Annotated in this window: 50 protein-coding genes and 1 pseudogene (1 of these 51 only partly in view); 37 read left to right on the top strand and 14 right to left on the bottom strand. The window is 70.1% G+C overall.

Translation table 11 applies throughout. From position 1 onward, the window contains the following. The 6 genes from G3I54_RS05860 to G3I54_RS05835 form a co-directional block, all read left to right on the top strand. Positions 1-286 (top strand): hypothetical protein (locus G3I54_RS05860; protein ID WP_164611814.1); only part of this gene is annotated, 286 nt, incomplete at its 5' end. Between the two features lie 3 nt (positions 287-289). Then, entirely contained in the window at positions 290-1234 is a 945-nt protein-coding gene (locus tag G3I54_RS05855) for a S8 family serine peptidase (RefSeq protein ID WP_239144251.1), read from the top strand. Beyond that, entirely contained in the window at positions 1218-1832 is a 615-nt protein-coding gene (locus G3I54_RS05850; protein WP_164611812.1) for a GAF domain-containing protein, read from the top strand. The genes G3I54_RS05855 and G3I54_RS05850 overlap by 17 nt, the downstream gene beginning before the upstream one ends. Before the next feature lie 77 nt (positions 1833-1909). After that, positions 1910-2698, top strand: a complete 789-nt coding sequence (locus tag G3I54_RS05845; RefSeq protein WP_164611810.1) for a sugar phosphate isomerase/epimerase family protein — start codon at positions 1910-1912, stop codon at positions 2696-2698. A gap of 138 nt (positions 2699-2836) precedes the next feature. After that, positions 2837-4669: a glycoside hydrolase family 3 protein gene (locus G3I54_RS05840; protein ID WP_164611808.1), complete on the top strand. Its 1833-nt coding sequence runs from the start codon at positions 2837-2839 to the stop codon at positions 4667-4669. A gap of 126 nt (positions 4670-4795) precedes the next feature. Beyond that, a complete protein-coding gene (locus G3I54_RS05835; RefSeq protein ID WP_164611806.1) occupies positions 4796-5455 on the top strand; it encodes a hypothetical protein in 660 nt (219 codons plus the stop codon). A 143-nt stretch (positions 5456-5598) separates the two neighbouring features. Here the strand turns inward: G3I54_RS05835 and G3I54_RS05830 are convergent, their stop codons facing one another. From G3I54_RS05830 to G3I54_RS05820, 3 genes are all read right to left on the bottom strand, one after another. Then, positions 5599-7080 (bottom strand): S28 family serine protease, encoded by a 1482-nt coding sequence (locus G3I54_RS05830; protein ID WP_164611804.1) that lies wholly within the window; start codon positions 7078-7080, stop codon positions 5599-5601. Between the two features lie 170 nt (positions 7081-7250). After that, positions 7251-7613 (bottom strand): hypothetical protein, encoded by a 363-nt coding sequence (locus G3I54_RS05825; protein WP_164611828.1) that lies wholly within the window; start codon positions 7611-7613, stop codon positions 7251-7253. Between the two features lie 194 nt (positions 7614-7807). Continuing rightward, a complete protein-coding gene (locus tag G3I54_RS05820; RefSeq protein ID WP_164611802.1) occupies positions 7808-11539 on the bottom strand; it encodes an ABC transporter ATP-binding protein in 3732 nt (1243 codons plus the stop codon). A 225-nt stretch (positions 11540-11764) separates the two neighbouring features. Between G3I54_RS05820 and G3I54_RS05815 the strand changes: the two genes are divergently transcribed. After that, positions 11765-12145: a type II toxin-antitoxin system RelE/ParE family toxin gene (locus G3I54_RS05815; protein WP_164611800.1), complete on the top strand. Its 381-nt coding sequence runs from the start codon at positions 11765-11767 to the stop codon at positions 12143-12145. Further along, on the top strand, positions 12145-12564 hold the full coding sequence (locus G3I54_RS05810; RefSeq protein WP_239144250.1) for a helix-turn-helix transcriptional regulator: 420 nt from the start codon (positions 12145-12147) through the stop codon (positions 12562-12564). The genes G3I54_RS05815 and G3I54_RS05810 overlap by 1 nt, the downstream gene beginning before the upstream one ends. Before the next feature lie 42 nt (positions 12565-12606). Here G3I54_RS05810 and G3I54_RS05805 read toward each other — a convergent pair whose 3' ends face one another. The 3 genes from G3I54_RS05805 to G3I54_RS05795 form a co-directional block, all read right to left on the bottom strand. Next, positions 12607-14292, bottom strand: coding sequence for a thiamine pyrophosphate-binding protein (locus G3I54_RS05805; RefSeq protein ID WP_164611798.1), 1686 nt, complete (start codon positions 14290-14292; stop codon positions 12607-12609). After that, a complete protein-coding gene (speB, locus tag G3I54_RS05800) occupies positions 14289-15278 on the bottom strand; it encodes an agmatinase (RefSeq protein WP_164611796.1) in 990 nt (329 codons plus the stop codon). The genes G3I54_RS05805 and speB overlap by 4 nt, the downstream gene beginning before the upstream one ends. Positions 15279-15725: 447 nt before the next feature. Further along, a complete protein-coding gene (locus G3I54_RS05795; protein ID WP_164611794.1) occupies positions 15726-17240 on the bottom strand; it encodes a sodium:solute symporter in 1515 nt (504 codons plus the stop codon). Positions 17241-17359: 119 nt separating this feature from the next. Between G3I54_RS05795 and G3I54_RS05790 the strand changes: the two genes are divergently transcribed. The 22 genes and pseudogenes from G3I54_RS05790 (at position 17360) to G3I54_RS39295 (ending at position 38312) form a co-directional block, all read left to right on the top strand. Beyond that, a complete protein-coding gene (locus G3I54_RS05790) occupies positions 17360-19204 on the top strand; it encodes a PucR family transcriptional regulator (RefSeq protein WP_164611792.1) in 1845 nt (614 codons plus the stop codon). A 117-nt stretch (positions 19205-19321) separates the two neighbouring features. Further along, positions 19322-19588: a DUF1905 domain-containing protein gene (locus tag G3I54_RS05785; RefSeq protein ID WP_164611790.1), complete on the top strand. Its 267-nt coding sequence runs from the start codon at positions 19322-19324 to the stop codon at positions 19586-19588. A gap of 53 nt (positions 19589-19641) precedes the next feature. Beyond that, positions 19642-19764, top strand: a pseudogene (locus G3I54_RS05780) (GNAT family N-acetyltransferase); the annotation flags it as partial. 85 nt (positions 19765-19849) lie between these two features. Next, on the top strand, positions 19850-20152 hold the full coding sequence (locus G3I54_RS05775) for a hypothetical protein (protein ID WP_164611788.1): 303 nt from the start codon (positions 19850-19852) through the stop codon (positions 20150-20152). A gap of 180 nt (positions 20153-20332) precedes the next feature. Next, positions 20333-21676: a type VII secretion integral membrane protein EccD gene (gene eccD / locus G3I54_RS05770; RefSeq protein ID WP_164611826.1), complete on the top strand. Its 1344-nt coding sequence runs from the start codon at positions 20333-20335 to the stop codon at positions 21674-21676. A 54-nt stretch (positions 21677-21730) separates the two neighbouring features. Beyond that, entirely contained in the window at positions 21731-22933 is a 1203-nt protein-coding gene (locus G3I54_RS05765; RefSeq protein ID WP_203685555.1) for a MinD/ParA family protein, read from the top strand. 5 nt (positions 22934-22938) lie between these two features. Continuing rightward, the gene (gene eccCa, locus G3I54_RS05760) at positions 22939-26931 is read left to right on the top strand and encodes a type VII secretion protein EccCa (protein ID WP_164611784.1); all 3993 of its coding nucleotides are present in this window, start codon (positions 22939-22941) and stop codon (positions 26929-26931) included. A 67-nt stretch (positions 26932-26998) separates the two neighbouring features. Then, complete coding sequence (locus tag G3I54_RS05755) at positions 26999-28417, top strand: DUF6177 family protein (RefSeq protein ID WP_164611782.1); 1419 nt, start codon at positions 26999-27001, stop codon at positions 28415-28417. 111 nt (positions 28418-28528) lie between these two features. Then, entirely contained in the window at positions 28529-28861 is a 333-nt protein-coding gene (locus G3I54_RS05750) for a hypothetical protein (protein ID WP_164611824.1), read from the top strand. Between the two features lie 54 nt (positions 28862-28915). After that, the gene (locus G3I54_RS05745; RefSeq protein WP_030085437.1) at positions 28916-29227 is read left to right on the top strand and encodes a pore-forming ESAT-6 family protein; all 312 of its coding nucleotides are present in this window, start codon (positions 28916-28918) and stop codon (positions 29225-29227) included. A gap of 79 nt (positions 29228-29306) precedes the next feature. Next, entirely contained in the window at positions 29307-29753 is a 447-nt protein-coding gene (locus G3I54_RS05740) for a DUF6507 family protein (RefSeq protein WP_164611780.1), read from the top strand. After that, complete coding sequence (locus G3I54_RS05735) at positions 29750-32383, top strand: hypothetical protein (RefSeq protein WP_164611778.1); 2634 nt, start codon at positions 29750-29752, stop codon at positions 32381-32383. The genes G3I54_RS05740 and G3I54_RS05735 overlap by 4 nt, the downstream gene beginning before the upstream one ends. Positions 32384-32395: 12 nt before the next feature. Beyond that, entirely contained in the window at positions 32396-32686 is a 291-nt protein-coding gene (locus tag G3I54_RS05730) for a hypothetical protein (RefSeq protein WP_164611776.1), read from the top strand. Between the two features lie 463 nt (positions 32687-33149). After that, positions 33150-33542 (top strand): hypothetical protein, encoded by a 393-nt coding sequence (locus tag G3I54_RS05725; RefSeq protein ID WP_164611774.1) that lies wholly within the window; start codon positions 33150-33152, stop codon positions 33540-33542. A 957-nt stretch (positions 33543-34499) separates the two neighbouring features. Beyond that, a complete protein-coding gene (locus G3I54_RS05720; RefSeq protein WP_239144249.1) occupies positions 34500-34898 on the top strand; it encodes a hypothetical protein in 399 nt (132 codons plus the stop codon). A gap of 121 nt (positions 34899-35019) precedes the next feature. Next, positions 35020-35784, top strand: coding sequence for a transposase family protein (locus G3I54_RS05715; protein WP_164611772.1), 765 nt, complete (start codon positions 35020-35022; stop codon positions 35782-35784). Between the two features lie 71 nt (positions 35785-35855). Continuing rightward, positions 35856-36101, top strand: a complete 246-nt coding sequence (locus G3I54_RS40120) for a DUF2283 domain-containing protein (protein WP_164611770.1) — start codon at positions 35856-35858, stop codon at positions 36099-36101. Between the two features lie 441 nt (positions 36102-36542). Next, positions 36543-36797, top strand: a complete 255-nt coding sequence (locus G3I54_RS39310) for an immunity 49 family protein (RefSeq protein WP_239144247.1) — start codon at positions 36543-36545, stop codon at positions 36795-36797. Positions 36798-36922: 125 nt separating this feature from the next. Further along, a complete protein-coding gene (locus G3I54_RS39305; protein ID WP_343240276.1) occupies positions 36923-37189 on the top strand; it encodes an immunity 49 family protein in 267 nt (88 codons plus the stop codon). A gap of 48 nt (positions 37190-37237) precedes the next feature. Beyond that, entirely contained in the window at positions 37238-37879 is a 642-nt protein-coding gene (locus G3I54_RS05700) for a hypothetical protein (protein WP_164611768.1), read from the top strand. Positions 37880-37926: 47 nt separating this feature from the next. Continuing rightward, positions 37927-38172 (top strand): hypothetical protein, encoded by a 246-nt coding sequence (locus G3I54_RS39300; RefSeq protein WP_239144245.1) that lies wholly within the window; start codon positions 37927-37929, stop codon positions 38170-38172. Beyond that, complete coding sequence (locus G3I54_RS39295; protein ID WP_239144244.1) at positions 38166-38312, top strand: hypothetical protein; 147 nt, start codon at positions 38166-38168, stop codon at positions 38310-38312. Before G3I54_RS39300 ends, G3I54_RS39295 begins: the two co-directional genes overlap by 7 nt. 18 nt (positions 38313-38330) lie before the next feature. Here the strand turns inward: G3I54_RS39295 and G3I54_RS05690 are convergent, their stop codons facing one another. Together G3I54_RS05690 and G3I54_RS05685 are read right to left on the bottom strand one after the other, a co-directional pair. Then, complete coding sequence (locus tag G3I54_RS05690; protein ID WP_239144243.1) at positions 38331-39755, bottom strand: FG-GAP and VCBS repeat-containing protein; 1425 nt, start codon at positions 39753-39755, stop codon at positions 38331-38333. A 167-nt stretch (positions 39756-39922) separates the two neighbouring features. Beyond that, complete coding sequence (locus tag G3I54_RS05685) at positions 39923-40321, bottom strand: Dabb family protein (RefSeq protein ID WP_164611764.1); 399 nt, start codon at positions 40319-40321, stop codon at positions 39923-39925. Positions 40322-40398: 77 nt separating this feature from the next. On the opposite strand from G3I54_RS05685, the gene G3I54_RS05680 reads away from it, so the two are divergent. Further along, positions 40399-41064: a TetR/AcrR family transcriptional regulator gene (locus tag G3I54_RS05680; RefSeq protein WP_164611762.1), complete on the top strand. Its 666-nt coding sequence runs from the start codon at positions 40399-40401 to the stop codon at positions 41062-41064. Between the two features lie 127 nt (positions 41065-41191). Then, positions 41192-42106, top strand: coding sequence for a class I SAM-dependent methyltransferase (locus G3I54_RS05675; RefSeq protein WP_164611760.1), 915 nt, complete (start codon positions 41192-41194; stop codon positions 42104-42106). A gap of 23 nt (positions 42107-42129) precedes the next feature. On the opposite strand, the gene G3I54_RS05670 is transcribed toward G3I54_RS05675, so the two are convergent. Continuing rightward, positions 42130-42825: a GPP34 family phosphoprotein gene (locus G3I54_RS05670; RefSeq protein WP_164611758.1), complete on the bottom strand. Its 696-nt coding sequence runs from the start codon at positions 42823-42825 to the stop codon at positions 42130-42132. A gap of 233 nt (positions 42826-43058) precedes the next feature. On the opposite strand from G3I54_RS05670, the gene G3I54_RS05665 reads away from it, so the two are divergent. After that, positions 43059-43985, top strand: a complete 927-nt coding sequence (locus G3I54_RS05665) for an alpha/beta hydrolase fold domain-containing protein (RefSeq protein WP_164611756.1) — start codon at positions 43059-43061, stop codon at positions 43983-43985. Here the strand turns inward: G3I54_RS05665 and G3I54_RS05660 are convergent. Continuing rightward, on the bottom strand, positions 43969-44556 hold the full coding sequence (locus tag G3I54_RS05660; protein WP_164611754.1) for a GNAT family N-acetyltransferase: 588 nt from the start codon (positions 44554-44556) through the stop codon (positions 43969-43971). The two genes, G3I54_RS05665 and G3I54_RS05660, sit on opposite strands and share 17 nt — an antisense overlap. Positions 44557-44633: 77 nt before the next feature. On the opposite strand from G3I54_RS05660, the gene G3I54_RS05655 reads away from it, so the two are divergent. Then, positions 44634-45128, top strand: coding sequence for a hypothetical protein (locus tag G3I54_RS05655; RefSeq protein WP_164611752.1), 495 nt, complete (start codon positions 44634-44636; stop codon positions 45126-45128). Between the two features lie 151 nt (positions 45129-45279). On the opposite strand, the gene G3I54_RS05650 is transcribed toward G3I54_RS05655, so the two are convergent. From G3I54_RS05650 to G3I54_RS05635, 4 genes are all read right to left on the bottom strand, one after another. Next, positions 45280-47676 carry an excinuclease ABC subunit UvrA gene (locus tag G3I54_RS05650; RefSeq protein WP_164611750.1) on the bottom strand — a complete coding sequence of 799 codons (2397 nt, stop codon included), beginning with the start codon at positions 47674-47676 and terminating at the stop codon, positions 45280-45282. 104 nt (positions 47677-47780) lie between these two features. After that, positions 47781-48194: a VOC family protein gene (locus G3I54_RS05645; RefSeq protein ID WP_030085396.1), complete on the bottom strand. Its 414-nt coding sequence runs from the start codon at positions 48192-48194 to the stop codon at positions 47781-47783. Between the two features lie 10 nt (positions 48195-48204). Beyond that, complete coding sequence (locus tag G3I54_RS05640) at positions 48205-48624, bottom strand: helix-turn-helix transcriptional regulator (RefSeq protein WP_164611747.1); 420 nt, start codon at positions 48622-48624, stop codon at positions 48205-48207. A gap of 102 nt (positions 48625-48726) precedes the next feature. Continuing rightward, positions 48727-48864 (bottom strand): hypothetical protein, encoded by a 138-nt coding sequence (locus tag G3I54_RS05635; protein WP_164611745.1) that lies wholly within the window; start codon positions 48862-48864, stop codon positions 48727-48729. A 147-nt stretch (positions 48865-49011) separates the two neighbouring features. Here G3I54_RS05635 and G3I54_RS05630 point away from each other — a divergent pair, with 147 nt between their 5' ends. The 3 genes in view from G3I54_RS05630 to G3I54_RS05620 are tightly spaced (at most 55 nt apart) and all read left to right on the top strand, a layout consistent with a single transcriptional unit that may run on beyond the window. Further along, positions 49012-50169, top strand: coding sequence for an acyl-CoA dehydrogenase family protein (locus G3I54_RS05630; protein WP_164611742.1), 1158 nt, complete (start codon positions 49012-49014; stop codon positions 50167-50169). Positions 50170-50186: 17 nt separating this feature from the next. Continuing rightward, positions 50187-51071, top strand: a complete 885-nt coding sequence (locus G3I54_RS05625; RefSeq protein WP_164611740.1) for an acyl-CoA thioesterase II — start codon at positions 50187-50189, stop codon at positions 51069-51071. Positions 51072-51126: 55 nt separating this feature from the next. Beyond that, a protein-coding gene (locus G3I54_RS05620; RefSeq protein ID WP_164611738.1) for a cation diffusion facilitator family transporter crosses the window boundary here: on the top strand, positions 51127-51569 show its 5' end (the start). It continues 526 nt past the right edge of the window; the window shows 443 of its 969 coding nt (coding positions 1-443); its start codon is at positions 51127-51129; the stop codon falls past the right edge of the window.

Genomic DNA, 51569 nt, shown 5'->3' with positions numbered 1-51569 from the left:
CCGGGCCCGGCTGGCGGCCCGCGCCGCCCCCGAGGAGGCGGCCGGGCACGCGGACCGGGCGGTGCGGGCCTCGCTGCTCACCGATTCGCCGCTGGTCCAGGCGACGGCGGAGCTGGACCGGGCGCACACGCTCGCCGCCCTGGGCCGGTGGCCGGAGGCCGGCGCCTCGGCCCGGTCGGCCGGGGCGCACTTCACGGGCAAGGGGCATCTGCCGGGGGTGCGCCGGGTCTCCGGGTTCCTCGCGCACCCGCCCCGGGCCATGGCCACGACGAGGGAGAGGAGCTGACCGATGACGACCACGGAACCGGGACGGACACGGACGGGTACGGGGGCGGGGGCGACCCGGTCGGCCCCGGGAGGAACGCGTACCGGTCCTGGGCAGGGGCTGACCTGGAGTCTGCGCGGGCGCGGCCCCGACGACGTACCGGTGCTCGCGGACGCCGGACCACCGCTCGGCCGCCCCGCCGGGCCCGCCACCGGACGCGGCGTACGCGTGTGCGTGGTGGATTCGGGTGTGGAGCGGGACCATCCGCTGATCGGCCCGCTGGCCGGTTCCTGGGTGGTCGTCAAGGACGGGGAGAGCGGGGAGATCGCGGTCGAGCCGACGACCACCGGGGACACCTGCGGGCACGGCACCGCGTGCGCGGGCATCGTCCGCCGGACCGCCCCGGAGTGCGAGATCCACAGTGTGCGGGTGCTCGGGGAGCGGTTCTCCGGCACCGGCGACGTCCTGATGGCCGGGCTGCGCTGGGCGGTGGAGCAGCGTTTCGACGTGGTCAACCTCAGCCTGTCGACGACCCGTACCCGGTTCGCGCAGGAGCTGCACAGTCTGGCCGACAGCGCCTACTTCGCCCGTACGGTCATCGTCGCCTCGGCCCACAACACCCCGGTGGAGAGCTTCCCCTGGCGGTTCGCGTCGGTGATCTCGGTGGGCAGCCACCAGGAGGACGACCCCGAACTGCACCTGTACAACCCGGATCCGCCGGTGGAGTTCTTCGGCCCGGGCCAGAACGTGACCGTGCCGTGGCTGGGCGGCCGGACGATCCGCACCACGGGGAACAGCTTCGCCACGCCGTACGTCGCCGGGCTCTGCGCCCGCGTCCTGTCCGCGCATCCGCGGATGACGGCCTTCCAGCTCAAGAACGCCCTCTATCTGTCCGCGGCCAATGTGCGCCACGCACCGCGTCCTTCTTCCACTCCGGCAGGAGATACCCGTGATGACTCCGAGAACTGATTCCGCCGCTTCCTTCTCCTCCGCCGCGGTCGCCGACGCGCCGCGCAGCGAACTGCTCCAGTCGGTCGTCGACGTGGCCCGCGCCATCTTCGGGGCCGAGGCCAGTTCGGTCTTCCTGCTGGACGAGGAGGCGGACGAGCTGGTCTTCCAGGCCGTGTCCGGGCAGGGCGAGGAGTTCCTCGTGGGCCGCCGGTTCCCGGCCGGGCGCGGGATCGCCGGGTGGGTGGCGACCTCCGGTGAGCCGATGGTGGTGGACGATCTGAGCGCCGATCCGTCCTTCGACCGTTCGCTGGCGGAGTCCACCGCGTATGTGCCGAACGCCCTGATGGCGGCCCCGCTCATCAGCGATGCCCGGATCCTCGGCGTACTGGAGGTGCTGGATCCCTCTCCGCAGGCCCGGTCGGGCGTCCGGGAGCTGGATCTGCTCGCGATGTTCGCCCGACAGGCCGCCGCCGCCCTGCGGGTGCTCACCCCGGAGCGGGTGCGGGAGGCCGAGGAGCGCGCGGTGTCCGCCGGCGGCGCGCTGGAGGGTGCGCGGCGCGAGGACGCGCTGAAACTGCTCGGTAGCCTGGAGCGACTGCTGCGGGGCGTCGGCTGAGGCGGCCGGCGTCCGGGAGTAGCCACCGGCCCGGCGGGCAGGAGCGGGGCGTCGGCAACAAGGGAAGGACACGCACGATGAAGCTCGCTTTCTCCACCCTCGGAGTGCCCGGTACGCCGGTCGCCGAGGTCGTCCGGCTGGCCGCCGACAACGGATACCGGGGGGTGGAGCTGCGCGTCCACCCCGAGGAGCCGGTGCACCTGGGGCTCTCGTCGCTGGAACGGGCCGATGTGGTCGAGGCGTTCAAGGCCGGCGGGGTGGAGATCCTGGCCCTCGCCGGGTATGTGCAGGCGGCCTCCGAGGAGGACGACGAGGCGGTCCTGGCGGAGCTGGCCGAGCTGGTGAAGCTCGCCCGTGACCTGGGCGCGTCCTATGTCCGGGTGTTCCCCGGCGGTGGCGACCAGGAGCAGGCGGAGGCCGACGCGGCGGCCGCCCGGCGGCTCGGGGCCGCCGCTCCGGCCGCCGCCGATATGGGGGTGAGCATCCTGCTGGAGACCCATGACTCGCACCGCGCGGGCCTCGACGCCGCCCGGGTCGTCGCCACGGTCGGGCACCCCCGGGTCGGCGCGATCTGGGATGTGCTGCACACCTGGCTCGCCGGTGAGGACCCGGCCGCGAGCCACGCGGTGCTCGCCCCGCACCTGGGCTACGTACAGGTGAAGGACGTCGCGTCGGCGCAGGACCTCACTCCGCTGGCGTTGGGGGCGGGGGTGCTTCCGCTGGCGGAGTGCCTGGACGGGCTGGACCCGGACACATGGGTGTGCTGGGAGTACGAGAAGCGCTGGCACCCGGGGGCGGCGGAGCTGCCGGGTCTGCTGGGCGCGGGGCGCGAGTACCTGCTGCGGCTCGGAGCGCCCAAGCAGTAGCCGAAGGCGGCGGAGCCGTAGGCCGGGGGCCGTTCGCGTGTGGGTGGCGCCGTGGGCGGCCCGGACCCTTGACCGGAAGTTACTTTCCCTATAAGCGTACTTCCTTGGAAGTTTCTTTCACCCCGGGAAGGAGCTCACGTGCCCCACCGCACCTCAAGACGCACCCTCCTCACCGCCACCGCCGCCGTCACGGCAGCGGCCGCCACCGGCGTCCTCGCCGCCCCCTCCGCCGCCTCCGCGCACTCCGCGGACGCCTTCACCGACCACCGGCTGCGGCGGATCATCGCCGGGATGAGCCTGGAGGAGAAGGTCGGCCAGCTCTTCGTGATGCGGGTCTACGGGCATTCCGCCACCGAGCCCGACCAGGCCGACATCGACGCGAACCTCAAGGAGATCGGGGTTCGCACCGCCGCCGAGCTGATCTCCACGTACCACGTCGGCGGCATCATCTACTTCACCTGGGCGCACAACACCCGCGACCCGCACCAGATCGCCGACCTCTCCAACGGCCTCCAGCGCGCCGCGCTCGCCGAGCGTTCCCGGCTGCCGCTGCTCGTCTCCACCGACCAGGAGCACGGCATCGTCTGCCGGGTCGGCGAACCCGCCACGCTGCTGCCGGGCGCGATGGCGCTCGGCGCGGGCGGCTCGCGCTCCGACACCCGGCGGGCCGCCTGGATCGCGGGCGCCGAACTGGCCGCGCTCGGCATCAACCAGAACTACGCGCCGGACGCGGACGTCAACGTCAACCCGGCCAACCCGGTCATCGGCGTACGGTCCTTCGGCTCCGACCCCGACGCGGTGGCCGGCCTGGTCGCGGCGCAGGTGAAGGGCTACCAGGGCGCGGGCATCGCCGCGACCGCCAAGCACTTCCCCGGTCACGGCGACACGAACACCGACAGCCACACCGGACTGCCCGTCATCAACCACACCCGCGCCCAGTGGGAGGAGCTGGACGCCCCGCCGTTCCGCGCCGCGATCCGGGCCCGGATCGACTCGATCATGACCGCGCACATCGTGGTCCCCGCGCTCGACCCGTCCGAGGACCCGGCCACGCTCTCCCGGCCGATCCTCACCGGCATCCTCCGCGAGGAGCTGGGCTACGACGGGGTGGTGGTCACCGACTCGCTCGGCATGGAGGGGGTGCGCACGAAGTACGGCGACGACCGCGTGCCGGTCCTCGCGCTGCTGGCGGGCGTGGACCAGCTGCTGAACCCGCCGAATCTCTCCGTCGCCTGGAACGCCGTGCTGGAGGCCGTCCGCGGCGGCGAGATCAGCGAGGCGCGGATCGACGAATCGATCCTGCGGATCCTGCGGCTGAAGAGCGGACTCGGCCTGTTCCGGGACCCGTTCGTCAGCCACCGGGGCGTCGAGCGCACGGTGGGCAGCCGCGCGCACCGGGCCGCCGCCGACCGGATCGCCGAGCGCACGACGACCCTGCTCGCCGACCCGGGCACGCTGCTGCCGCTCTCCCGCCGCACCCACCGCAAGCTGCTGGTGGTGGGCGCCGATCCGGCCTCGCCCTCCGGGACGACGGGCCCGCCGACCGGCACACTGGCGCACACCTTCGGCGAACTGGGCTTCACCGCGCGGGTGTTGTCCACCGGTACGGCCCCGGACCAGGCGAAGATCGCCGAGGCCGTCGCCGCCGCCGAGGGCAAGGACGCGGTCGTCGTGGCGACGTACAACGTCACCGCGAACAGCTCGCAGCGCACGCTCGTCACGGCCCTCGTGGCGACCGGCGTCCCGGTGGTCGCCGTCGCCGTCCGCAACCCGTACGACGTCGCCCACCTCACCGGCACCGGAGTCGCGGCGACCCTCGCCGCGTACTCCTGGACCGATGTCGAACTGCGCGCCGCCGCCCGGGTGATCGCGGGCCGCGCCGATCCGGAGGGCACCCTCCCGGTTCCGGTGCAGCGCGCGGACGACCCGACGCAGGTGCTGTACCCGGTGGGCCACGGCCTGTCGTACTAGCCCTACGACGACCGGACGGCACCGGCGTCCGGCCGCAGACGCAAAGCGCCCCGAGCACCTGGCGTGGCCCCGCTCCGGCGGGCCGCGCCGGGTGTACGTCTTTACGGACGTATCGGGGGTTTCTTCATGGATGAGCACGCTTCCCCGGGGGCCCGGCGCCGGCCGTCCGCCCCGCCGCCGGTCCTGGGCGCGGTCCTGACCGTGCTCGTGGCCGTGTCCGCGCTCCTGCTGACGGCCTGCCGGGGTCCGGACGGGACGGTCACCGACGACCGGGGGCCCGTACCCGCCTCGCCCGGCCCGTCACCGTACGGCGTGGTCTTCCTCGGGCCCGGCGACTGCAGTTCGCGGGGGCCGGAGATCCGGGAGGTGTCCTGCCGCAGCGAGAAGGCGGCGGCCACCGTCCTGGCCCGGCACCTCGGCACCCCGGACTCGGGCCCGCCCTGCCCGGACCCCACCGACTTCGTCCTGCATGTCTCCGAGACGGGCACCGGGGCCCGTTCCCGGCTCACCACCGGCTATGCCTGCATGCGGAATCTGGAGCCCCCGCATCCGGGCGACCCCGGGCAGGGCGGCGGCCCGCTGACCGTGGTCGGGGACTGTGTCACGGCGTCCCGCGCGGGCCAGGTCACGGAGACCGCCTGCGCGGACACGGGCGGCCGCGCCCCGCGCTACCGGGTGGAGTCGGCGGTGCAGCGGCGGGCGCAGTGCCCCGGCACCACGGACCTGTTCGTCGCGCTGGGCGGGGACAGGCCGGTGGGCTGCGCCCGCCGGTCACCGGGAAGGTGACCAGCGGACCCAGCCCACGTGGGTGACGCCGAGGCCGGGCGACGCCGAAACCGGACGGCCTCCGGAGCCGGGCGACGCCGGAACCGGACGGCCTCCGGAGCCGGATGACGCCGGGGCCGGCTGACGTCAGAACCGGCTGACCGCTACGGGCGCAGGGTGGCCTCGTCGCGCTCGATCTCACCGTTGCGCTGGTCCAGCTTCGTGTCGAACTTCGCCAGCGGCTTCGCCTTCGACGGGTCCGCCTCGACGGCCGCCGGGGCGACGCCCGCCCAGCGCAGGATGTCGGCGGTGGCCTTCGCCTTCTGCGCCTCGGGGAGACCGGAGACCTTCGAGCCGTGGTTGCCGCCGGGGACGGTGTAGACGGCACTGTCCTTAGCGCCGTGCCCGAGGCGGAACGGCTCCGCGCTCCACGGGTCGTTCTCGCCGTTGACGTACAGCATCCGCCGGGCGTTGTTCTTGACCCAGCTGTCGATGTCCCGCATCGCGCCCCGGTCGAACTTCATCGGGATGGAGCGGGGCACGAAGTTGCGCGGGGGCTGGTAGCCGTACCGGCTCAGGTTGCCGAGCCAGGGCTGCTTGATGTCCGGCGACCCGAGCTGGGTGCCCGCCTGGTAGTAGTACGGGGTGTACGTCTCCAGGCCCTGGTCGACGTAAGCGGAGAAGCCGGAGATGGCGTCGACGGAGTTCCAGATGTCGTCGTCGCCGGCCTTCTTGGCGTCGGCCGGAAGGTCCACGCAGTCGGCGACCAGGCTGTACTGCCAGAACGCCCACGTGTAGTCCATGACCGTGGCCTCGTAGGCGCGGTCGAGGGAACCGATGGTGTTGAACGTCCAGCCGTTGGCGGCGGCCTGCTCCTTGTACTTCTTCTGCAGCGGGGCCCGGCGGATCAGCGCCTCGCGCTGCACACCGGCCAGCTTGTCGCGGCACTCCTTGGTGCCGACGTTGCGGAAGAACCGGTCGTACGCCGAGTCCTCCTTGTCGACGACGTCGTTGGGCGCGACGTAGGCGACGACGCCGTCCATGTCCTTCGGGTAGAAGCGCTCGAAGTACGTGGCGGTCATGCCGCCCTTGGACCCGCCGGTGGCCAGCCACTTCTTGTCGTAGATCTTCTTCAGCGCCGTGAACACCCGGTGCTGGTCGCTGGCGGCCTGCCAGATGTCCAGCTTGGACCAGTCGGCCGGGGCCGGCCGGGACGGGGTGAAGTAGCGGTATTCCAGCGAGACCTGGTTGCCGTCGACGATCTGCGTCGGCTCGCTGCGGCTGGGGTTCGTGGAGACGTTGTAGCCGCTGGTGAAGAAGACCGTCGGGCGGGAGACGTCCTTGTGCAGCAGGGTGATGCGCTGCTGGAACGTGCCCTTGGACGGGCGCCGGTGGTCGACCGGCTGGGTGTAGTTGAGGACGAAGTAGCGGTAGCCCGCGTACGGCTTCTCCTCGATCAGACTCATTCCCGGGATGGCCAGGATGCGGTCCTTGATGTCCTCGGTGCTCGCTTCGCTGCCGACGGCGGCGCTGCTCCGCTTCGCGGCCGGCTCCGCGGCGGTGGCCGCACCGGCCGAGGCTCCCGTGGCTCCGACCGTACCTATGAGCACGGCGAGCGACAGAACCCCTGTGAGTGACTTGCGCATGCACTCTCCCCTTGATTCACAACAGTCGCCGTGAACTTATCGGGGCAACACACGCCACGCCAGACCCGGTTGTCCGTGTCAACGAAGAAGTCGACGGAGAGACCGGCGGGAGGCCGGCCGAGAAGTCGGCGGGAGGTCGACGGGAGGTCGACGGAGAGATCAGCGGGAGGTCAGCAGAGGATCCATCCGGTGGAGACGGACTTCTTGCCGATCCCGCCGGTGGCCCGGACGCAGCGGTTCAGCGCGTTGACCGTGACCGGCCCGGCCATCTTCGTGTATGAGCCCTTGTCGGAGACGGTACGTCCGCCGCGCGGCTGGAGCGTGACGCTCATCGTCCGCCGTTTGCCGGGCTTCTTCGCGACGGTCACCGCGCAGACATGGGCGCGGCTCTTGTAGACGCGCAGCTCTCCCGTGGAGAACCCGACCGTCTTCGCGGGGCGGCCGGTGCAGGCGGAGGCGGCCTGGGCGGCGCCGGGGGCGCCGAGCAGGGGGACGAGTCCGACCAGCAGGGGCAGGACGAGGAGGCGGACCAGCCACGGCCGCCTCTTCGCGACCGTCGGTTCCGCGGCCGTCGGTCTCGCCGGTCCCGCAGCTATGTCGAACACATTCGCCCCCACCTGACGTCTGTACGCACCTGTGCGTTCCTGACTACGACGCAGCAGACCGGCGGGAGGTTGCACGGCCGCCCCTGGTGCCCCTGCGGGACCCGGCGGAACCCGGCGGCCCCTCAGACGCCCGCCGGCTCGTCCTCCCCTATGCCCTCGCCGATGAAGGTGCGCCACAGCCGGGCGTACCGCCCGTCCCGGGCGAGCAGTTCGTCGTGCGTGCCGTCCTCGACGACTCGCCCGTGGTCCATGACCACGACGCGGTCGGCGCGGGCGGCGGTGGTCAGCCGGTGGGCCACCACCAGCGTGGTGCGGCGGCCGGTGAGCCGGTCGGTGGCCTGGTTGACCAGGGCCTCGGTGGCGAGGTCCAGGGCGGCGGTGGCCTCGTCCAGGAGCAGCACGTCCGGGTCGACGAGCTCGGCGCGGGCCAGCGCGATGAGCTGGCGCTGTCCGGCGGAGAGGTTGCGGCCTCGCTCGGCGACCTCGTGGAGATAGCCGTCTTCCAGCGTGGCGATCATCTCGTGCGCCCCGACCGCGCGGGCGGCGGCCTCCACCCGGGCGTCGGTGGCGTCGGGCAGCCCGTAGGCGATGGCGTCGCGGACCGTGCCGGCGAAGAGGTACGCCTCCTGCGGGACGACGCCGAGGCGGTGCCGGTAGGCGGTCATGTCGAGGCGGCGCAGATCGGTGCCGTCGGCGGTGACCCGGCCGCTCGTGGGGTCGTAGTACCGGGCGACGAGCTTGACCAGGGTCGACTTCCCGGCCCCCGTCTCCCCGACGAACGCCACCGTCTGGCCGGCCGGGATGCGCAGGTCGACGCCGGTGAGGGCCTCCTCGTCGGAGCCGTACGCGAAGGAGACGTCCTCGAACGCGATCTCACCGCGCAGCGAGAGCACGTCGAGCGGCTCGTCCGGGTCGGCGGTGGAGGTGGGCTCGCGCAGCAGCTCCTGGATGCGGCCGAGCGAGACGGTGGCCTGCTGGTAGCCGTCGAAGACCTGGGAGAGCTGCTGGACCGGGGCGAAGAACAGCTCGATGTAGAGGAGGTAGGCGACCAGGGCCCCGGTGGTCAGCGTGCCGTTGTCGATCCGGCCCGCGCCGACGATCATGACGGCGGCCGCGGCGACGGAGGCCAGCAGCTGGACGAACGGGAAATAGACGGAGATCAGCCACTGGCCGCGTACCCGGGCCTGGCGGTAGTGGTCGCTGCGCTCGGCGAAGCGGGCGGACCCGTCCCGCTCGCGGCCGAAGGCCTGGACGATCCGGAGGCCGGAGACGGACTCCTGGAGGTCGGCATTGACGACGCTGATGCGGTTCCGGGCCAGTTCGTACGCCTTGACGCTGCTGCGCCGGAAGAAGACGGTGCCGATGATCAGCACGGGCAGGGTGGCGAAGACGACCAGGGCGAGCTGGACGTCCAGGACGAGCAGCGCGACCATGATGCCGAAGAAGGTGACCACGGAGACGAACGCGGTGACCAGCCCGGTCTGGAGGAACGTGGAGAGCGCGTCCACGTCCGTCGTCATCCGGGTCATGATCCGGCCGGTCAGCTCGCGCTCGTAGTAGTCGAGGCCGAGGCGCTGGAGCTGGGCGAAGATCTTCAGCCGGAGCGAGTAGAGCACCCGCTCACCGGTCCGGCCGGTCATCCGGATCTCGCCGGTCTGGGCCACCCACTGGACGAGCACGACGACGAGCGCGATCGCGGAGGCCGCCCACACCGCGCCGGTCGAGAGCTGGGTGACGCCCTCGTCGATGCCGTGCCGGATCAGGACCGGCAGCAGCAGGCCCATGCCGGCGTCCACGGCGACGAGCCCGAGGCTGATCAGGAGGACCGCGCCGAAGCCGCGCAGCAGCCGGCGCAGCCCGTAGGACTCCTCCGGACGCACGGCGGCGGCCTCGTCGACCTGCGGGGTGTCGGTGGCCGGGGGCAGCGCCTCGACCTGGGCGAGGAGTTCGGGGGTCGCGGGCATGCCGGCGACGGTGGTGTCCCGCTCCTCCTCCTCGCGGATCCACAGGGCGGGGGTGATGCCGCGCTCCGCGTCGAACTCGGCGTCCAGCTCCTCCTGGAGGGCGCGGTCGTCCTCCGGGTCCGCCCCGGTGCGCAGCGGCCGGTGGCCGGGCGAGGTGCCGCCGAGCTCGTCGGGGTCGGTGAGCAGACGGCGGTAGAGCGCGGAGGTGCGCTCCAGCTCCTCGTGGGTGCCGATCGCGGCGAGCTTCCCGCCGTCCAGGACGGCGATGCGGTCGGCGAGCTGGAGGGTGGAACGCCGGTGGGCGATGAGCAGGGTGGTGCGCCCCGCCATCACCTGTTTCAGCGCCTCGTGGATCTCGTGCTCGACGCGGGCGTCGACGGCGGAGGTGGCGTCGTCGAGGAGGAGGAGCCGGGGGTCGGTGAGGATGGCGCGGGCGAGGGCGACGCGCTGGCGCTGGCCGCCGGAGAGGGTGAGCCCGTGCTCGCCGACGGTGGTGTCGTACCCCTTGGGCAGATCGGCGATGAACCGGTCGGCCTGGGCGGCGCGGGCGGCCTGCTCGATCTGCTCCTGGGTGGCGTCGGGGAAGCCGTAGGCGATGTTGGCGCGGACGGTGTCGGAGAACAGGAAGCTGTCCTCGGGGACGAGCCCGATGGCGGAGCGCAACGAGGCCTGGGTGAGCTCGCGGACGTCGTGGCCGCCGATGAGGACGGCCCCGTGGGAGACGTCGTAGAAGCGGGGCAGCAGGAGCGAGACGGTGGACTTGCCGCTGCCGGACGCGCCGACGACGGCGACGGTCTCGCCGGGCTCGACGGTGAGCGAGAAGCCGTCGAGGACGGGCCGTTCGTCGTCGTACCCGAACCGTACGTCGTCGAACTCGATCCCGGCCGGGGCGTCGGCCGGGAGTTCCTTCGTACCGTCCTGCATGGAGGGCTCGGTGTCGATCAGCTCCAGGACGCGTTCCACACCGGCGCGGGCCTGCTGGCCGACGGTGAGGACCATGGCGAGCATCCGGACCGGGCCGACGAGCTGGGCGAGGTAGGTGGAGAAGGCGACGAACGTGCCGAGCGTGATCTCGCCCCGGGTCGCCAGCCAGCCGCCGAGGGCGAGCATGGCGACCTGGCCGAGGGCGGGCACGGCCTGGAGGGCGGGGGTGTAGCGGGAGTTCAGCCGGATGGTGCGCAGCCGCCCGGCGAACAGCCGTCGCCCGACCTCGCGGAGCTTGCCGGTCTCCTGGTCCTCCTGCCCGAACCCCTTGACGACCCGGACCCCGGAGACGGCCCCGTCGACGACTCCGGCGACGGCGGCGGCCTGGCTCTGGGCGTACCAGGTGGCGGGGAAGAGACGGGTACGGGAGCGGCGGGCGATGAACCAGAGGGCGGGGGCGACGGCGAGGGCGACGAGGGTCAGGGGCAGCGAGAGCCACGCCATGATCACCAGGGAGATGAGGAAGAGCAGGACGTTCCCGATGGTCATCGGGAGCATGAACAGCAGGCCCTGGATCAGCTGGAGGTCGCTGGTGGCCCGGCCGACGACCTGCCCGGTGGACAGCTCGTCCTGACGTTTCCCGTCGAGCCGGGTGATGGTCGCGTACATGTCCGTACGCAGGTCGTGCTGGACGTCCAGGGCGAGCCGGCCGCCGTAGTAGCGGCGGATGTAGGTGGCGATGTAGACGAGGACGGCCGCGCCGATGAGCAGGCCGGTCCAGACCGCGAGGGAGCGGGTGTGGTCGGTGACCACGTCGTCGATGATCACCTTGGTGATGAGCGGCACGAGGGCCATGACGGCCATGCCGGCGAGCGACGAGCCGAGAGCGAGCACGACGTTCCGCCGGTACCGCCACGCGTACCCGGTCAGCCGCCGGCCCCACCCCTGTTGCTCTGCGCCCGTCACGCGTTGCCTCCCATTCGCCCCGTGTGTCCGCGTTCCGGTCGCCCGGTTCGCGGACCTGCTCTACCGGAAGGCACCAACATCAGGGGGAGCGGATTTCATCCCTCCGCAACAAATGGGGGTGGGGTGGGGGTGGGGCGCGACAACCGATCAGGGCAGATCACCCTTGCGGGTGACTGCACAGGGAAGACAGACGTCATACACTGGAGTATCTATACGTTCCGATATATGGATACGCCCTATGTGATCGAGATCGAACCCGAGGTTCGACTGTGGCTGATGAACCTGCCGTTCAACGACTTCCTCGTGGTCGAACACGTCGCCGAGCTGTTGCGGGAGCGCCCCATGACGCTCGGGGAGCCGTACTCCCGGCACCTCGGCGACGGCGTCCGCGAACTGCGGTTCAGCCTTGGCCGACAGGGAATCGCGACCCGGATTCCCTATTGGCTCGCGCCGGATCGGCGGATCGTCCTGCTTACCGTCTTCCGCAAGACCCGGCAGCGGGAGACGGCCGAGGTCGCCCGCGCCAAGGTGCTCTGCGCGGCCGAGCACCAACCGGCTCACGATGTGTACACGCGCACAGCCGACGAGGAGAAGGAGAAGCGGTAATGGTCAGCCACGCACGCTGGAAGTTCGCCCGCGACGAGAAGGTCGCCCAGGGGATCGCCGAGGACCCCGAGGTGGAGCGGCGCCGCGAGGAGATCTCTCTCGCGTTCGACCTCGGGCAGGCCGTGTACGACCGACGGGTCGCCCTCGGCCTCTCGCAGACCGAACTGGCCCGACGCGCCGGTATGACACAGCCGCAGGTCTCGAAGCTGGAACTCGGCGGCACGGTCCCCACCGTGCCTCTGCTGGCACGGCTGGCCCGTGCCATGGAGGCGATGTTCCGGATGGAGCTGTTCGGGAGCAGCATCCGCGTGACGTTCACCGACCTCGACGGTGACACACCGGAGGCGGCCGGGCGGGCCTCCCGTCCGGAGGAGTCCGAAGCCGTCGACGACCAGGCCACGCAGGCGGCGCAGGGGTAGCGCGCACGCGGTGCGCGCCACCCCTGCGCCACAGCCGCGCGCCTACAGATGCGTCGGCTCGAACATCCTCAGCAGCGCCGGAAGCACGACGACCGACGGCCCCGGGGCCGCCAGCGCCTTGCCCAGGTCCGCGGCGAGCGACTCCGGTGTCGTACGGACGGCCGGTACGCCGAAGGACTCGGCGAGCGCGACGAAGTCCGGGCGGGACAACTCGGTGGCGGTGGCCTCGCCGAAGGCCCCCGTCATGTACTCGCGCAGGATGCCGTAGCCGCCGTCGTCGACGATCAGCCAGGTCAGCGGCAGATCGTACTGACGCGCGGTGGCCAGCTCCGCGATGGAGTACATCGCGCCGCCGTCACCGGAGACCGCGAGCACGGGCTTCGTCGGGTCGGCGGCGGCCGCACCGATGGCCGCCGGGAAGCCGTAGCCGAGGCCGCCCGCGCCCTGGGCGGAGTGCATGGTGTTGGGGCGCCGGGCGTCGAAGGCGGACCAGGCCCAGTAGGCCAGGATCGTCATGTCCCAGAAGCTGGGCGCGGCGTCGGGCAGCGCCTCGCGGACGGCGGCGAGAACCTGCTGCTCCAGGGTGAGCTCCTGGGCGTCGATCCGGGCCCGTACCTTCTCCAGCACCGTACGCACCCGCTCGGCGGCATCCGCGTCCTCGCGGGGCTCGACGGCCTCCAGGAGGTCGGCCAGCGCCTCGCGGGCGTCGGAGTGGATGCCGAGGGCGGGGTGGTTGGACTCCAGCTTCCCGGCGTCCGCCTCGATCTGGATCACCCGGCCGCGCGGGCGGAAGGTGTGGTAGTTCGAGGAGAGTTCGCCAAGCCCCGAGCCGACGACGAGCAGGACGTCCGCGTCCTCCAGGAAGTCGGTGGTGTGCCGGTCCTCCAGCCAGGACCGCAGCGACAGCGGGTGCTCCCAGGGGAACGCGCCCTTGCCGCCGAAGGTGGTGACGACCGGCGCGTCGATCTTCTCGGCCAGCGCGAGGAGCTTGCCGGAGGCGTCGGAGCGTACGACTCCGCCGCCCGCGATGATCACCGGGCGTTCGGCGTTCGACAGCAGATGCGCGGCGGCGATCGTCAGCTCGGGGCGCGGGTAGAGCTCGCGCGGGGTGGCGTCCATGGCGCTGACGACCGGGAGCGTCGTCTCGGCCAGCAGCACGTCCTGCGGGATCTCCACCCAGACCGGCCCGTGCGGGGCGGTCAGCGCGGACTCCCAGGCGGCGGCGATCGCGGACGGGATCTGGGACGCGGTCCGCACGGTGTGCACGGACTTCACGATGTCGCGGACGGAGGCCTGCTGGTCGCGCAGCTCGTGGAGATAGCCGTGCCGCCCGCCGCCGAGCCCGGCCGTGGGGATCTGGCTGGAGATGGCGAGGACGGGCGCGGAGGCGGCGGCGGCCTCCTGGAGCGCGGCGAGCGAGGTGAGCGCACCGGGCCCGGTCGACAGCAGGAGCGGGGCGACTTCCCCGGTGATCCGGCCGTACGCGTCGGCGGCGAAGCCCGCGTTGTTCTCGACGCGGAGTCCGACGTACGAGAGCGAGGAGCGGCGCAGCGCGTCGAACATGCCGAGCGCGTGCTGGCCGGGCAGCCCGAAGACGGTGGTCGCGCCGAGCCCCTGGAGGGACTCGACGACGAGGTCGCCGCCGTTGCGGCCGGCCGGCGGATTCAGTACGGCGGCGGCCTGGGCGGCGGTGAGCTGCGGCCGGTCGTCGTGGTGGTCGTGGCTCACTTGGCGTCCTCGGCTCCCGTGGTCTCCTTCTCCGCCGCGATCTGGCGGGACATGATCGTCGTCAGCTCGTACGCGGCGTGGGAGGCGGCCACGGAGGTAATCTCGGCGTGGTCGTACGCGGGGGCGACCTCGACCAGGTCGGCGGAGACGAGGTGGCAGGAGGAGAGCCCGCGCAGGATCTCCAGCAGCTCACGGGAGGTGAGTCCGCCCGCCTCGGGGGTGCCGGTGCCGGGGGCGTGCGCCGGGTCCAGGACGTCGATGTCGATGGAGATGTAGAGCGGCCGGTCGCCGATGCGCTGACGGAGCTGGTCGGCGATCTCGTCGACGCCGCGCCGCATGACGTCGGCGGAGGTGACGATGCCGAAGCCCATCTTCTCGTCGTCGGTCAGGTCCTGCTTGCCGTAGAGCGGGCCGCGGGTGCCGACGTGGGAGAGGGCGGAGGTGTCGAGGATGCCTTCCTCGACGGCCCGGCGGAACGGGGTGCCGTGGGTGTACTCGGCGCCGAAGTAGGTGTCCCAGGTGTCCAGGTGGGCGTCGAAGTGGAGGAGGGCGACGGGCCCGTGCTTCTTGGCGACGGAGCGCAGGAGGGGCAGGGCGATGGTGTGGTCGCCGCCGAGGGTCATCAGGCGTGCGCCGGTGCCCAGCAGGTCGTCGGCCGCGCCCTCGATGGTCTCGACGGCCTCGTTGATGTTGAACGGGTTCGCCGCGATGTCGCCGGCGTCGGCGACCTGGGCGAGGGCGAAGGGGGAGGCGTCCTGGGCCGGGTTGTACGGGCGCAGCAGCCGGGACGCCTCACGGATGGCGTTGCCGCCGAAGCGGGCGCCGGGCCGGTAGGAGACCCCGGTGTCGAAGGGCACGCCGACGACGGCGACGTCGGTCCGGCCGACCTCGTCGAGCCGGGGCAGCCGGGCGAACGTCGCGGGCCCGGCGTACCGCGGGACGCGGGAGGAGTCGATGGGGCCGCGCGGCGAATCGGTGCTGCTCATGGGGGGTGTGCCTTTCCTTCGGTTTTCGTACGGTGTCAAGTGTGCGGGGTGCGGTGGGGTGCCGGGGTCGTCCGGCGGCCGCTTCGCCCTCAATCGCCGGGCGGGCTGAATGCCTCGGCCCCACGACCAGCTCAAGCCCGCCCAACTCAAGCCCGGCCAACTCCAGCCCGTCCGGCGATTGAGGACATCTTTGAGCTCGGCCACATCAAGCCCGCCCAACTCCAGCCCGTCCGGCGATTGAGGACGTCTTTGAGCTCGGCCACATCAAGCCCGCCCAACTCCAGCCCGTCCGGCGATTGAGGACGTCTTTGAGCTCGGCCACATCTAGCCCGGCCAACTCCAGCCCGTCCGGCGTTTGAGGACGTCTTTGAGCTCGGCCACATCTAGCCCGCCCGGCGATTGAGGGCATCTTTGAGGTCGGCCGGGACCAGCCCGAGGGTTCCGTCCTCAAACGCCGGACGGGCTGGGTTCGCCGGACCGGCCGGGTCCGCCGGACCGGCCGGGTTCGACCGGGGCGTCGGTCTCAGGACCGCCCCGCCCCGCCAACCGCTCCCGCCAAGCCGCAAGCACATCCGCATCCGTAGGCGGCGTGGCCAGCGAGACCACGACGTACACGGCCAGCGACGCCAGCAGCCCGTAGTAGATCGGCTGGTTGGCGAGGATCCCGTAGTGCCACATCAGCCCGACCACCGCGACACCCCCGACGCACACCGCCGACAGCGCCCCGGCCGCCGTACCGCGCCGCCACAGCAGCCCGCCGATGATCGGCACGAGCAGTCCGCCGACCAGCAGGTTGTAGGCGACGGTCAGCGCCTCCACCACATCGTTCAGCGCGATGGCGATCAGAATGACCGCGACGCCCATGATCAGGATGAACGCCCGGTTCCCCTTGACCTCGTCGTGCGGCTCGTCGCCGCCCCCGCCCCGGCCGACGGCCCCGCGCAGCCGGGACCAGATGTCGTTGTTGGCGACGGTGGCGCAGGCGATCAGCGCCCCGGAGGACGTGGACATCACGGCGGCCAGCGCGGCGGCGAGCACCAGCCCGCGCACGCCCACCGGCAGCTCGTCCTTGACGATCGTCGCGAAGGCCGCGTCCGCGCTCGCCAGGTTCGGGTACATCACCTTGGCGGCGGTGCCGATGACCGCCCCGGCGATGGCGTAGACGAGGCAGTATGTACCGGCGACCGTCCCGCCCCAGCGCGCCGTCGTGTCACTGCGCGCGGTGAAGACGCGCTGCCAGATGTCCTGCCCGATGAGCATGCCGAAGGTGTAGATCAGGACATACGTGAAGATCGTCTCGCCGCCGATGCCGAGCGGGTCGAAGTACTCGGTCGGCAGCTGGGCCTTCATCTCGCTGAAGCCGCCCGCCTTGACGACGGCGATCGGCAGCAGGAGCAGCAGCACCCCGATGGTCTTGACGACGAACTGGACCATGTCGGTGAGCGTGATCGACCACATGCCGCCGAGCGTCGAGTACGCGACGACGATGGCGCCGCCTAGGACGATCGCGACGGTGCGGTTCACGTCGAAGAGGACGTCGAAGATGGTGGCGTACGCGATGGTCGAGGTGACCGCGAGCATCAGGGTGTACGCCCACATCACGACGCCGGAGATGATCCCGGCCTTGCCGCCGTAGCGCAGGTCGAGCATCTCGGAGACGGTGTAGACCTTCAGCCGGGCGATCCGCGCGGAGAAGAAGACGGACAGCGCGAGCAGTCCGAGGCCGATGGTGAAGACCATCCACGCGCCGGAGAGACCGTACTGGTAGCCGAGCCCGACACCGCCGATGGTGGACGCGCCGCCGAGGACGATCGCGGCCATGGTGCCGGAGTACATCCCCGGTCCGAGGCGGCGGCCCGCGACCAGGAACTCGCTCTTGGACTTGGCGCGGCGCATGCCCCACCAGCCCATGGCGAGCATGCCGGCCAGGTAGACGACGATCACGGCGTAGTCGACAGCCATGGGCTTCCCTCCGTCTCGCGCAAACAGATGTACGTGCGAGGAAGACGGTAGGTGGCCGAAAGCCGACGCTGAAGTGTACGTTTCCTCCATTCTCGACGCACTGAATGGATGAACCGTCCATGCCGATCCCTCCCGCAGGCACCCCGCAGGCGACTCCGCCGCCCGGCCCACCGTCCGGCCCGCCGACCCCGCCCATCCCGCTGGCGGAGCTTCTGGCCAGGGAGGAGCTGGGCCTGCGCAGGATCGCGGGCCCGGCCGACGCCGACCTGCTCTGGGTGCACACCTCGGAGATGGCGGACCCGTATCCGTATCTGCTCGGCGGCGAGCTGCTGCTGAGCGCGGGGGTGTTGCTGACGGACCCGGACCACTACGTCGGCCGGCTGGTGGAGGCGGGCGCGGCGGCGCTCGGTTTCGGGGTGCGCCCGGTGCACGAGACGGTGCCGGCCGCGCTGATCGAGGCGTGCGACCGATACGGCCTGCCCCTGCTGGAGGTGCCGCCCGAGACCCCGTTCACCGCGATCGCGCGGGCGGTGTGGCGGCTGATGGCGGAGGCACGCCACCGCGAGCTGCGCCGGGTGACCCGCGCCCAGCAGGCCCTGGCGACGGCGGCGGCCCGCCCCGACCCCGTACCGGCGGTGCTGCACCAGCTCGCGACGCAGCTCGGCGGCCGGGCGGTCCTGCTGACGGCGCGGGGCGAGGAGGTCCACGCGGCGGGCCGCACCCCGACCGAGAAGGTCCACGCGGCGGGCCGCGCCCCGACCGAGGGGCCCTCCGAGGCAGGCCGCGCCCGGACCAAGGAGCCTTCCGCGGTGGGCCGCGCCCGGACCGGGGAGCCTTCTGCGGCGGGCCGCGCCCGGACCGGGGAGCCTTCTGCGGCGGGCCGCCACCCCGCGCCGCGGACGGCGGCGGCCCTGACCCGCCTGGCCCGGGTGGTGGCCCGCGGACGCCCCGGCTCGCCCACCTCGGCCACCGACACCCACGGCGACACACACCTGGCCGCGTACGCGCTGGGCGGCGGCGAAGGCCTGGTCCTGGCGCTCGCGACCCGGCGGCGGGAGCCCGGAGACCACACGGTGGCGGGCATCGCGGTGGTCCTCCTCTCCCTCCTGGCCGCCCCTCACCAGGGCGCGGACGCGGCAGGCCGTTCGGCGGCCCTGGTCCGCATGCTCCTGGGCGCCTCCCCCGCCGAGGTGGCCCCGCTCCTCGGCGCCACCGGCCCGTGGACGGTGATCCACGCCCGCCGCACGAACGGCGCCCCGGCGGACGCCCTGACCGCCGGCGCCCTGGGCGCGTCGCTGGGCACGGCCCTGGTCGACGCGGGACGCGGGGACGGCGAGCCGGTACGGGTACTGCTGCCGGGCGCCCCCGGAACGGACCCGGATCCGCCCTCGGCCGAGCCCGGCACCGGCACCGGCTCACGCACCGCCACGAGCCTCGAACCCACCCGGGTCACCCCGCAGCCCGGCACCGGTACCGCTTCACATACCGCCACCGACCCCGAACCGGTGCGGACCTCCACAGGCAGCGGCACCGGCACCGGCACCGGCCACGCACCGGACCGGGTCACCCCGCAGCCCGGCTGGACGCTCGGCGCGTCCGCCCCCACCCCCGTCACCGCCCTCGACTCCGCCGACCACCTGGCCGCCCGCGCCCTGGCCCACGCGCAGGCGACCCGGGCCCCGCTGACGACGGACGCCCCCGCGAGCGGCCTCGCCGCCCTGGTCCCGCCCGAACAGGCAGCCGCCCACGCCCGCGCCCTCCTCGCCCCGCTCACCACACCGCTGGCCGACACCCTGCGCTGCTGGCTCTCGCTGCACGGCAACTGGGACCGTACGGCGGTGGCCCTGGCCGTCCACCGCAACACCGTGCGCCAACGCATCGGGCGGTGCGGGGAGTTGCTGGCCATGGACCTGGACGACATGGACGCACGGGCGGAGCTGTGGTTCGCGCTGCGGCAGGGGTGAACCACAGGGCGCAGTGGCCCTGCGGGTCGCTCTCCGCGACCGCCGATGAGTTTCCGCGTCCGCCCCCGTCTTACTCGTGAACACCACGATGAGGCAAGGAAAGGAAGGGAATCGGCGATGGACAAGCAATTCACCGCGACCTTGCGGAAGAGTCCGAGCAAGGGCGGCTGGACCTACGTCGTGTGGCCCGAGTCTGCCGAGTTCTTCGGCACCCGTGGCCTGGTGAAGGTCCGGGGCACCATCGACGGCCATCCGTTCCGGAGCTCGTTCATGGCCCTGGGCGACGGTACGCACAAGCTGCCGGTGAAGGCGGACGTACGCAAGGCGATCGGCAAGGAGGAGGGGGACAGCGTGACGGTCCACCTGGAGGAGCGCATTGCCTGATGACCGGGGGCGGACCAGGGCTCTGGCTCCGCGCTGAGCGGGGCGCGAGCGGGGGCGCGAGCGCTATAGCCATCCTGACTCCGGCCGGCAACGAGGCGGCCGTCGCGCTCTACCGATCGGCCGGATTCACCGTCGTACGCGAGAACCGCGACTGGACGCACCCCGGCCGGGCGTGAACGCCGCGCACCCTTGCGTCCGGACCACCCTGGTGTGCGCTCCGCGACCACCGATCGGTATGTTGCAGTGGCAAAGGGGGATCACGTGGCACGGGATTACGACAGTCAACTGCTGGAATCGGTGGGGGTGCGCCGCCGCAGGATGCGAGATGCCCTGCTCTTCGGTGCGGGGCGCGCACGGCGCACCGCCGACGAGCGGCTCGGGAAGGTATTCGCGGGTATCGCTATCACTGCCGTACTCTGCGCCGGCTGCGTCGGCTGGTCCTTCCTCCAGCACACGCTGGACCAACAGAAGGCCGAGCAGGAGAAGCAACAGCAGCGGCAGGCGCAGCGGTACGCGCCGTCGACACATTCCCCTTCGCCTTCCGGCCCGGAGAAGGGCCCCTGATCAACTCCGGCCGAGGAACGACTGAAGAACGACCAAGTGGCCGGAAATTCACTGCGTACGCGTTGCAGGCGATATTTCGCCGAACTCGGAAATGCACCTACCGCACAACGCGCTTTGCCCAATTGGCCCGAAATATCGGAACATCACGATGATAGGTTTCCGTAAGTGGTGAGCACAGCAATGACGTCCCGCTCGGAACTGAGCCGGGTAACCCTGGTCGGCGAGCGGCGCCGGGCAGACATCGTGCTGCCCTCGGACACCCCTATCGGCCAACTACTGCCGGACATCCTGCAGTTGCTGGACGACCGGGCGGCATCGAGGCCGCTGACCAGGCAGTTGATCACCTCCGACGGTTCGGCCCTGCCGCACGACAGCACCCTCGCCTCGGCCGGAGTCAGCGACGGCGCCGTGCTGCGCCTGGTCAGGACCCACGCGGCGCCACCCGCCCCGGTGGTCCACGACGTCACGGACCAGGTGGCCGACAGTCTCGACCTCCAGGCCTGGCGCTGGCGTCCGGCCGCGCGAAGAGTCTCCGCCGGGGCGTCGACCGTGGTGTTCGCGGTGATCGCCGCCCTGTTGGCCCGCCGTGAGGTTCCGCTCGGCACCCTGGCCGTCGCGCTGGCGGTCGTCACCGGCGTCCTTCTGGTGGGCGGCGCACTGTTCGCCCGGATCGGAACGGGCAACCGCGGACTGGCGACCGCGCTGCTGTTCGTCTCGGGCGGCCTCGGCGTCCTCACGGCCTGGACCGCGGCCGACGCGTACGACTGGTCGAGCCCGGCCCGGCTCGCCGCTGTGGCGACGGCGGTGGTTCTGGCCCTGCTGCTGCTCGGCTTCTTCTCGCCGCTCGGCCGCGGTGGCCTGATCGGCGCGGGTGCCACGGCGGCCATGGCCGCCGTATGGGAGGCCGTCGCCGCGGTGGAGTCGGATCCGGCCCGGCTGGGCGCCGTGATGGCGGTGTTCTCCGTGGTGCTGCTCGGCATGCTGCCCAGGCTCGCCCTGATGGCATCCGGGCTCACCGCGCTCGACGACCGGCGGTCGGGCGGGGTGTCGGTCAGCCGCCACGACGTGGCCGACGCACTGGCCGCCACGCACCGCGGGCTCGCCCTCGCGACCTTGGTCACCGCGGTCTCGGCGACGGCGGCGGGCTGGCTGCTCACCCTGTCCGCGCGGCCGACCGTGTGGACCGTGCTCCTGGCCTCGCTGGTGGCGGTGGTCCTGTTGTCGAGGGCCCGTGCGTTTCCCCTGGTGGCCGAGGTGGTGGCACTGTTCGCCGCTGCGGCGGTTCTCCTCGTACGCCTCGTGATGCTGTGGATGGAGCAGGCGTCCGGGGGCGCGGGTCCCGTCGTCGTGCTCGGCGTGGCGGCGATGCTGCCGCTGCTCGCCCTGTCGGTGGAGCCGCCCGAGCATGTACGGGTGCGGCTGCGGCGCACCGCCGATCTGGTCGAGTCCATCGGCATGGTGGGGCTGTTCCCGCTCGCCATCGGTGTGTTCGGCATGTACGGCCAGCTGCTCGACAAGTTCTGACATTCATGCGCGGGCGGCTCCGGTCGGGCATCGGAGCGGAGGGGAAGGGCAGACATGCCGAACGCGGACAACTGGCAGGGTGATGTGCTGCGCGACCTGAGGGGTACGCCTCCGCAGCGCGCGACCGGCCACGGCCCGGCACAGGGTCACGGGTCGGTACAGGGCCACGCTCCAGCACAGGAGCAACACCAGACCCAGAGCCAGCCCCAGCCCCAGCCCCAGGAACATACGGCGACGGGGGCAGCGACAGGGACAGCGACGCGGCCGCCGGGCCGGAGCACCCCCGCCGCGTCCGACTCCGCCGCTCCCCCGGCACGCGCCCAACGGCCCGCCCGCTCCCCCGACTCACGCCCCGTCGTGGACAGCGCGCTGACCGGTACGGCACGCCGCCCCCGGCAGGGCGAGCCGGCCGCCGCGCGAATATCGCGCGCGATACGCCGGATCGTCTCCTCGTCCGCGGCGCGCGAGGTCGCCGAGATCACCCGGACCGCCGAGGCGCTCCAGCAGCCGGTGACGACGGGCCGGCAGATCGCCGTCACCTCCATCCGGGGCGGTGCGGGCAAGACGACGGTGGCCGCCCTGCTGGGTACGGCGTACGCGCACTACCGCCACGACCCGGTCCTCCTCGTCGAGGCCGACCCGGCGCTCGGCTCGCTGCCCCTGCGTCTCGGCGCCGAGACGCTGCGCTGGACCACGGCCGATCTGGCGGACATCGCGGAACCGCAGATGTCGCTCCTCGACGTCACCGGCTATCTCGTCCAGCTCCCCGACAACGCCTGGCTGCTGCCCGGCAGTCAGGGCCGGATCGGGGCGATGCTGGACACGGCGGCGTACGAGCGGGTCATGGTGGCGCTGCGCCGCTACTTCGGGGTGACCGTGGTGGACTGCGAGACGCTGCCCGCCGAGGTAGCCAGGGTCGCGCTCTCGGCCGCCCAGGCCAGGGTGCTGGCCGCCCCCGCCACGCTGGACGGCATCACCAGCACGTACGCGGTCCTCCAGTGGATGCAGGGGCTGCCCCGCCACATGATCGCCGGGACCGTGGTGGCGCTCACCAGCACGACGTCCCGCCCCGGGATCGACGTGGACGCGGCCGCCGAGAAGCTCCGGTCCACCGGTGCGACCGTCCATGTCCTTCCCCACGACCGGCATCTGGCGGCAGGCGGAGAACTCCGTACCGAACTGCTCGCCCGGCCGACACGGCTGGCCGCCACCCGGCTGGCCGCCGAGGTCTTCCAGCTCTCCCAGAAGCGCCGGTAACACCCATGAGCACCCGACTGATCCACCGCCCCGCCCGGACCACCCGTCCGCCGGCCGCGCCCGAGCCCCGCACCATCGAGGCCCCGCCCAACCTCCCCGAGGGCAAGGCGGGCAACATCGCGATGTCGCTGCTGCCGGTCGCCGGGGTCATGTCGTCCGTCGTGATGATGACGGTCGTCCGCAACAGCCAGTTCGCCGCGCTCGGGGCGATCATCCTCGTGGTCACCGTCATCGGCTCGGTGGCCCTGCTCTTCTCGCAGCGAGGCAAGGCCCAGCGCACCCGCCGCACCCAACGCGAGGCGTATCTCGCCTATGTGGAGGACCTGCGGGAGGAGCTCTCGGGCGAGGAGCGCGAGCGGCGTGAGCGCGCCGACGTCCTGAACCCCCCGCCGTACGCCCTGTACGACATCGTGCGCGACCCGGCGCGCCTGTGGGAGCGGCGCAGGGTCGACGACGACTTCCTGCGGGTGCGGGTCGGCACCGGTGAGATGCCCGTACGGGATCTGCAGATCGCCGAGCCGGGGTCGACGGTGCTCACACCGCCGGACCTGTTCATGCTCAACGAGGCGTCGGCACTGGTGAACCGGTTCCGCAACGGCACCGAACTACCGCTCACCGTTCCGCTGGACCGGATCGGCAACGTCAGTGTGATCGGCCCCCGCGAGGACTGTCTGCGGGTGGCCCGCGCACTGCTGGTCCAGACGGCCGCCCTGCACGCCCCCGACGACGTGGCCATGGCCCTCGCGGCGTCGGGCGACCGCTTGGCCGACTGGGAATGGGCCAAGTGGCTGCCGCATCTGCTCGACACCGAGCAGTTCGACGGCCCGGTCGCCGCCCGCCGCATCGCGCCCTCCGCCCCGCAGCTCGCCCGGCAGATCGGGGCGGAGCTGCGTCGGCGGGCTTCGTACGCGGCCGAGGTCCGCCGGGGCCTGGCCGGCCGGGACGCGCTGTCCATGAACTCCCGGCTGCTCGTCGTCACCGACGGACACGGCGAGGACGCCGTCGACCTGCCGCGCCCGGACGACGCCGTCGGTCTGCGCGAGATGGGCGTCACCGTGCTGCATCTGCTGGAGCAACGGGTGCAGGAGCCGGGACATGTCAGCGTACGGATCACCGTCGACGGCACGGACGTGACCATCGAGGACCTCCGGACGCCGGAGCCCGTGGGGGCGCACGGCACGGTGGACGAGGCGGGCATCCCGTTCGCCGAGGGTCTGGCCCGGATGCTGGCGCCCCTGCGGCTGTCCGCCGAGTCCCTGGTGGACGCGCCGTTGTCCGGTCCGGTGGAGTTCGCGGCGATGCTCGGCATCGACGACGTGGCCCGGCTCGACCTGGACCGGCTGTGGGCGCCGCGCGGCGAACGCGCCTTCCTGCGCGTCCCGATCGGCATCAGCGACTCCCACGAGCCGGTGCTGCTGGACCTCAAGGAGTCCTCTGAGCTGGGCATGGGCCCGCACGGGCTGTGCGTGGGCGCGACGGGTTCGGGCAAGTCGGAGCTGCTGCGCACGCTCGTCCTCGCTCTGGTGGCCACGCATACGCCGGAGGATCTGGCGCTGGTGCTGGTCGACTACAAGGGCGGGGCGACGTTCGCGCCCTTCGCGGAGCTGCCGCATGTGGCCGGGGTCATCACCAACCTGGAAAACCAGGCGGGGCTCGTCGAGCGGGTCCACTCCTCCCTCGCCGGTGAGGTCAAGCGCCGCCAGCAGGCCCTGAAGGACGCGGGGAACGTCGCGGACATCGGGGACTACGCGGCTCTGCGCGCCGAGAAGCGGCCGGACCTGGACCCGCTGCCGCACCTGTTCGTGGTGATCGACGAGTTCGGCGAACTGCTCACCGCGAAGCCGGACTTCATCGATCTGTTCCTCTCCATCGGCCGGATCGGCCGCTCCATCGGTGTGCACCTGCTGCTCTCCAGCCAGCGCATCGAGGGCGGCAAGCTCAAGGGCCTGGATACCTACCTCTCCTACCGGCTCGGCCTGCGCACCTTCTCCGCCGACGAGTCACGCACGGTCCTGGACACCACGGACGCGTTCCACCTGCCGCCGCTGCCGGGCTTCGGCTATCTGAAGGTCGACACGAGCCATTACGCGCGGTTCAAGGCGGGTTATGTGTCGGGGGGTTACCGAGGTCCGGTCCGCAGTCAGGACGAGGAGGACAGCGGCCCGCTGGCGCTGCCGTACGAGGCGTTCAACACGCTCGCCGGACCGGACGAGGCGCGGCAGTCCCCGGAACCGGCGTCCCGCCGCCGCGAGACGGGGCCGACCGAACTCGGCGTCATGGTCGACCAGTTGACCGGAGCGGCCGCCGCCGTACGGAGTATCTGGCTGCCGCCGCTGCCCACGGCCACCGCACTGGACACCGTCGCCGGTCCGCTGGACATCGGTCCGTACGGAATGCGGCTGACCGGGGCGGTCGTGGAAGGACGCCGGAGGCCCCTCCGTGTTCCCGTCGGCCTGCTCGACGACCCGGCCAAGCAGTGGCAGGGGCAGTGGTTCCTGGACCTCACGGTGGCGGGCGGCCACGCGGCGGTGATCGGCGGACCGCAGTCGGGCAAGACGACACTGCTGCGCACGCTCGTCCTCTCCCTCGCGCTCACCCATACTCCGCGCGAGATCGGCGTCTACGGACTCGACCTCGTCGGCGGCGGCCTCCAGGCGCTGTCGGGTCTGCCGCACGTCGGCGGCATCGCAGGGCGTGCCGACCGGGAACGGGCGGCGCGCACCGTCGAGGAGGTCCGCACGATGCTTACGCTGCGCGAGGACCTCTTCCGCGAGCACGGCATCGACTCGGTCGAGCAACTGCGCACGCTGCATGCGGCCGGCCGACTGCCCGAGCTCGCCTCGGCCGAGATCCTCCTCGTCATCGACGGATTCGGCGCGCTGCGCGACGACTTCGACGAGCTGGACGACGCGATCACCGACATCCTCAAGCGCGGTGGCGGCTACGGCATCCACGTCGTCGCGGGCATGCTGCGCTGGAACGACGTACGTATCGCCATCCAGTCCAACTTCGGCACTCGGGTCGAGCTGCGCCTGAACGACCCCGGCGAGTCCAGCATCGACCGAAAGCTCGCCGAGACCCTGTCGCCCGACGAGCCCGGCCGCGTCCTCACCGACGGAAAGCTCTTCGCCCAGGTGGCGCTCCCGCGTACGGACGGGGTCGACGACACGGCGGAACTGGGTGCGGTACTGGAGCGTACGGCCCGTACGGTCCGGGCCACCTGGAACGGCGAAGTGGCCCAGCCGGTAAGGGTGTTGCCGCATGTCCTGGAGCCGCACTCGCTGCCCGGCCCGGCTGCCGAACCCACCCGCGTACCGATCGGGCTCGACCAGTCGGCGCTCGCGCCCGTACTGCTCGACCTGTTCCAGCACGACCAGCACCTGCTGGTGCTGGGGGACAGCGAATGCGGCAAGACGAACCTGCTGCGGACCGTCGCGCACGGCCTCATAGACCGTTACGGCGAGGACGAGTTGGTGTTCGCCGTGATGGATCCGCGGCGCTCGCTGCGCGGTGCCGTGCCGGAGGAGTTCAACGGGGGCTACGCGTATAACTCCAAGCTGTGCGCAGGCCTTTCGGCAGGAATCGCCACCGAACTGGAGAAGCGGCTGCCCGACGAGGACGCGCGTCTGGAGGATTTGGAGCCCGGCAACTGGGGCAAGGGACCGCGCATCGTGGTCCTGGTCGACGACTACGACGTCCTAACGACCGCAGGCCAGTCCCCGCTGTCTCCGTTCCTCCCGTACATCCCCTCGGCGGTCGACATCGGCCTCCACTTCGTCCTGACGCGCCGGGTCGCCGGAGCGTCGCGGGGCATGTACGAGCCGCTGGTGCAAGGGCTGCGGGAGTCGGGGGCTTCGGCACTGCTGATGGCGGGCGACCGCAGCGAGGGACAGCTGTTTCCCGGCGTGTACGCCTCCCAACAGGCTCCCGGACGCGGTGTTTTCATCCGCAGGGGCCAGCCGAACCGCCTGATCCAGACGGTGTTCGCACCAACGTGAGCCATCGACGAAGCGACGCACCCCCGCACCCCCACCACCGACCGACGAAGGACCGGACGACCACTCCATGACCAAGGACGTCATCGCCCTCACCCCGCGGATGCCCGAACCGTGGGCCGTACTGGCAGGCCTGCTCTCCGGCGGCCCGGACAAGCTGGTGGGCACCCGCGGCGAGGGCGCGGTGATACAGCTCTGCGACGCGGAGGGCCGCCCGCTCGTCTCCGTGGAGGCGCCACTGCTGGTCTCCGTCGAGGGCGAGGCCGAGCGGCTGCTCGGTACCACGGCGCCCCCGGTCCCGTACTGGTGGACGGAGGCGCGCGCCACCACGGGCGTCGCGGAGGCGGAACAGCTCGCGGCCACGTTCGCGGCCCGACTGGCCTCACTGGTGGGCGGCTCCGCCTGGCCGCCGGACGCGGTCGGCTCGATCGCCGTGGTGAAGACCGACGGCGTGAGCGTCGCACCGGAACCCGCAGCGGCGCAGCCGGCCATCGATGTGCTCACCGACAAGGTCGCGGTCGTCATCCAGGACCGCCCGGTGGTGGCCATGACGGCCTGGCTCTCGGACGCGTTCCGCGCGGCGGCGGAGGCGGGCCTGGGCCTCCAGATCGTCAGCCCGGCGGGCACCACGCTCTCCCCCGCCGTACGTGACGCACTGGGCGGCTGGCCGTCCCGCTGGGTCGTCCAGGACGAACGCGACGGCTACTACGACGGCCTGACGGGCGCGGTGCTCCGCTGGCAGGAGGGCGCGTTCGACCCGGTCCTCTCCCTCGACGCCACCGAGGACGACCCGCGCACGCCGGTGGCCGCCACCTACCAGGAGGCCCGGGACACCGGCGAACGCCAACTGGGTCTGACCTTCCGCATGGTGCACCCGGCGGACGAACGGCTGGTGCTGGGCGGCGGCCTGGAGGCGGTGTGGCGAGAACTGGCGGGCGAACCGCCGGGCGGCTGGGGCACATCGGAACCTGCGAACCTCCCCTGGTCACTTGGCCGCCTGACCGACGTCGCGTACGAGCGGGCCCCGGAACCGACCTGGCTCGTGGTGGTCGGCAGTCGCTCGCGACCGGGAATCGCGACCGTACGCATCACGCGGACGAAGGCGGGCGTGGAGGAGGAGGTGACACTGGCGTTCGGCTACGGCGCCGACGAGGAGCCTCCGCTGGACGCCCTGCCCGCAGCCGCCGAGACGCTCGCCACACGTCACCACCTCCAGTCGATGCTCGTACAACTTCGCAAAGCGCGCCGCGATGTGGCCGTACCACCGCACTTCGAGGGCCCGGGGGTCCCGCTGGCCTTCGTGCTGGGTGCGGAGGAGGTCCGTGCGATGCCGGGAGACCGGGCGAGGCGCACTCCGCTGGCCGAACAACCGGTGCGGCTCGGCCCGAGGACCAGGCCTGCTCTGTACTACCCGCTGCCGGGGGACCCCTCGGATCTGACGGGCTGGCAGGAGTTCGAGAGGCTGGTGCGGCACCTCAAGGAGGCGTAGACGCTCACCGGCCGCAATCTGGCTGATTGCAGATTGCAGTAGCGATGTAGTGGTTGATAGACAGAGACGCACACGTACGTTCGTTCGATGTTTCGTATGACGGGGGATGTTATGAAGTTCGACATGGGGGCGTCGGTCCTGTCGAGGCTGTTGTCGGATTCGCAGAGTGCGAGCACGGATCTGGGGACGCTGATCCAGCAGTTGATCGCGGCGGCGGAGCCGCTGGAGGGGAAGTTCAACGGGGCCGGGAAGGTGGCGTTCGACGACTTCAAGGCGCGTTCGGACGAGATCACGAAGGCGTTGAACGCATCGCTGTCGGGGATCCTGGGCGGTCAGTCCGGAATGGACGCGGCGTTCGGCTCGGGTGACCAGGAGCAGGACGAGAACGCGAAGTCGCAGATGGCGTCGGCCAATTTCGACGCGGCGCGTTTCGGCGGCCGCTGACTCCGGTCGCGGTGTGGGTTCGTACAGGTTTTGTCTGACGGGGAGTGATGAGTGATGGCGGGAAGCACGGACCGGCGTTCGTACGACACGGGCGCTTCGACGGAGGTGCAGGCGGCGCTCCAGGTGGTGATCGGCCGCCTGGAGCAGGTGATCACGGCGCGGGACACGCAGGTGAAGGCAGCGATGAACGACTTCGCGGCCGATGGCGTGGCGGATGAGTACCACGGCAAGGAACTGCGGTGGAACGCGACGTCGCAGGAGGTCCGGAACATCATCCGACTGCTGCGGACGACGTTGGAGAAGAACGACGGAACGGCTACGCAGACGCTGGCGCGGGCGAAGGCCGCGGTCGACAGCATCGGCTGACTGCCGCGCTGATTTCGTATTGCTGCCCGCCGTGCGGGGTGGGTGGCTTGGCTTTGTGGTGCGTACGGGGGTGTGTGGGATGACCGGGTGGGACATCAAGCCGCAGGGTGTGCAGGGCCAGTTGAAGGTGGTCGGGGGGCATGCCGGCGAGCTGGAGAAGGCACTGAACGCGTTGCTGGCGGACCTGGGAGCGGCGGCGCGGGCTGCGGGGACGGTGGTGCCGGGTGGTACGAAGTCCGGTGCGTCGATGGGTCCGGTGGCTCCGGGGCTGGAGCAGGGGCCGGTCGCGGCGAGCGTGATCGCGCCCCCCGCGATGGGTCCGGTGGCGTCGGCGCTGGGTGAGTACGCGACGGCGCGGAAACCGCAGCTGAAGTCGATGTCGGAGCGGATCCAGGCGGCGGTGCTGGGCGCGGCGACGGCGACGAACGAGTACGTGGAGGGCGACCTCGACACGGCGAAGCAGGCGCAGAACGCTGCGAAGGCGGTCCGGCTGGACCTGCTGAAGGAACTGCGGGGCACGAAGTGAGTGACAAGGAGCCGGTCGACCCGTACGGCATACCGGTGTTCACCGGCAATCTCGCGGTGCTGGACCAGCAGGTGAGGGCCCTGTCCAAGGACGGGGCGAAGATCGCCACGGCCACGGGGGACATCCACAGCAGCTTCGGCGGCCTCCAGGCCTTCTACAAGGCGCCGGAGGCGGATCAGCTGTTCGCGACGACGAAGCCGGTCGCGGACCGCGGGGCCGCGCTGAAGTCGGACCTGTCCACCATCACCGGCGCCCTGGGCACGTACGCGGACGACGCACAGCCGCTGGTGGCGAAGCTGGAGCGGCTCCGGGAGGAGGCTTCGGCCTTCCGGGACAAGGCGAACGCGGACGACACATGGCGCGAGGACGGCGACCTGATCGAGGAGAACAGACGCCGCCACGACGAGATCATCGAGGCCTGGGCCGCGTTCCAGGCGGTGGAGCGTACCTGCTACAACAAGATCATCACCCTGGTCCCCGGCGGCAAACCGCTCAAGACCAACGACGGCTCCAACGGCGAGCACATGCACGGGTACGACGCCGAGGCCCTGAAACAGGCCAAGGGTCTGCCCTGGGGTGACCCGGTCAAGGAATCCACGCGCTGGTACCAGTTCTACGAACACGTCTGGGACTTCGGCAAGGGCTTCGTCGTCGACGGTGTCTGGGGCACCGTCAAGGGCCTGGGCACCCTCTTCGGCACCGAGGGCTTGGACGGCATGAAGCAGTCCTGGACCGGCCTGGCCAACCTCAGCGTGGGTGGCGTCCTCACCATCGTCGCACCCCAGGCCCTGTGGATGACCCCGGAGAAGGACCAGCCGGGCTTCGTCCGTGACGCGCGCAACGCGATGAAGGAGACCGGCAAAGCCCTCATCGCCTATGACCAGTGGGGCGAGAACCCGGCACGCGCCGGCGGTGCGGTCACCTTCAACGCCCTGACGACGATCTTCACCGGCGGCACGGGAGGCGGGGTCTCCGGCGCCGGCAAGGCAGCGACCGCGGCCAAGGCACTGTCCTTCGCCAACAAGGCGAGCCGCGTCGTCGACCCCACCACGTACCTCTTCAAGGGCGCCGGCGCGGGCCTGACCAAGATCAGCGACGTGATGACCGGCCTGAAGGGCATGGGCCGCGTCGAGGTCCCGACCCTGCCACCCGGTGCGATCACGCTGCCCGACGGGGCGTTCAAACTCGGCGACGGCACCCTGCACCTGCCCGAGGGCACCGCCGTCCCGGAAGGCGCGTTCGAAATCCCGAAGGGCTCGGTCAAGCTCCCGGACGGCGCGGAGATCCCCACCGGCGCGGTCGACCTGGGCGACGGCGTGTACCACCTCCCCGAAGGCGTCACCCCGCCCGCGGGCTCCCTGCCGATCCAGGAAGGCGCCCTCAAACTCCCGGAGAGCACCACCGCCCTGCCCGAGGGCACCTTCAAGGACTTCGACGCCGACGGCAACGTCATCCACCTCGACCGCCAGGGCAACATCCTCGGAGAAGACGGCACCCTCAAACAGCACCACACGGCCGCCCAACGGGAGAACCCGACGGACGGCGCTTCCTTGAGGACGGACGCGGACAGCCCCCTGCCCCGCACCCCGGCCGAACAATCGGCCTTGGTCGGCGCGGGCGCACGCGGCGGCAGCGACACGGTACGACTGGGCTCGGACCTGGGCGACGCGGGGCGGGTCGGCGACGACTTCGGCCGTACGGGCGACGGCGCCACGAACCCCGACAGGGCACCGGGCGGCGCGGCGAACAACATGCCGACCAACAGTGTGGACAACGGCACGCACGGCGGCGGCTCGCGGGGTGATCAGGGCGGGCACACCCCGGCGGACAGCCTGGACGGGGGCAACTCGACGCGGGCGGGCGGCAACGACACCCACCGGGGCTCCGGCACCAATCCGTCGGGCGGAGGAACCGTCCCTCATGGCGACGCCCATACAACAGGCAGCGACAGTGGTGGCTCAGGCGTCCCTCACCAGGGTGGTAGCGGGGGGCACGACGCCCCCGGGGACTCCGTTGAGAGCAACCCCGGCAGTACGCCCGAATCGTCGCCCAGTGGCGCGGAAGCCGAACCCATGGACCCTAAGGTGGTCGACGAGCGCATCAAGGAGTTGGACGATCGGCAGGGCGGCCAAGGGCATGCGCCAGGCCGCCACCTCCACCCCGATGACCAAGCGCTGACCGACCGGCTCGGCACAGTACTCCGCGACAGCAACGGCGCGCCGAAGCTGTACGGGCCGAACTCGAACTATCCGGGGCTGGTCAAGTCCGAGAACAACATCGACCCGTTGACCGGCACTGCGGTGGACGGTGTGACCGGCCGTGCGCACCGCGTCGGCGCGTTCGCGACACGCTTCGACAACGCGGAAGACATGGCGCGAGCCGACGCCTACTTCCGCGCCGAGATGGCACGCACCGGGAGAGTGTCGAGGGAGACGTCGATCGAGGACGTACTCGGCCCTGGAGCTGAGGCAAGGTTTACGGGCTATTATCGCGACCCGGCCAACCTTGACAAATTCAAGCCGGTGGACTTCGAGGGCGGGACTATCGTCCCTGTGTACCATCAACTCCCCGACGGGGAGTATAGCCTGCATACCATGTTCGCCAATCCGGCTCCCGGCCGGCACCCATGAGGAAGTGTTTCAATGGACGCAGATTTCAAGAACTTTTTCAGGGTATACCTGGATCTTGAGCGGGGCTACGAAAACACAGGAAAGCTGAGGCCCACATTGCTGAGTTTCAGTGATTCCTACGTCAAATTGATCCGCGAAGGGTTCGAGCAGATCATGTCGGACGATTCCTTTGGGCCAGCCGAATATGAAAGGCTGACCGATATTGAATTTTCCGACAAAGAAACTCTCCACAGCTACCTCCGAGACATGTACGACTACCTTTTCAATGATGCGCCGGAGCAGCCGATGCCGCCGGGCTACTGACTTGACCCCCTCGACCTAGCGCGACGGCGCGCCGACGATGTCGGCGGGCCGACGCCTTATCGGGGGTTAAGGGTTGACAGAAGTTCAGCCTACCGAAGCCCCCCCTCTCACCATCGCCTGTCTCGCTTACGTCGCCCACGCATCGGTAACCCAAATACCCAGGTTGCTCGGGCCATTCAGGATCACGAGCGCCTTGGTCCGCGCGATACGCATTTCCCAGGCCAAGATGGGCAGCAAGTGCGGTCAACACTTCGGCTCGGCAGCCTCGTCCATTTATCGGTATGCATTGGCAATGCCGATCCGAACCAGGCCGCGAGCTGGGCAGAGGTGTCACCGCGCCACAGATGTGCCGGGCTGAGGTCGGCGTCAGGTCAAGGCTGGGACCTGGACAAGTTCCTGTAATATTCGACGGCAGATATTGGCGCATCTTCCTGCCGATGACATATTAATCAGGAGTAATATTGTGAGGATTGCAGACTTTCACAAAGAGGTTTGGCCTCCATCTTTCGGGACTGCTGCCGGAAACGTGAAAGATTCCGTCGCACTCAATCGCTATGCCGACATCGAAGGAATCACGAAATACCTTCTGTCCGGACATGAACTGTTCAGCGTCATGGGATCCTCCGAGGACGTACTAGGGACAGGCGAGACCATCCTCGGCGGAGACTCTATCCATAGCGACGGCGAATGGGTCTGGCGGGGAGACCTCTGCTTCTACGTGCGGAAACACCATGTGCAATTGCCGGAAGAATTCCTTGAGCGCATGAGAGGCAAGGGGTATGTTATGCCCCCCGAGAATGATATCGAACTGAGGAAGATCGCCCAGAGGATTCACGACGGCCTTACGGCGGCTTAGCGAACGCTTCTTCAGTGTCAAGCGGCAGTGAGCTTCGAAGGTCGAGGAGTGAGCGCCGTACGATAGCAGCATTGCCCCCTCCGAGGCGCAGAGGGAACTCCGACTGACACCGGCGGCCCCTGTCGCGGGACGTGTCGCCAGCACTGAGCCAGCGGTAGCGAATGGGCTCTGGGATTTGCGCGATCTAGCCAGTAAGTGAACGCAGCGCGAGAGTTGCCCGCCATGATCCGCTCGATCGCGTCAGGGAACGCCGATTCGATCACGTTGCCAATAACTGGCGGCGAGTCGAAGCGGGCGATCCTTGAGAGATTGAAATGGCCGCATTCAAGCGACTGCGGAGGAGTGAGCCGTGACCGAATCTGCAGTACAGGCTCTGGCAAAACGGCTGGAAACCGTTGAGCGGTCGGGGGACTTCAGTCGAACTTGCTCACGCGTGGCCCTCATGCGTGAATTCATGCGCCGCTCCGCGATCTGGGCTCGCCAAACAAATTCTCACGCATGGCCATTCTATGATGTGGCCAGCCATTTCACCTCGCTGGATGATATCGATGATATCGACGAAGTAATCCCCACACCCCTCATGAGAAGCGTTGAAATGCAGCACCCCGTAGTTCGGGATACCGTCAGGTGGAGTCTGAAGTTCACCGCTCTCCGAGATTCCGAAATTCTACTTCCAGATCTCCCCGAGCCATTCACCCCCCTGATCATCGTATATGAGCGAGGGGGCACTCCAGCTAGACAGCACTGGCCATATTGAAATTGATGCAGCCGCTATCCCTAAAGGAACTGTCGAGCATGCACTGAAACGACAGCCCATCTCGCTTGACTCCAATTATCTGGATTCTCTGGACTGATCAACTCCGAGGAAAGGACCTGACACACGCGATATCGCACCGCTACTCTTGCGCGGATCGCCAGTCACGATCGAGGATCCTCGGCGGTTCTGGCCAGTCGGTCATGCAGGTCGCAGCGGCCACCTTCTTCTCGGCCGCAGGCGTCAGCGAGGAGCAGGTCGAGGCTTGCGTTGATCACGACGTGCAGACCGCAAAGAAAGGAACTACCTCATTGGACGCGCGTTTCAGGAATTTCTTCAGGGCAAACCTGGATCTTGAGCGGGGGCATGAGAATACAGGCGACCTCAGGCCAACATTGTTGAGCTATAACGATTCCTACGTGAAGTTGATCCGCGAGGGATTCGAGCAAATCATGGCGGACGATTCCTTCGGGCCGGATGAGTATGAGGGGCTGACCGATATCGAATTCCCCGACAGGGAAACTCTTCACGCCTATCTCCGAGACATGTACGACTACCTTTTCAACGACGCTCCGGAGCAGCCGATGCCGCCGGGCTACTAGTGAGGGTTTTCCAGTCTGGTTGCGTAGTAAGTCGGTGGGCTGAGAGCGACGTTGAGGAAAAGGCGAAGCTCCTGGCAGATGGGTTTTCGACCAAGATCAACCTGTCCGCCGGGAGCTTCACGTGCTTGTCTGCCCATCGGGAATCGGTCTGTCCAACTCGACCCTGCGCTACCTGTCCGCCCTACTGAAAGCCCGGCGTCGTGAGCGCGGCACGCGCTGGCGCTGTCTGACCGCGGACCGACAGGCTCTGCTCACGCTGGCCCATCCGCGCTGCGGGCACACGTACGCCCAGCTCGCGGCCGGCTTCGGGATCGGGCTGGCCACCGTCTACCGGTACATCGTCGAGGCGGTTGAGATCCAGGCCACCCCCGCCCCCACCCTCCAGCAGGCCATGACCATCGCCGCCAACAAGGCATTCGTGATCCTGGACTGCACCCTGCTGCACATCGACCGCATCGCCGCCGACCGCCCCTACTACTCCGGCAAGCACAAGCGCCACGGCATGAACATCCAGGTCATCGCCGACGCGTTCGGGCGCCTACTCCGGGCCTCACCTGCCCTGCCAGGTGCCGTCCACGACATCGAAGCCCCACGCACCCACGGCATCATCGAAGCACTCGCCCAAGCCGGCATCCGGACGTGGGCAGACAAGGGATATCAGGGAGCCCGGGGGACGATTCGGGTGCCTTACCAGGGCCGCTGGAGCACGCTCCCAGCCGGGAAACGGGCGGTGAACTCCTCCCACGCCAGGATCCGAGCCGTCGGAGAGCAGGCCGACGCCACCCTGAAGAGTTGGCGGCTCCTGCGCAAACTCCGTTGCAGCACCGCCCGCATCACCGACATCGTCAAGGCCGTCCTGGCCTCGCACCTTGCCACGGCAGCCTGAGGCATAGACGCAGCCTGAGGCATAGACAAGGACAGCACCGCCTTCAACGACAGCAAGGGAGCCTGCTCACCGTGACAGACGTCAGAGTCACCTACGACGAGACCGCGGACGCAGCGTACGTATACCTCACCGAACCGCAGGCCCACGTGACGTCCGCGCGCATGTATCCCTGCGATCCAGTGGACATCGACGGCATGATCAACCTCGACTTCGACGAGCAGGGCCACCTCATCGGCATCGAGGTGCTGGCGGCCAGTTCAAAATTGCCCGAGTACCTGCTCCAGTCCGCGGAGCGACTGGACACCGAAGGTACATGACCAGTCGAGCACCACGCTCGCGGCAAGCAGGTTGGAAAAGGCTCACTGCCCCGTTCCCTGGGCTCGGCGAAGCCTACGTTTCGGCGATCTAATATCAGAGAGGAGGATCTTCCGTGATCACGGTCCCTGTTCCTGAAGGGTAAAAAAAGGTGGAGACCAGCGGGCGCATCACAGGGTCCAAGGCGAACTCTGGTACTTCGAATTCCTCAGGGATGAAATCCGATGACCGTCACCGTTCAGCGCCATACCATCTACCGCCAGCATCTATCCAGGCGAGAGCCCACCATCTCGAAACACACGGCGCAGCTGTTGGGAAGAATCAACGGCTCTCCTTTTGCCCTCGAAAGCGTCGTGTCCACCGCTTTGGTCACAGCTTACGAGCGGACTGCCGTCGACCCCACCGCCTCTTGGATCGAATCATGGGAAGCGTAGGTCACAGCCATGCAGTCCGGATCGGTGATCTTCGCAGCCGCCACTTCGACCGAAGCCAACGTTCAGTGCCTGATTCACCATGAGAAGCGCACCGTTTCAGATTTCACGAGTCCTGAGTCCTTCGTGAATGCGGGCCACTGGCTCGCAGCTTTCTACCTCGCGGCAATCTGCCGTAACAGCCAGCGGCTTACAGAACTTTGCAAAGTGCCGACATCCAAGCTGCGCGAGTCTGGGGCAGTGTACGACGAGTATAAGTACGCCTGAATCGAAACACTGCAGTCCTTCTGGCTCGGCCATGAAGATTTTCCTGACAAACTCGTTGAAGCCGCATCAGAAACCCAGCCGGGCAACCGGCCAGCTACCGAACAAAACTACTTCTCCCGAATCATGTGGCCCCCGATGGAACTTCTCCGTTGGCGCGCGCGACAGGCCGGCACGAAGGATTCAATCACTCCCTCGAAAATGCGCTTCTCGCCCACAAAGAATACTGGTCAACCGAACCAGATCTCGCTGACTCCTGTTATGGCTGGGTAGCCTTGGCTCCACTAGCCATGGCCTGCTTCGCACTGGACGCGGAATTTCCTATCGAAGTCGAGTCGGACTACCTACCCAAGTACCTCCTCCAGGGCACCTGGATCGGCGAATTCCCCACCTGATCCCACCGAGCCCTGAGCATCGACGCCCGTCCTCTACGCTTTACCGCCATGGGCATATGCATCGACGTCCTGATCGCCGACTGGGACCACCTCATGTCGGTACCGGAGGATCAGCACTACGCAGTGCTGTACGAGGCCTCCGACTCGGTGGACGAGGAGTGGTGGGACGCCGGGCCGGACCAGCCGCCGCCCACCGGGCCCCAGTGGTTCTGGCCCTCTCCGCCGGCCGCCGGCTGGTTCGGGAAGTTCGACTTCGGGGCTGTCGGCTCCTCGTACAAGGATCACTTCTGGGCGGGTGAGCGGTGGGAGGAGATCCGGTCGTTCGTGGAGCCGGGGCTGCGCTCGGGCGTGGACCGGTTCATCGATCCGCTTTTCTGGGGCGGGCTTGAGTACATGCCCGATCGGGAGGACGGCCGGGAGGCGTCGGCGCTCGTGGCGGTGGACGAGGCTCCCGCGCACGCCGACCATCTGTTGTGGTGCCAGCCGTCCGCTGTTTCCTCGCTCAAGCTTCTCTGGGATGCCGTCTGTTCTGAACTGGGCTTGCTGATAAGCCCGTTCGAGCAGCACGCGCGCGCCGACTTCGGGCGGATCAACGACTTCGACGCGTTCGTCGGGCTGCTCCGGGGGTGGGGCGACGTCATCGGCCAAGCCGAGCTGCGTGGTTGGGGTGTCGTCGGGCTGCGTTGTTGAGGTCCGGCGTGGGTGGGACGCGGCCCGGCTTGAGCGGATGGATATGGATGGGGCGTGGACGTGCGCCCTGGTCGGTCGTCGTGGTGGTCTGGGTGATCGCGGCCGTGCTGATCCTCGTGGGCGGCGTCGCGCATGTCGTCGATCTCGTGCGCCATGGCCTGTGGGCCTTTGCGTGGGCCCCCGGTTGGCTCAACCTCTACTGGTCGTCGCTCGCCGTCCTCGATCCGCTTGCCGCCGTGCTTCTGCTGGCGGCAAGCGGATCGGCTTCGACCTCGCCTGCGGGGTCATGGTGACGGACCTGGCTGCCAATCTGTACGCCGTCTACGGGCTCCGCGGCAGCGAGTTCCTTGCCGAGCCCGGGCTTCAACGGATCGCCGTTTTCGCCCTGTTCGTGTTCGGGGCCGGGCCGTTCGTCCGCCGGTGGCTCACCTAGGGGCTCGCACAGGGTCCCTCAGCCCAGCTGGCTGCCGAAGCGGACCGGGGACGGCTTCACGCCCAGGCTTGCCTCGCCGAAGGAGACGCTGCCCTTCGCCACCGGGCCGGAGCGGCTGCCCTTGAAGAGCCAGACTCCGCCCTGGCCGGTGTTCTCGCCGGGGGCGGCCACCGCGAGTGTGGCCGGTACGCCCTTGGCGGCGGGTACGACATGGACCTCGCCGCCGAAGGCGTCGCCCTGCTCGTCGACCCCGGGGACGTTCGCCGTCGACTGGCCGATCACCTTCGTGTCCGCGCCCGTGATGCCCTTGGCCCGGCCCTTGAAGATCAGGACCCCGCCCGCGTCCTTGGCCTTGCCCACGTCCTCGCCCGGCAGGCCCACGACGACCTCGCCGTAGCCGTCGCCGTCCAGGTCTCCCACCGCGGCGCTCGCGCCCATGGTGTCGCCCGCCTCGTCGGCGCCCGGCACCCCGGCGGTGGCCTGGGTGATCCACTTCGGCTTCAGCGCGGTGTTCTGGCCCTTCGGCCCTCCGTACACGACCGCCACCGCGCCGCCCTTGCTCGGGAAGTCCATGTCGCTGTCCAGGCCGGTCGGCTGCCGGGTGAAGACCAGGTCCGGGTACGCGTCGCCGTTGACCGAACCGATCGTCACCGAGGAGTGGTCGAGGTACGTGCCGGGCGCCGTGACGATGGGGGTGTAGGTGAAGCCCGTACCCGTCGACAGGTACAGCGACGTCGAGTCGCAGTCCGGCTCGTCATCGCAGCCGCTGCGTACCAGCAGATCGTCCTTGCCGTCGTTGTTGATGTCCACGGCCTGCACGCTCTCGAAGACGGTGACGCTCTCGGCGGTGAGTGCCGTGCGCGTGCCGCCGACCGTGCCGTCCGCGCCGACCTTCTCGCTCAGCACGACCTTCCCGGCCCAGTCGGCACGGTCGATGCCGGCCACGTCCGTCCGGCCGTCGCCGTCGAAGTCGCCCACCGCGTTCCCCCGGCCCCGGAACTCGACGGCCCGCGTGCCGAGGCCGCTCTCGCCGCCGAACAGGATGATCTGCGGGCCTTTGTCGGCCGAGACCAGCAGGTCGGTGTACCCGTCGCGGTCGATGTCGGCGGGGGTCGCCGTACCGAAGCGGGCGTTCGCGGCGGCCGAGCCGGGGACGCCCGCCGTGTTCTGGTTGATCACCTTGTGCCGGGCGGGGCTGATGCCCTTCGCGTCGCCCGGATACACCGCCACATACCCGGCCTTCTTGAGGCCGGACACGGTCCCGTCGGGCACCGAGGCGTACATGTCGGCGTACCCGTCGCCGTTGAAGTCGACCTGCTGACGTGCGGCGGAGGCGGGCCCGGCCGCCACCGCCGTACCGGAGAAGGCCGGTACGGCGGCTGTCGTGGCCGCGAGCGTCACGAGGACCGCCGAAGCGGTACGGAGTCGAGCAGGCTTCTTCATGGTCATCCCCCTGTTGTGCACATGCGGTCGGCCGGCGGGTCCTGTCGGCCCGCCTTCCTAGGAAGACCATCCGTACGGTGAATGGTTGCCCGCGACGGCACCACCACAGGTACGGGCACAGACCTCGCGCCGACGCCCCAACCGGTCGGCGGTCAGGCGGACATGCGCTAGCCCACGGGGGCCAGGAGCGGTTCGAGTGCGGCGGCCCACTCCGGGTACAGCTCGGTCTTCTTCCTGTGCAACTCCATGATCCTGGCGTCCAGTTCCGGGTCCATGTCGTCCGAGGCGTCCGGCCCGATCGCGATTCTCGCCAGGTGCGGAAGGATCTCGTCGTCGCCCGCCAGATGGACCGGGTCGTGCATGTACCGCTCCAGGGCGTCCAGATCCTCGATCGCCACGCAGTAGGCGTGGGTGAAGTCGGCGCCGGGGCCGATCAGGCTCTGGCCCACCGTCGCGAAGGAGACGGACTCCACCGAGGCCGTACGTCGCATCAGACCGAGTACACGGTCCTTCTGCTCCTCCGTCGTCCCGTCCCTGAAGGTGAACCGCAGCATGTGGACGATCATCGTTCGCTCCTTCTCATTGAACGCGTGCGTTCAGAAAAGCTTCCCGACTGGTAGCCGTCAACGCCTAGACTGAACGCATGAGTTCAGTCGAGTCAAGGGGTTCCCGGGCAGCCGCCCCGCGACGACGGGCCGACAAGCGCCAGGCGATCCTGGACGCCGCGTTCCTCGTCTTCGCCCGCCGCGGGTACGCGCAGGCGTGCGTCCAGGAGGTCGCGGAGGAGGCGGGGGTCGCCAAGCCGACCGTCTACAACCACCTCGACGACAAGGAAACGCTCTTCCGGCACGCCGTCGAAGCCGCCGCCGACGTCCTGCTGGCCGAACTCCTCGCCGCGATCGACGACTTGCGCGACCGCGCGTCCGAACAGGATCCCCGCGCGGCCCTGACGGACCTGGCCGTCCGCCTGGCCCGTATCTGCTGCGGCGAACGCGCCATCGCCCTGCGGCGGCTGACCTACGCGGAAGCGCCGCATTTCGCCGATCTCGCCGACGCCGTCCAGGAGCGCACCGCCCGTCGCCCCCTCGTCGCGCTGGCCGACCGCCTGGCCCGGCTCGCGCTCTCCGGCCGGCTGCGCCCGTGCGATCCGGAACAGGCCGCCGGTCACTTCTTCGCCCTGCTCACCGGCCCGCTGGAGCTCCTGTCCCGGCTGGGCGCACGCCCCGTACCGGCGGCCGAGCTGCGGTCCACCGCCGAGGGGGCCGTGGACGTCTTCCTGCGAGCGTACGTAGACGTCCCCGGCGGGTGAGATCCACGGGGCCCGGCTCCGCCGCCTCCTGTTCCGCCTTGCGCGCGGGGCCGCCGCGACCGCCTCCTTGTTGCGTTATCGGCAAGCTGGTATGCGTCTTACGCAATCCAGTCCTACGCTCGACGGTATGGCTCACGACGCACACCCCTCCGCCCCCGCCCACCGTCACACCCACGGCAACGGCCACGGCCACACCCACGGACATGGCCACAGCCACGCACACGGTTCCGATGCGACGCCGAACGGCCTGCCCGAGATCCTCGACCTCGACGCCGCCCTCTTCGCACCTCGTCTGACCGCGCTCACTGGACGTATCGCCTGTCTGGCCGGCGACGACGTCCGGCACATCGTCGACCTCGGCTCGGGCACCGGTACCGGCACCTTCGCCCTGCTGGAGCAGTTCCCGACCGCCCGCGTGACCGCCGTCGACAGCTCGCCCGCCATGCTGGAGCGGCTCACCTCGGCGGCCCGCGACCGGGGGCTGGGCGACCGTGTGCGCACGCTGGAGGCCGACGCCGGTGCGGGGCTGCCCGGGGTCGTCGACGCCGACCTCGTCTGGGCGTCGGCTTCCCTGCACCACCTGGACGACCCCGCGACCGCCCTCGCAGGCATCCGCTCCGCGCTGCGCCCCGGAGGGCTGCTGGCCGTCGCCGAGGTGGACGGGATGCCGAAGTTCCTGCCCGAGGACGGCCCGTGGGGCGAACTGGAGGCCCGCTGCCGCGAGGCCCTCGACGGTCTGCACGCCGAGCTGATGCCACACCGTGGGGCCGACTGGGGCCCCTTGCTCGCCGCCGCCGACCTCCCCGTCGAGCAGGAGCGCGCCGAACGGTGGGCGCTGCGCGCCCCGCTGCCCGAAGGGGCGGGACGGTACGCCTACCTCGTCTTCGAGCGAATCCGCGGCACCCTCGACGGGCGCATCGCCCCGGGGGATCTGGCCGCGCTCGACCGGCTCGTCGACGGCGGCCCCGAGGACGTACGCCACCGCGACGACCTCGTCGTACGGTCCACGCGCGAGACGTGGATGGCCCGCCGCCCCGCCTGAGCCGAGCGAGAGCCCGAGAGTCCCTAGCTGGTCGCCGCGACGACCGTGCCCGCGGAGATCGCCGCCACCGTCCGCATCACCGCGGCGTTCACCGCTTCCGCGCCCCAGCTGCTCTGCTCCAGTTTCTTCGCCCGCTTGTAGACCTTGCCGGACCACGGGATGGAGCGGTGCAGGGTCGGCAGCGTGCCGCTCGCGGAGAGCAGTCCCGTCAGCGCCGCCGTACGGTCGTCGGGTTCCGCGCCGTCGATCAGGACGGCCCGGACGTTCTCCACCAGGGCCTTCTTGTACCCGGTGTCCGCGACCGTCGTCGAGGTCGTACGGAACAGGCCCAGCGTCTTCTTGGTCTCCTGGCGCAGCATGCCCCGCTCCACGAGCCGGTCCAGAACCGTCTCGCGCATGCCCGTGCCGATCTCGATGAGGAGCGTCTGTACGCCGCGCACGCGCTCGCCGACCTTCTCGTGCGCTGCCCGGAGCAGCGGGTCCGACGGCGTACGGGCGGCGACGGCGTGGATCTTCACGCCGTTCAGCCCCGTGTCGTTCTCGTCGGCCCTGATCCCGCCGTCGAGGCCCAGCTCCACGAGGACCGCGCCGCCCAGCGTGTAGTACAGCGTGCCCGCCCCCGCGATGGCCCCGGACTTGTCGTCCATCATCAGCAGCGTCAGGTCTTCGACGATGAGCAGATCGTGCTCGTTGTACTCGTTCTCGTTCCGCTTCTGCATGGTCCGTTTCCAACCGTCGGGTTCGGCAACGCGGGCTTTCGTTCACGCTAGGTCCGGGAGGGCGTGGAGGGTCCTGCGTCCTGTCACCACTGTTCATGACAGACGTCATATCCGGCTCCGCGACAAGGCCGCCCGGCCTCGCGTCAGCGCCGATAGCATCCGGGGTGAGACCCGAATGGTCGAGACCCGAATGGTTGAGACGGCTGGTTGAGACGGCTGATGAGGAGCGACGCGTGCGATTCGCACTGGAAGCACTGTTCGCCGACGTGCCCGCCGAGCAGGTCGCCGAAGCCCGCGCCTTCTACCGGGCCAGGGTGGCGGGCCGTGGGCCCGGCAGCTTCGAGGAGCTGAAGGAGGCGCGGGCGAAGAAGCCCGCGCCTCGTGCCGTCGTTCCGCCGGCCATCGAAGAGACGGTCGAGGCCGCCGGGGTGCGCGTCCCGGTCCGGATCTTCCTGCCTGCCGACGGCCCGCCCCAAGGCGTCTACCTGGGCATCCACGGCGGCGGCTTCTACATGGGCTCCGCAGCCCAGGGCGACGAACGCCACCGCGCGCTCGCGGACGCCCTTCGGATCGCCGTCGTCGGCGTCGACTACCGGCTCGCGCCCGAGCACCCCTGGCCGGCCGCCCCCGACGACTGCGAAGCGGTGGCGCTCTGGCTCGTCGAGGAGGCCGAGGCCCGCTTCGGGACCTCCCGGCTCGCGATCGGCGGAAGCTCGGCGGGAGCCACCCTCGCCCTGGCGACGCTGCTCCGGCTGCGGGACCGGGGCGTCGCCGACCGGTTCACCGGGGCCGCGCTCCGCTTCGGCACCTGGGACCTGAGTGCGCGGACCCCGAGCGGCCGCCTCATCGCGGACGAGTACTTCATCCAGGCGTACGTCGGCCACGTGCCGGACCGCGACCGCACCCTTCCCGACATCTCGCCCCTCTACGCCGACCTGAGCGGCCTTCCTCCGGCGCTGCTGGTCGTCGGCGGCGAGGACCTCCTGCTGGAGGACAACCTGACCATGGCCGGGCGGCTGTCGGCGGCCGGCAACGACGTCGAGCTGCGCGTCTACCCCGCCTCGCCCCACGGCTTCACCGGCCACCCCACCGCCCTGGCCGCCACCGCGATCGACGGCGTCAACTCCTGGCTGCGCGAACGGATCAGCGGTCACCTCTGACCCGGGCGTGCAGATGCATGTCGTGCCGGCCGTCGTCGTGCACGGCCGCGTTGCGCTTGGTGCCCTCCAGCCGGTAACCGGCCTTGGTCGCGACCCTGCACGAGGCGGCGTTACGCGTCGAGTGGTCCAACTCCAGGCGGTAGAAGCCGATGTCCTCCAGGGCCCACGCACTGAGCACCGTGAGCGCCCGGGTGGCCACCCCCGCTCCGCGGGCGGCCGGGAGCACCCAGTACGCGGCGTTCGCGACGCCGTCGTCGAAGTTCATGCGGCGCAGCGCCATGCGGCCGAGCACCTCGCCGTCGTCGCGGGCGACGGCCCAGTGGCAGCCCTTCTCGCGCTCCCAGTCCTGGCGGTACGCGGCGAACCACTCCGCCACCTGGGCCTCGGTCGAAGGGCGGTTCTGATGCCAGCGGCGGGTCTCGACGTCCTGGTACGCGGAGAGGAAGGCCGCCGCGTCGGTCCGTTCCCAGGGGCGCAGCAGCAGACCGTCGTCCGCCGTGAGCACGGGTTGCGGGGCGTCGGAGAGGCAGCCGGATGCCATGGCGGGAGGCGTCGACAACGTACGGATCATGGCCTCATGATCTCCCGGCGACGAACCCGCGCGTCAAGGCCGTCCGCTCGCTCTCTCTACCTCTCTACTCTCGGAACATGAACATGTTCGAGGGCGGTGACGGCCGATACCTGGAGATGACCAACGGCGGCACCGCCGTGTTCGTGGACGTGCTGATCCTCTCCGTGTCCACGCTGGCCCGCGATCCCTGGGACTTCCGCTTCGCCGCCCTGCTGACGCTCCAGGACCAGAGCGTGATGGGGCGCGGGGTCGTCGGCTTCGACCTGGCGGACCTCGACTGGGGTGACACACCGCAGGAGCGGGCCGCGGCGAAGGACTTCGTGCTGCGCGTCCTCGATCTGGCGCTCACCCGCCACCGGTGGGAGGAGCTGACGTACGAGCCGCCCCGGGCCGAGGGCTATCTGCGTACGTACCGGGCGATGGTGGAGGCGTTCGATCCGGCGACGGCGAAGACCGGTGCGGATGTCCTGCCCGGACCGCAGGATGCCGCGATGGCCTCGTGCGTACGTCACCGGGTGCTGGACGGGCTGCCGTTCTGGGATGTGTGCGTGTTCTGCTCGGCCGGAGTCTGAAGCACCGTGCGATGCGTGACTGGGCCGGGCGGAACACCCCGACCGCCTTCTCGCCCACCCGCCGCCGGATGGACCTCCTTCGTGGACGCGGTCAAGCGCGGGGCCTTCTCCGCCTGACCCGGAGGTCAAGAGAAGAAGGCCCGCCCGGGCCTCACTCCCCCACGTACTCCGCCAGGTGCTCGCCCGTCAGCGTCGAGCGGGCCGCGACCAGGTCGGCCGGGGTGCCCTCGAAGACGATCTTGCCGCCGTCGTGGCCCGCACCGGGGCCGAGGTCGATGATCCAGTCGGCGTGGGCCATGACCGCCTGGTGGTGCTCGATGACGATCACCGACTTTCCGGAGTCGACGAGGCGGTCCAGCAGGCCGAGCAGCTGCTCGACGTCCGCGAGGTGCAGGCCGGTCGTCGGCTCGTCGAGTACGAAGACCTGGCCGGTCCCGCCCTTGTCGCCCATGTGCGTTGCCAGCTTCAGGCGTTGGCGTTCACCGCCGGACAGGGTGGTGAGCGGCTGGCCGAGGCTCAGGTAGCCGAGGCCGACGTCCGCGAGGCGGGCGAGGATCTTGTGGGCGGCCGGGATCGCCGCCTCGCCCGAGCCGAAGAACTCCTCGGCCTCGGTGACCGACATCGCGAGGACCTCGCTGATGTCGCGGCCGCCGAGGTGGTAGTCCAGCACCGAGGCCTGGAACCGCTTGCCCTCGCAGTCCTCGCAGGGGCTGGAGACGCCGGCCATGACGCCGAGGTCGGTGAAGATGACGCCCGCGCCGTTGCAGGTGGGGCAGGCGCCCTCGGAGTTGGCGCTGAACAGGGCGGGCTTCACGCCGTTGGCCTTGGCGAAGGCCTTGCGGATCGGCTCCAGAAGGCCCGTGTACGTCGCCGGGTTGCTGCGGCGGGAACCCTTGATGGGGCTCTGGTCGATCGAGATGACGCCCTCGCCCGCCGGGATCGAGCTGTGGACGAGCGAGCTCTTTCCGGAGCCGGCGACGCCGGTGATGACGGTGAGGACGCCGAGCGGGATGTCGACGTCGACGTCCTGGAGGTTGTGCGAGGTCGCGCCGCGGATCTCCAGCGCGCCGGTGGACTTGCGCACCTCGTCCTTGAGGACGGCCCGGTCGTCGAGGTGGCGGCCGGTGACGGTGTCTGAGGCGCGGAGGCCTTCCAGGGTGCCTTCGAAGCAGACGGTGCCGCCCGCCGTACCCGCCCCGGGGCCGAGGTCGACCACGTGGTCGGCGATGGCGATGGCCTCGGGCTTGTGCTCCACGACGAGGACGGTGTTGCCCTTGTCGCGCAGGCGCAGCAGCAGGTCGTTCATGCGCTGGATGTCGTGCGGGTGCAGGCCGATGGTGGGCTCGTCGAAGACGTAGGTGACGTCGGTGAGCGAGGAGCCGAGGTGGCGGATCATCTTGACGCGCTGCGCCTCGCCGCCGGACAGCGTGCCCGAGGGCCGGTCCAGGGCGAGGTAGCCGAGGCCGATCTCCACGAAGGAGTCCAGCGTCTGCTGGAGGGCTTCGAGGAGCGGGGCGACCGAGGGTTCGTTCAGGCCGCGGACCCACTCCGCGAGGTCCCGGATCTCCATCGAGCAGGCGTCGGCGATGGAGATCTTCTTGATCTTCGAGGAGCGGGCGCCCTCGGTGAGCCGCGTTCCCTCGCACTCGGGGCAGGTGGCGAAGGTGACCGCGCGGTCCACGAACTCCCGGATGTGGGGCTGCATGGACTCGCGGTCCTTGGACAGGAAGGACTTCTGGATCTTGGGGATCAGCCCTTCGAAGGTGAGGGTCGAGCCCTCGACCTTCACTTTGGTCGGCTCCCGGTGGAGGAAGTCCTGCATCTCCCTCTTGGTGAACTTGGCGATCGGCTTGTTCGGGTCGAGGAAGCCGGACTCCGCGTAGATCCGTACGGTCCACCAGCTGTCCGACTTCCAGCCGGGGATGGTGAACGCGCCCTCGGCGATCGACTTGGAGTCGTCGTAGAGCTGGGTGAGGTCGATGTCCGAGACCGAGCCGCGGCCCTCGCAGCGGGGGCACATGCCGCCGGTGCGGCTGAAGGTCGCCTTGACCGCCTTCTTGTTGCCGCGCTCGACGGTGATCGCGCCGCTCGCCGTCACCGAGGGGACGTTGAAGGCGAACGCGCCGGGCGGGCCGATGTGCGGCTTGCCGAGCCGGCTGAAGAGGATGCGGAGCATGGCGTTGGCGTCGGTGGCGGTGCCGACCGTGGAGCGCGGGTCGCTGCCCATGCGCTGCTGGTCGACGATGATCGCGGTCGTCAGCCCGTCGAGCACATCGACGTCGGGGCGCGCCTGCGTGGGCATGAAGCCCTGGACGAAGGCGGGGTAGGTCTCGTTGATCAGCCGCTGGGACTCGGCGGCGATGGTGCTGAACACCAGCGAGCTCTTGCCCGAGCCGGAGACTCCGGTGAACACCGTCAGCCGGCGCTTCGGCAGCTCGATGCTGACGTCCTTGAGGTTGTTCTCCCGCGCACCGTGCACGCGGATCAGGTCGTGGCTGTCGGCAGCGTGCGGCGCGGGCGGCTGCTGGGTCTTCGTTCTCGGAGCCATGCTCGTCGTCTCTCCATAACTGGCCGTTACTGGTGCGCGGAGCGTAGTGGTCGTGCGTGGGGGCCGGGGCCCGCATCGGGCCCCGGCCCCTGGTGGGGCGGGTGCTACTTCTTGGCCTGGGTGATGCGCAGCATGTTGCCGGAGGGGTCGCGGAAGGCGCAGTCGCGGACGCCGTACGGCTGGTCGATCGGCTCCTGGAGCACCTCGCCGCCCGCGGCGCGGACCTTCTCGAAGGCCGCGTCCACGTCGTCGGAGGAGAGGATGACACCGCGCAGCATGCCCTTGGCGAGCAGCTCGGCCATGGTCTGCCGGTCGGCGGCCGGGGCGTTCGGGTCGGCGAGCGGGGGCTCCAGGACGATCTCCACGTCCGGCTGGGCGGGAGACCCGACGGTCACCCAGCGCATGCCTTCGAATCCGACATCGTTGCGTACCTCCATTCCCAGGGCGTCGCGGTAGAAGGCGAGCGCCTTGTCGTGGTCGTCGACGGCGATGAAGCACTGCGAGAGCTTGATGTCCATGGATTTCACGCTACGGGCGGGGCCTCCGATCCGCTTCTCCATTCCTGACCGGTCGCGTGAGCATCTTGGCGACGCAGGCGGGGATGGTCTCGCCCGCGTCATGGGGGCGGGCCCGGTAGGCGCTCGGGGTCTCGCCGACCAGCTCCGTGAAGCGGGAGCTGAACGAGCCCAGCGACGTACAGCCGACGGCGAAGCAGACGTCCGTGACCGACAGGTCGCCCCGGCGCAGCAGGGCCTTGGCCCGCTCGATGCGGCGGGTCATGAGATAGCTGTACGGGGTCTCGCCGAAGGCGGCGCGGAAGCTGCGGGAGAAGTGGCCGGGTGACATCAGCGCGTCGCGGGCCAGCGAGGGGACGTCGAGCGGTTCGGCGTACTCGCGGTCCATGCGGTCGCGGGCCCGGCGCAGCCGGGCCAGGTCCTCCAGCCTCACTCCCTCACCTTCCTCCCCGCACCTTCCTCCCGCACCCTCCCACGGCCGCCGACGTCCGGCCCGTCATCCGGAACCCGGTCACCGAACCGGTCGACGAACCGCTCACCACTCGCGCTCGGCGATCAGCTTCTCCGGGTCCGCGTCCTCGAACGTGATCGTCATGGTGCTCCCCCGGTGCGGTCCGCGCGCCGTCGTTCGCGCGCCGTCGTTCGCCGTCGTTCCGATAGTGCCCCACACCACTGACAATCGCCCCGGGTGCCGAGCATCACCCTGGACAGCGACTGCAACCGGCGGGTAACTTCGAAGGAAGTCTGAGCAAGCGCTTAGCCATGTTCTGTGAATTTCCGCGAGTTTCCGCGAATCGACTGCCGACCTAGGAGGCATCCCGTGCGCCGTACGGTATTCAACGAGGACCACGAGGCGTTCCGGGAGACCATCCGCGCCTTCATCGCGGCCGAGGTCGTGCCGGTCTACGACGAGTGGTTCGCCGCGGGCCAGGCGCCGCGCGACTTCTACCTCAAGCTGGGCGAGCTGGGCATCTTCGGCATCGAGGTCGACGAGGAGTACGGCGGCGCGGGCATCGACTCGCACAAGTACGAGGCCGTGATCTACGAGGAGACCGCCCGTGCGGGCGTCTCCTTCGGCGGATCCGGCGTGCACACGCTGCTCGGCCTCCCGTACATCAAGATGCTGGCCACCGACGAGCAGAAGAAGCGCTGGCTGCCGAAGTTCGCGAGCGGCGAGGAGATGTGGGCCCTCGCGATGACCGAGCCGGGCACCGGCTCCGACGTCGCGGGCATGAAGACCACCGCCAAGCTCTCCGAGGACGGCACGCACTACGTCCTCAACGGGTCCAAGACCTTCATCACCGGCGGCGTCCACGCCGACCGCGTGATCGTCTGCGCCCGCACCGCCGCCCCGCGCGAGGACGACCGCCGCTTCGGCATCTCCCTCTTCACCGTCGACACCAAGTCCGAGGGCTACTCGGTCGGCCGGAAGCTCGACAAGCTGGGCCTGCGGGTCTCCGACACCGCCGAGTTGGCGTTCGTCGACGTCAAGGTCCCGGTCGAGGACCTCATGGGCGAGGAGAACAAGGGCTTCGGCTACCTCGGCACCAACCTGGCCTCCGAGCGCTGGGGCATCGCCTTCGGCGCGTACGCCCAGGCCGCGGCCGCCGTCCGGTTCGCCAAGGAGTATGTGCAGGACCGCACGGTCTTCGGCAAGACCGTCGCCTCCTTCCAGAACACCAAGTTCGAGCTGGCCGCCTGCCAGGCCGAGGTGGACGCGGCCCAGGCCGTCGCCGACCGCGCGCTGGAGGCCCTGGACGCCGGTGAGCTGACAGCGGCGGAGGCCGCCTCCGCGAAGCTGTTCTGCACCGAGGTCGCCCACCGCGTCATCGACCGCTGCCTCCAGCTGCACGGCGGCTACGGCTTCATGAACGAGTACCCGATCGCCCGCCTGTACGCGGACAACCGCGTCAACCGCATCTACGGCGGCACCAGCGAGGTCATGAAGTCGATCATCGCCAAGTCCATGGGCCTGTAAGGGGTTACGTTCCCTCCATGAACGAGAGTCCCGATCCTCTGCTCGATCTGCTCCACCTGCTCGACCTGGAGCAGATCGAGCGGGACATCTTCCGGGGCGTGAGCCGCAGCTCGCTCGTGCCCCGGGTGTTCGGCGGCCAGGTCGCGGCCCAGGCGCTCGTCGCCGCGGGCCGCACCGTCCCGGCCGACCGGGCCGCCCATTCCCTCCACTCGTACTTCCTGCGGGCCGGCGACCCGGGCGCGCCGATCGTCTACAGCGTCGACCGGATCCGCGACGGGCGGTCCTTCACCACCCGCCGCGTCGTCGCCGTCCAGCACGGGCAGCCGATCTTCCACCTCTCCGCGTCCTTCCAGACGTACGAGGAGGGCATGGAGCACCAGGCGCCCATGCCCGCCGCCCCGGACCCGGAGACCCTGCCGACGGCCGCCGAGATGCTGCCCCGGTACGCGGACCGCTTCAGCGATCCGGGGGTCGTGGACCGGCTGATCGAGGCGCGGGCGGCGGTGGACCTGCGGTACGTGGACGAGCCGCCGTTCGCAACGGTGGGCGAAGCGCGCGAACCCCGATCGCAGGTGTGGTTCCGGACGAACGGCAAGCTCGCCGACGACCCGCTGCTGCACGTCTGCCTGGCCACGTACGTCTCCGACATGACCCTGCTCGACTCGGTGCTGCTCGCCCACGGGCGGGGCGGCTGGGCGGTGGGGGACGTGGTCGGCGCGAGCCTGGACCACGCGATGTGGTTCCACCGGCCGTTCCGGGCGGACGAGTGGCTGCTGTACGACCAGGAGTCCCCGTCGGCCTCCGGCGGCCGGGGGCTGGGCCAGGCCCGTATCTACACCGCCGACGGACGCCTCGCGATCACGGTCATCCAGGAAGGCGTGGTTCGCGTCCCCCGAGGATGACGCGTCCCCGGGGATGAGCACCATCTGAGGTGTCATTTCGGACATACTCCCCACCATGAATGACGCGGAAGCGGGCAGTGAAACTGATGGCGGGGAGTCCACTTTCACGGTGATCGTGGCGGCCGTCGCCAACCTCGGCATCGCCGTGGCGAAGGCCGTCGCCGGGCTGATCAGCGGCTCCAGCGCGATGCTCTCCGAGGCGGCCCACTCGGTCGCCGACACCGTCACCGAGGTCATGCTCCTCACCGCGCTCAAGCGGAGCGAGAAGCCGGCCGACGAGGACCACCCGCTCGGTTACGGCCCCGAGCGCTACATCTGGGCGATGCTCGCCTCCATCGCCACCTTCGTCGGCGGGGCCGTCTTCTCCATCTACGACGGGGTGCACACGCTGGTCGCGGGCGAGGAGCTGGGCGATCCGCTCGTCTCCTACCTCGTCCTCGGCGTCGCCTTCCTGCTGGAGGGCTACTCGCTGCGCACCGGGGTCAAACAGGTGCGGCG

Origin of the sequence: Streptomyces sp. SID14515, from assembly GCF_010548505.1 — a bacterium.
GTDB classification, from domain to species: Bacteria; Actinomycetota; Actinomycetes; order Streptomycetales; family Streptomycetaceae; genus Streptomyces; species Streptomyces caviscabies.
This window is presented reverse-complemented; position numbering and strand designations above follow the sequence as displayed.

What these genes read in the sequence shown, in the direction of transcription:
- G3I54_RS05855 (WP_239144251.1), top strand. Translation starts at nt 290, where the DNA reads ATGACGACCACGGAACCGGGACGGACACGGACGGGTACGGGGGCGGGG.
- G3I54_RS05850 (WP_164611812.1), top strand. Translation starts at nt 1,218, where the DNA reads ATGACTCCGAGAACTGATTCCGCCGCTTCCTTCTCCTCCGCCGCGGTC.
- G3I54_RS05845 (WP_164611810.1), top strand. Translation starts at nt 1,910, where the DNA reads ATGAAGCTCGCTTTCTCCACCCTCGGAGTGCCCGGTACGCCGGTCGCC.
- G3I54_RS05835 (WP_164611806.1), top strand. Translation starts at nt 4,796, where the DNA reads ATGGATGAGCACGCTTCCCCGGGGGCCCGGCGCCGGCCGTCCGCCCCG.
- G3I54_RS05830 (WP_164611804.1), bottom strand. Translation starts at nt 7,080, where the DNA reads ATGCGCAAGTCACTCACAGGGGTTCTGTCGCTCGCCGTGCTCATAGGT.
- G3I54_RS05815 (WP_164611800.1), top strand. Translation starts at nt 11,765, where the DNA reads ATGGATACGCCCTATGTGATCGAGATCGAACCCGAGGTTCGACTGTGG.
- G3I54_RS05810 (WP_239144250.1), top strand. Translation starts at nt 12,145, where the DNA reads ATGGTCAGCCACGCACGCTGGAAGTTCGCCCGCGACGAGAAGGTCGCC.
- speB (WP_164611796.1), bottom strand. Translation starts at nt 15,278, where the DNA reads ATGAGCAGCACCGATTCGCCGCGCGGCCCCATCGACTCCTCCCGCGTC.
- G3I54_RS05795 (WP_164611794.1), bottom strand. Translation starts at nt 17,240, where the DNA reads ATGGCTGTCGACTACGCCGTGATCGTCGTCTACCTGGCCGGCATGCTC.
- G3I54_RS05790 (WP_164611792.1), top strand. Translation starts at nt 17,360, where the DNA reads ATGCCGATCCCTCCCGCAGGCACCCCGCAGGCGACTCCGCCGCCCGGC.
- G3I54_RS05785 (WP_164611790.1), top strand. Translation starts at nt 19,322, where the DNA reads ATGGACAAGCAATTCACCGCGACCTTGCGGAAGAGTCCGAGCAAGGGC.
- eccD (WP_164611826.1), top strand. Translation starts at nt 20,333, where the DNA reads ATGACGTCCCGCTCGGAACTGAGCCGGGTAACCCTGGTCGGCGAGCGG.
- G3I54_RS05765 (WP_203685555.1), top strand. Translation starts at nt 21,731, where the DNA reads ATGCCGAACGCGGACAACTGGCAGGGTGATGTGCTGCGCGACCTGAGG.
- eccCa (WP_164611784.1), top strand. Translation starts at nt 22,939, where the DNA reads ATGAGCACCCGACTGATCCACCGCCCCGCCCGGACCACCCGTCCGCCG.
- G3I54_RS05755 (WP_164611782.1), top strand. Translation starts at nt 26,999, where the DNA reads ATGACCAAGGACGTCATCGCCCTCACCCCGCGGATGCCCGAACCGTGG.
- G3I54_RS05750 (WP_164611824.1), top strand. Translation starts at nt 28,529, where the DNA reads ATGAAGTTCGACATGGGGGCGTCGGTCCTGTCGAGGCTGTTGTCGGAT.
- G3I54_RS05745 (WP_030085437.1), top strand. Translation starts at nt 28,916, where the DNA reads ATGGCGGGAAGCACGGACCGGCGTTCGTACGACACGGGCGCTTCGACG.
- G3I54_RS05740 (WP_164611780.1), top strand. Translation starts at nt 29,307, where the DNA reads ATGACCGGGTGGGACATCAAGCCGCAGGGTGTGCAGGGCCAGTTGAAG.
- G3I54_RS05730 (WP_164611776.1), top strand. Translation starts at nt 32,396, where the DNA reads ATGGACGCAGATTTCAAGAACTTTTTCAGGGTATACCTGGATCTTGAG.
- G3I54_RS05720 (WP_239144249.1), top strand. Translation starts at nt 34,500, where the DNA reads ATGCAGGTCGCAGCGGCCACCTTCTTCTCGGCCGCAGGCGTCAGCGAG.
- G3I54_RS39310 (WP_239144247.1), top strand. Translation starts at nt 36,543, where the DNA reads ATGCAGTCCGGATCGGTGATCTTCGCAGCCGCCACTTCGACCGAAGCC.
- G3I54_RS05700 (WP_164611768.1), top strand. Translation starts at nt 37,238, where the DNA reads ATGGGCATATGCATCGACGTCCTGATCGCCGACTGGGACCACCTCATG.
- G3I54_RS39300 (WP_239144245.1), top strand. Translation starts at nt 37,927, where the DNA reads ATGGGGCGTGGACGTGCGCCCTGGTCGGTCGTCGTGGTGGTCTGGGTG.
- G3I54_RS39295 (WP_239144244.1), top strand. Translation starts at nt 38,166, where the DNA reads ATGGTGACGGACCTGGCTGCCAATCTGTACGCCGTCTACGGGCTCCGC.
- G3I54_RS05690 (WP_239144243.1), bottom strand. Translation starts at nt 39,755, where the DNA reads ATGAAGAAGCCTGCTCGACTCCGTACCGCTTCGGCGGTCCTCGTGACG.
- G3I54_RS05685 (WP_164611764.1), bottom strand. Translation starts at nt 40,321, where the DNA reads ATGATCGTCCACATGCTGCGGTTCACCTTCAGGGACGGGACGACGGAG.
- G3I54_RS05680 (WP_164611762.1), top strand. Translation starts at nt 40,399, where the DNA reads ATGAGTTCAGTCGAGTCAAGGGGTTCCCGGGCAGCCGCCCCGCGACGA.
- G3I54_RS05675 (WP_164611760.1), top strand. Translation starts at nt 41,192, where the DNA reads ATGGCTCACGACGCACACCCCTCCGCCCCCGCCCACCGTCACACCCAC.
- G3I54_RS05670 (WP_164611758.1), bottom strand. Translation starts at nt 42,825, where the DNA reads ATGCAGAAGCGGAACGAGAACGAGTACAACGAGCACGATCTGCTCATC.
- G3I54_RS05660 (WP_164611754.1), bottom strand. Translation starts at nt 44,556, where the DNA reads ATGATCCGTACGTTGTCGACGCCTCCCGCCATGGCATCCGGCTGCCTC.
- G3I54_RS05655 (WP_164611752.1), top strand. Translation starts at nt 44,634, where the DNA reads ATGAACATGTTCGAGGGCGGTGACGGCCGATACCTGGAGATGACCAAC.
- G3I54_RS05650 (WP_164611750.1), bottom strand. Translation starts at nt 47,676, where the DNA reads ATGGCTCCGAGAACGAAGACCCAGCAGCCGCCCGCGCCGCACGCTGCC.
- G3I54_RS05645 (WP_030085396.1), bottom strand. Translation starts at nt 48,194, where the DNA reads ATGGACATCAAGCTCTCGCAGTGCTTCATCGCCGTCGACGACCACGAC.
- G3I54_RS05625 (WP_164611740.1), top strand. Translation starts at nt 50,187, where the DNA reads ATGAACGAGAGTCCCGATCCTCTGCTCGATCTGCTCCACCTGCTCGAC.